Annotated in this window: 65 protein-coding genes and 1 pseudogene (2 of these 66 cut by a window edge); 12 read left to right on the top strand and 54 right to left on the bottom strand. The window is 52.8% G+C overall.

Annotation, left to right across the window (positions count from 1 at the left end; all coding sequences use genetic code 11):
- The 33 genes from rplQ to IAD09_03120 form a co-directional block, all read right to left on the bottom strand.
- Positions 1-214: the 5' end (the start) of a 50S ribosomal protein L17 gene (gene rplQ, locus IAD09_03280; GenBank protein HIT81251.1), read on the bottom strand. Its footprint begins 305 nt before the window's first position; 214 of the gene's 519 nt are visible here — the first part of the coding sequence; it begins with the start codon at positions 212-214; the stop codon falls past the left edge of the window.
- Between the two features lie 5 nt (positions 215-219).
- Positions 220-1,212, bottom strand: coding sequence for a DNA-directed RNA polymerase subunit alpha (locus IAD09_03275; protein ID HIT81250.1), 993 nt, complete (start codon positions 1,210-1,212; stop codon positions 220-222).
- Positions 1,213-1,222: 10 nt separating this feature from the next.
- Positions 1,223-1,828 carry a 30S ribosomal protein S4 gene (rpsD, locus tag IAD09_03270; protein HIT81249.1) on the bottom strand — a complete coding sequence of 202 codons (606 nt, stop codon included), beginning with the start codon at positions 1,826-1,828 and terminating at the stop codon, positions 1,223-1,225.
- Positions 1,829-1,947: 119 nt separating this feature from the next.
- The gene (rpsK, locus tag IAD09_03265) at positions 1,948-2,337 is read right to left on the bottom strand and encodes a 30S ribosomal protein S11 (GenBank protein HIT81248.1); all 390 of its coding nucleotides are present in this window, start codon (positions 2,335-2,337) and stop codon (positions 1,948-1,950) included.
- A gap of 9 nt (positions 2,338-2,346) precedes the next feature.
- Positions 2,347-2,727, bottom strand: coding sequence for a 30S ribosomal protein S13 (gene rpsM, locus IAD09_03260; protein ID HIT81247.1), 381 nt, complete (start codon positions 2,725-2,727; stop codon positions 2,347-2,349).
- A gap of 34 nt (positions 2,728-2,761) precedes the next feature.
- On the bottom strand, positions 2,762-2,878 hold the full coding sequence (gene rpmJ / locus IAD09_03255; GenBank protein HIT81246.1) for a 50S ribosomal protein L36: 117 nt from the start codon (positions 2,876-2,878) through the stop codon (positions 2,762-2,764).
- A 13-nt stretch (positions 2,879-2,891) separates the two neighbouring features.
- Positions 2,892-3,110 carry a translation initiation factor IF-1 gene (gene infA, locus IAD09_03250; GenBank protein ID HIT81245.1) on the bottom strand — a complete coding sequence of 73 codons (219 nt, stop codon included), beginning with the start codon at positions 3,108-3,110 and terminating at the stop codon, positions 2,892-2,894.
- Between the two features lie 8 nt (positions 3,111-3,118).
- The gene (gene map, locus IAD09_03245) at positions 3,119-3,904 is read right to left on the bottom strand and encodes a type I methionyl aminopeptidase (GenBank protein ID HIT81244.1); all 786 of its coding nucleotides are present in this window, start codon (positions 3,902-3,904) and stop codon (positions 3,119-3,121) included.
- Positions 3,905-3,918: 14 nt separating this feature from the next.
- The gene (gene secY, locus IAD09_03240) at positions 3,919-5,250 is read right to left on the bottom strand and encodes a preprotein translocase subunit SecY (GenBank protein ID HIT81243.1); all 1,332 of its coding nucleotides are present in this window, start codon (positions 5,248-5,250) and stop codon (positions 3,919-3,921) included.
- Positions 5,251-5,258: 8 nt separating this feature from the next.
- Positions 5,259-5,705 carry a 50S ribosomal protein L15 gene (gene rplO, locus IAD09_03235; GenBank protein HIT81242.1) on the bottom strand — a complete coding sequence of 149 codons (447 nt, stop codon included), beginning with the start codon at positions 5,703-5,705 and terminating at the stop codon, positions 5,259-5,261.
- Between the two features lie 28 nt (positions 5,706-5,733).
- Positions 5,734-5,910, bottom strand: coding sequence for a 50S ribosomal protein L30 (rpmD, locus tag IAD09_03230; protein ID HIT81241.1), 177 nt, complete (start codon positions 5,908-5,910; stop codon positions 5,734-5,736).
- An 18-nt stretch (positions 5,911-5,928) separates the two neighbouring features.
- Positions 5,929-6,444 (bottom strand): 30S ribosomal protein S5, encoded by a 516-nt coding sequence (gene rpsE, locus IAD09_03225; protein HIT81240.1) that lies wholly within the window; start codon positions 6,442-6,444, stop codon positions 5,929-5,931.
- A gap of 5 nt (positions 6,445-6,449) precedes the next feature.
- On the bottom strand, positions 6,450-6,791 hold the full coding sequence (locus tag IAD09_03220; protein HIT81239.1) for a 50S ribosomal protein L18: 342 nt from the start codon (positions 6,789-6,791) through the stop codon (positions 6,450-6,452).
- Positions 6,792-6,812: 21 nt separating this feature from the next.
- Positions 6,813-7,367, bottom strand: a complete 555-nt coding sequence (gene rplF, locus IAD09_03215; protein HIT81238.1) for a 50S ribosomal protein L6 — start codon at positions 7,365-7,367, stop codon at positions 6,813-6,815.
- 19 nt (positions 7,368-7,386) lie between these two features.
- Positions 7,387-7,782: a 30S ribosomal protein S8 gene (rpsH, locus tag IAD09_03210; GenBank protein HIT81237.1), complete on the bottom strand. Its 396-nt coding sequence runs from the start codon at positions 7,780-7,782 to the stop codon at positions 7,387-7,389.
- Positions 7,783-7,849: 67 nt separating this feature from the next.
- Positions 7,850-8,119 carry a 30S ribosomal protein S14 gene (gene rpsN / locus IAD09_03205; GenBank protein ID HIT81236.1) on the bottom strand — a complete coding sequence of 90 codons (270 nt, stop codon included), beginning with the start codon at positions 8,117-8,119 and terminating at the stop codon, positions 7,850-7,852.
- 3 nt (positions 8,120-8,122) lie between these two features.
- The gene (rplE, locus tag IAD09_03200) at positions 8,123-8,680 is read right to left on the bottom strand and encodes a 50S ribosomal protein L5 (GenBank protein HIT81235.1); all 558 of its coding nucleotides are present in this window, start codon (positions 8,678-8,680) and stop codon (positions 8,123-8,125) included.
- Complete coding sequence (gene rplX, locus IAD09_03195; protein ID HIT81234.1) at positions 8,680-9,000, bottom strand: 50S ribosomal protein L24; 321 nt, start codon at positions 8,998-9,000, stop codon at positions 8,680-8,682. Before rplX ends, rplE begins: the two co-directional genes overlap by 1 nt.
- A gap of 20 nt (positions 9,001-9,020) precedes the next feature.
- Entirely contained in the window at positions 9,021-9,386 is a 366-nt protein-coding gene (gene rplN, locus IAD09_03190) for a 50S ribosomal protein L14 (GenBank protein HIT81233.1), read from the bottom strand.
- Between the two features lies 1 nt (position 9,387).
- Positions 9,388-9,645 carry a 30S ribosomal protein S17 gene (gene rpsQ, locus IAD09_03185; protein ID HIT81232.1) on the bottom strand — a complete coding sequence of 86 codons (258 nt, stop codon included), beginning with the start codon at positions 9,643-9,645 and terminating at the stop codon, positions 9,388-9,390.
- A 14-nt stretch (positions 9,646-9,659) separates the two neighbouring features.
- Positions 9,660-9,857, bottom strand: coding sequence for a 50S ribosomal protein L29 (rpmC, locus tag IAD09_03180; protein HIT81231.1), 198 nt, complete (start codon positions 9,855-9,857; stop codon positions 9,660-9,662).
- Positions 9,858-9,863: 6 nt separating this feature from the next.
- Positions 9,864-10,295 carry a 50S ribosomal protein L16 gene (rplP, locus tag IAD09_03175; protein ID HIT81230.1) on the bottom strand — a complete coding sequence of 144 codons (432 nt, stop codon included), beginning with the start codon at positions 10,293-10,295 and terminating at the stop codon, positions 9,864-9,866.
- A 19-nt stretch (positions 10,296-10,314) separates the two neighbouring features.
- Positions 10,315-11,043: a 30S ribosomal protein S3 gene (rpsC, locus tag IAD09_03170; GenBank protein HIT81229.1), complete on the bottom strand. Its 729-nt coding sequence runs from the start codon at positions 11,041-11,043 to the stop codon at positions 10,315-10,317.
- Between the two features lie 5 nt (positions 11,044-11,048).
- Positions 11,049-11,465 (bottom strand): 50S ribosomal protein L22, encoded by a 417-nt coding sequence (gene rplV / locus IAD09_03165; protein ID HIT81228.1) that lies wholly within the window; start codon positions 11,463-11,465, stop codon positions 11,049-11,051.
- A 51-nt stretch (positions 11,466-11,516) separates the two neighbouring features.
- Complete coding sequence (gene rpsS, locus IAD09_03160; protein HIT81227.1) at positions 11,517-11,786, bottom strand: 30S ribosomal protein S19; 270 nt, start codon at positions 11,784-11,786, stop codon at positions 11,517-11,519.
- 18 nt (positions 11,787-11,804) lie between these two features.
- The gene (gene rplB, locus IAD09_03155; GenBank protein ID HIT81226.1) at positions 11,805-12,629 is read right to left on the bottom strand and encodes a 50S ribosomal protein L2; all 825 of its coding nucleotides are present in this window, start codon (positions 12,627-12,629) and stop codon (positions 11,805-11,807) included.
- Positions 12,630-12,637: 8 nt separating this feature from the next.
- Entirely contained in the window at positions 12,638-12,928 is a 291-nt protein-coding gene (gene rplW, locus IAD09_03150) for a 50S ribosomal protein L23 (protein HIT81225.1), read from the bottom strand.
- Positions 12,929-12,946: 18 nt separating this feature from the next.
- Positions 12,947-13,567 carry a 50S ribosomal protein L4 gene (rplD, locus tag IAD09_03145; protein ID HIT81224.1) on the bottom strand — a complete coding sequence of 207 codons (621 nt, stop codon included), beginning with the start codon at positions 13,565-13,567 and terminating at the stop codon, positions 12,947-12,949.
- Positions 13,567-14,184, bottom strand: a complete 618-nt coding sequence (gene rplC, locus IAD09_03140) for a 50S ribosomal protein L3 (GenBank protein ID HIT81223.1) — start codon at positions 14,182-14,184, stop codon at positions 13,567-13,569. Before rplC ends, rplD begins: the two co-directional genes overlap by 1 nt.
- Before the next feature lie 29 nt (positions 14,185-14,213).
- Positions 14,214-14,519 (bottom strand): 30S ribosomal protein S10, encoded by a 306-nt coding sequence (gene rpsJ / locus IAD09_03135; protein ID HIT81222.1) that lies wholly within the window; start codon positions 14,517-14,519, stop codon positions 14,214-14,216.
- A 21-nt stretch (positions 14,520-14,540) separates the two neighbouring features.
- The gene (gene fusA, locus IAD09_03130; protein HIT81221.1) at positions 14,541-16,667 is read right to left on the bottom strand and encodes an elongation factor G; all 2,127 of its coding nucleotides are present in this window, start codon (positions 16,665-16,667) and stop codon (positions 14,541-14,543) included.
- 26 nt (positions 16,668-16,693) lie between these two features.
- Positions 16,694-17,170 (bottom strand): 30S ribosomal protein S7, encoded by a 477-nt coding sequence (rpsG, locus tag IAD09_03125; protein ID HIT81220.1) that lies wholly within the window; start codon positions 17,168-17,170, stop codon positions 16,694-16,696.
- Between the two features lie 153 nt (positions 17,171-17,323).
- A complete protein-coding gene (locus IAD09_03120) occupies positions 17,324-17,728 on the bottom strand; it encodes a 30S ribosomal protein S12 (GenBank protein HIT81219.1) in 405 nt (134 codons plus the stop codon).
- Positions 17,729-18,081: 353 nt separating this feature from the next.
- Between IAD09_03120 and IAD09_03115 the strand changes: the two genes are divergently transcribed.
- Entirely contained in the window at positions 18,082-18,684 is a 603-nt protein-coding gene (locus tag IAD09_03115; protein HIT81218.1) for a ribonuclease HII, read from the top strand.
- Between the two features lie 80 nt (positions 18,685-18,764).
- On the opposite strand, the gene IAD09_03110 is transcribed toward IAD09_03115, so the two are convergent.
- The 5 genes from IAD09_03110 to IAD09_03090 all read right to left on the bottom strand — a co-directional run bounded on the left by IAD09_03110 (position 18,765) and on the right by IAD09_03090 (position 24,887).
- Positions 18,765-20,426 (bottom strand): peptide MFS transporter, encoded by a 1,662-nt coding sequence (locus IAD09_03110; protein HIT81217.1) that lies wholly within the window; start codon positions 20,424-20,426, stop codon positions 18,765-18,767.
- 29 nt (positions 20,427-20,455) lie between these two features.
- Positions 20,456-20,890 carry a SufE family protein gene (locus IAD09_03105; GenBank protein HIT81216.1) on the bottom strand — a complete coding sequence of 145 codons (435 nt, stop codon included), beginning with the start codon at positions 20,888-20,890 and terminating at the stop codon, positions 20,456-20,458.
- Between the two features lie 21 nt (positions 20,891-20,911).
- A complete protein-coding gene (locus IAD09_03100) occupies positions 20,912-21,856 on the bottom strand; it encodes a M28 family peptidase (GenBank protein HIT81215.1) in 945 nt (314 codons plus the stop codon).
- 141 nt (positions 21,857-21,997) lie between these two features.
- Complete coding sequence (locus tag IAD09_03095; protein HIT81214.1) at positions 21,998-23,782, bottom strand: gamma-glutamyl-gamma-aminobutyrate hydrolase family protein; 1,785 nt, start codon at positions 23,780-23,782, stop codon at positions 21,998-22,000.
- Positions 23,783-23,879: 97 nt separating this feature from the next.
- Positions 23,880-24,887 (bottom strand): aspartate-semialdehyde dehydrogenase, encoded by a 1,008-nt coding sequence (locus IAD09_03090; protein HIT81213.1) that lies wholly within the window; start codon positions 24,885-24,887, stop codon positions 23,880-23,882.
- Positions 24,888-25,140: 253 nt separating this feature from the next.
- Here IAD09_03090 and IAD09_03085 point away from each other — a divergent pair, with 253 nt between their 5' ends.
- The 4 genes and pseudogenes from IAD09_03085 to panB all read left to right on the top strand — a co-directional run bounded on the left by IAD09_03085 (position 25,141) and on the right by panB (position 32,700).
- Positions 25,141-27,324, top strand: coding sequence for a cation:proton antiporter (locus tag IAD09_03085; protein ID HIT81212.1), 2,184 nt, complete (start codon positions 25,141-25,143; stop codon positions 27,322-27,324).
- Positions 27,325-27,471: 147 nt separating this feature from the next.
- A pseudogene (locus tag IAD09_03080) lies at positions 27,472-29,751 on the top strand (bifunctional dihydroorotate dehydrogenase B NAD binding subunit/NADPH-dependent glutamate synthase).
- Positions 29,752-30,148: 397 nt separating this feature from the next.
- Positions 30,149-31,795, top strand: coding sequence for a hypothetical protein (locus tag IAD09_03075; GenBank protein ID HIT81211.1), 1,647 nt, complete (start codon positions 30,149-30,151; stop codon positions 31,793-31,795).
- 86 nt (positions 31,796-31,881) lie between these two features.
- Positions 31,882-32,700: a 3-methyl-2-oxobutanoate hydroxymethyltransferase gene (gene panB, locus IAD09_03070; GenBank protein HIT81210.1), complete on the top strand. Its 819-nt coding sequence runs from the start codon at positions 31,882-31,884 to the stop codon at positions 32,698-32,700.
- A gap of 76 nt (positions 32,701-32,776) precedes the next feature.
- On the opposite strand, the gene IAD09_03065 is transcribed toward panB, so the two are convergent.
- The 4 genes from IAD09_03065 to IAD09_03050 all read right to left on the bottom strand — a co-directional run bounded on the left by IAD09_03065 (position 32,777) and on the right by IAD09_03050 (position 37,494).
- Positions 32,777-33,367 (bottom strand): DUF3109 family protein, encoded by a 591-nt coding sequence (locus IAD09_03065; GenBank protein ID HIT81209.1) that lies wholly within the window; start codon positions 33,365-33,367, stop codon positions 32,777-32,779.
- 17 nt (positions 33,368-33,384) lie between these two features.
- Positions 33,385-34,914 carry a 2,3-bisphosphoglycerate-independent phosphoglycerate mutase gene (locus tag IAD09_03060; protein HIT81208.1) on the bottom strand — a complete coding sequence of 510 codons (1,530 nt, stop codon included), beginning with the start codon at positions 34,912-34,914 and terminating at the stop codon, positions 33,385-33,387.
- 51 nt (positions 34,915-34,965) lie between these two features.
- On the bottom strand, positions 34,966-36,648 hold the full coding sequence (locus IAD09_03055; protein HIT81207.1) for an AMP-binding protein: 1,683 nt from the start codon (positions 36,646-36,648) through the stop codon (positions 34,966-34,968).
- 201 nt (positions 36,649-36,849) lie between these two features.
- Positions 36,850-37,494 carry a murein L,D-transpeptidase catalytic domain family protein gene (locus tag IAD09_03050; protein HIT81206.1) on the bottom strand — a complete coding sequence of 215 codons (645 nt, stop codon included), beginning with the start codon at positions 37,492-37,494 and terminating at the stop codon, positions 36,850-36,852.
- Between the two features lie 423 nt (positions 37,495-37,917).
- Between IAD09_03050 and IAD09_03045 the strand changes: the two genes are divergently transcribed.
- From IAD09_03045 to IAD09_03030, 4 genes are all read left to right on the top strand, one after another.
- Positions 37,918-38,952: a glycoside hydrolase family 43 protein gene (locus tag IAD09_03045; protein ID HIT81205.1), complete on the top strand. Its 1,035-nt coding sequence runs from the start codon at positions 37,918-37,920 to the stop codon at positions 38,950-38,952.
- Between the two features lie 156 nt (positions 38,953-39,108).
- Entirely contained in the window at positions 39,109-40,434 is a 1,326-nt protein-coding gene (mtaB, locus tag IAD09_03040) for a tRNA (N(6)-L-threonylcarbamoyladenosine(37)-C(2))-methylthiotransferase MtaB (protein ID HIT81204.1), read from the top strand.
- Between the two features lie 3 nt (positions 40,435-40,437).
- On the top strand, positions 40,438-41,334 hold the full coding sequence (locus tag IAD09_03035) for a lysophospholipid acyltransferase family protein (GenBank protein ID HIT81203.1): 897 nt from the start codon (positions 40,438-40,440) through the stop codon (positions 41,332-41,334).
- Positions 41,335-41,343: 9 nt separating this feature from the next.
- Positions 41,344-42,342, top strand: a complete 999-nt coding sequence (locus IAD09_03030; GenBank protein ID HIT81202.1) for a glycosyltransferase family 2 protein — start codon at positions 41,344-41,346, stop codon at positions 42,340-42,342.
- Positions 42,343-42,361: 19 nt separating this feature from the next.
- Here the strand turns inward: IAD09_03030 and IAD09_03025 are convergent, their stop codons facing one another.
- The 12 genes from IAD09_03025 to surE all read right to left on the bottom strand — a co-directional run bounded on the left by IAD09_03025 (position 42,362) and on the right by surE (position 52,862).
- The gene (locus IAD09_03025; GenBank protein ID HIT81201.1) at positions 42,362-43,018 is read right to left on the bottom strand and encodes a 4'-phosphopantetheinyl transferase superfamily protein; all 657 of its coding nucleotides are present in this window, start codon (positions 43,016-43,018) and stop codon (positions 42,362-42,364) included.
- Positions 43,005-43,604: a hypothetical protein gene (locus IAD09_03020; protein ID HIT81200.1), complete on the bottom strand. Its 600-nt coding sequence runs from the start codon at positions 43,602-43,604 to the stop codon at positions 43,005-43,007. The genes IAD09_03025 and IAD09_03020 overlap by 14 nt, the downstream gene beginning before the upstream one ends.
- Entirely contained in the window at positions 43,594-44,925 is a 1,332-nt protein-coding gene (gene gldE / locus IAD09_03015; GenBank protein ID HIT81199.1) for a gliding motility-associated protein GldE, read from the bottom strand. The genes IAD09_03020 and gldE overlap by 11 nt, the downstream gene beginning before the upstream one ends.
- Positions 44,926-45,674: 749 nt before the next feature.
- Positions 45,675-46,130: a single-stranded DNA-binding protein gene (gene ssb, locus IAD09_03010; protein HIT81198.1), complete on the bottom strand. Its 456-nt coding sequence runs from the start codon at positions 46,128-46,130 to the stop codon at positions 45,675-45,677.
- 244 nt (positions 46,131-46,374) lie between these two features.
- Positions 46,375-47,145, bottom strand: coding sequence for a pyrroline-5-carboxylate reductase (gene proC / locus IAD09_03005; GenBank protein HIT81197.1), 771 nt, complete (start codon positions 47,143-47,145; stop codon positions 46,375-46,377).
- A 2-nt stretch (positions 47,146-47,147) separates the two neighbouring features.
- Positions 47,148-48,281: an aminotransferase class III-fold pyridoxal phosphate-dependent enzyme gene (locus IAD09_03000; protein HIT81196.1), complete on the bottom strand. Its 1,134-nt coding sequence runs from the start codon at positions 48,279-48,281 to the stop codon at positions 47,148-47,150.
- Positions 48,282-48,303: 22 nt separating this feature from the next.
- On the bottom strand, positions 48,304-49,272 hold the full coding sequence (locus tag IAD09_02995; GenBank protein HIT81195.1) for an N-acetyl-gamma-glutamyl-phosphate reductase: 969 nt from the start codon (positions 49,270-49,272) through the stop codon (positions 48,304-48,306).
- A 28-nt stretch (positions 49,273-49,300) separates the two neighbouring features.
- Positions 49,301-49,498, bottom strand: a complete 198-nt coding sequence (locus tag IAD09_02990; protein ID HIT81194.1) for a PspC domain-containing protein — start codon at positions 49,496-49,498, stop codon at positions 49,301-49,303.
- 3 nt (positions 49,499-49,501) lie between these two features.
- Entirely contained in the window at positions 49,502-50,707 is a 1,206-nt protein-coding gene (locus IAD09_02985; protein HIT81193.1) for an argininosuccinate synthase, read from the bottom strand.
- A 14-nt stretch (positions 50,708-50,721) separates the two neighbouring features.
- Positions 50,722-51,297 carry a GNAT family N-acetyltransferase gene (locus IAD09_02980; protein ID HIT81192.1) on the bottom strand — a complete coding sequence of 192 codons (576 nt, stop codon included), beginning with the start codon at positions 51,295-51,297 and terminating at the stop codon, positions 50,722-50,724.
- Between the two features lie 29 nt (positions 51,298-51,326).
- Positions 51,327-51,806: a hypothetical protein gene (locus IAD09_02975; GenBank protein HIT81191.1), complete on the bottom strand. Its 480-nt coding sequence runs from the start codon at positions 51,804-51,806 to the stop codon at positions 51,327-51,329.
- Between the two features lie 273 nt (positions 51,807-52,079).
- Entirely contained in the window at positions 52,080-52,862 is a 783-nt protein-coding gene (gene surE, locus IAD09_02970; protein ID HIT81190.1) for a 5'/3'-nucleotidase SurE, read from the bottom strand.
- A gap of 321 nt (positions 52,863-53,183) precedes the next feature.
- Here surE and IAD09_02965 point away from each other — a divergent pair, with 321 nt between their 5' ends.
- The 3 genes in view from IAD09_02965 to IAD09_02955 are tightly spaced (at most 42 nt apart) and all read left to right on the top strand, a layout consistent with a single transcriptional unit that may run on beyond the window.
- Complete coding sequence (locus IAD09_02965) at positions 53,184-53,957, top strand: ParA family protein (GenBank protein HIT81189.1); 774 nt, start codon at positions 53,184-53,186, stop codon at positions 53,955-53,957.
- A 42-nt stretch (positions 53,958-53,999) separates the two neighbouring features.
- Positions 54,000-54,878, top strand: a complete 879-nt coding sequence (locus IAD09_02960; GenBank protein ID HIT81188.1) for a ParB/RepB/Spo0J family partition protein — start codon at positions 54,000-54,002, stop codon at positions 54,876-54,878.
- A 3-nt stretch (positions 54,879-54,881) separates the two neighbouring features.
- Positions 54,882-55,451, top strand: the 5' portion of a protein-coding gene (locus tag IAD09_02955) for a hypothetical protein (protein ID HIT81187.1). It continues 168 nt past the right edge of the window; 570 of the gene's 738 nt are visible here — the first part of the coding sequence; it begins with the start codon at positions 54,882-54,884; its stop codon lies beyond the right edge, outside the window.

The following is a 55,451-nucleotide window of genomic DNA, read 5'->3' as shown; positions in this document are numbered from 1 at the left end:
TTTGGAGGTAGCTAAATACGACACGGCGCGAAGCGGTGGTGTCTTCTTTAGAACGGTTGATCAGAGGCTCAACATACACTCTCAACGCTTTGGCTTTGGCCAAAGTGGTGAAGATTCTTTTGTGGAGAATCAGCGAAGTCGCCATATTGGAGAGCATAGCATCTCTGTGAGATTTGGTGCGTCCTAAGTGGTTGATTTTTTTATTGTGTCTCATCGTTATTACTCTTTATCTAATTTATACTTCGAGATATCCATTCCGAAAGAAAGGTTGAGGCTTGCCAGCAATTCGTCGAGCTCGGTGAGCGATTTGCGACCGAAGTTGCGGAATTTGAGCAAGTCGGTTTTGTTGAATACAACCAGTTCTCCGAGGGTTTCTACATCGGCCGATTTGAGGCAGTTCAATGCGCGAACCGAAAGGTCCATATCGACGAGTTTGGTTTTGAGCAATTGACGCATGTGCAATACCTCTTCGTCAAATTCTTCATTCCCGTCGACATCGGTTGTTTCGAGCGTGATTTTCTCGTCGGAGAACAACATGAAGTGGTGAATCAAGATTTTGGCTGCTTCTTTCAAAGCATCTTTCGGGTGGATCGATCCGTCGGTGGTAATTTCGAGAATCAGTTTTTCGTAGTCGGTTTTCTGCTCTACACGGAAGTTGTCCTGAATGTATTTCACATTGCGGATAGGCGTAAAAATCGAATCGATGGCAATCACATCGACAGGGTCGCCGGGGTTGCGGTTCTCGTCGGCGGGAACATAACCGCGACCCTTGTTGATGTTGAGCTCGATTTGGAAGTTTGCGCTCTCGTCCATGTTACAAATCACCAAGTCGGGATTCAGCACTTCAAATCCGGTAAGGTGTTTACCTATATCTCCGGCTTTGAACACATCGGTTCCCGATACCGAAATCGACACTTTCTCGGTCTCGATTTCTTCCACGATTTGTTTGAATCTCACCTTTTTGAGGTTGAGAATAATGTTGGTTACATCCTCGATAACACCGGGTATGGTAGAAAACTCGTGCTCTACGCCGCTGATGCGAATCGATGTAATGGCAAAGCCTTCAAGGGAGTTGAGGAGGATACGGCGCAGGGCGTTACCGATGGTAACGGCATAGCCGGGCTCCAAGGGACGGAATTCGAACTTGCCGAAAAACGCGTCGGCCTCGAGCATGAGGACTTTATCGGGTTTCTGAAATGCTAATATCGACATGGACTAATTATTATTTAGAGTACAACTCAACGATCAACTGCTCTTTGATATTCTCGGGAATATCGGCACGTTCGGGCATATGCAGGAACTTGCCGCCTTTGAGGTTCTCGTCCCACTCTATCCAGGGATATTTGCTGTGGTTGAATCCCGAAAGGGTATCGCCGATGACTTCCAACGATTTCGATTTTTCGCGAACGGCTACGATTTGGCCGGGGCGAACCGAGTAAGAAGGAATGTTTACCACTTTGCCGTCGACCGTGATGTGACGGTGCGAAACCATCTGACGAGCAGCTGCACGCGTAGGAGCTATGCCCATGCGATACACAACGTTGTCGAGACGGGCTTCGAGAAGTTGCAACAGTACCACACCGGTGATACCTTTGGTGCGCGATGCTTTCTCGAAGAGGATACGGAATTGTCTTTCGAGTACGCCGTAAGTGTATTTGGCTTTTTGTTTCTCACGAAGTTGGATACCGTACTCCGAGGTTTTTCTTCTTTTGTTTACGCCATGCTGTCCCGGGGGATAGTTCTTCTTGGAAAGTACTTTATCGGGTCCGAAAATAGGCTCACCAAATTTACGGGCAATCTTTGTTTTAGGTCCGGTATATCTTGCCATTTTAGTAGATTTTTAAATTTTATATTGTTGTGAATCGCAATAGGTGCAGCCGCGATTGCAGAGAGGATTTGATTGCAATCTTATTCACCGCCTGTGACTCGACAAGGGTTAAGAGTGAATTATACTCTACGTCTTTTAGGAGGACGACATCCGTTATGAGGCAGCGGCGTAACGTCGATAATCTCGGTTACCTCGATACCGGCACCGTGCACAGTGCGGATTGCCGATTCACGACCGTTTCCGGGGCCTTTTACATAAGCCTTTACTTTTCTCAAGCCAAGGTCAAAGGCAACTTTTGCACAATCCTGAGCGGCCATCTGGGCGGCATAGGGAGTGTTTTTCTTCGATCCTCTGAAGCCCATCTTTCCGGCCGACGACCACGAAATGATTTGTCCTTCGGCATTGGCAAGGGCTACAATGATGTTGTTGAACGAAGAGTGTACGTGGAGTTGGCCCATGGCTTCAACCTTGACGTTTCTCTTCTTTGCTGCGACTGTCTTTTTTGCCATACTTAATTATTATTTAGTAGCTTTTTTCTTGTTAGCAACGGTTTTCTTCTTGCCTTTGCGCGTACGGGCGTTATTCTTGGTGCTTTGTCCACGCACGGGAAGGCCGTTACGATGGCGCACGCCACGGTAACAACCGATGTCCATAAGGCGTTTGATATTGAGTTGAACTTCGGAACGAAGGTCACCCTCTACTTTGTATTCTGCGCCGATGATTTCACGCACTTTGGCGGCTTGCTCATCATTCCAGTCTTTTACTTTGATGTCTTTGTCAATGCCGGCTTTGGCCAAAATGGTATTAGCCGCACTGCGACCTATACCGAAGATATAGGTCAAGGCGATTTCGCCGCGTTTGTTCTGGGGCAGGTCAACACCTACTATTCTTATTGCCATATAATCGTAGAATTAGTGTGCAAAAATAATAAAATTATCCTTGACGTTGTTTATACTTGGGATTTTTCTTGTTAATAACATACAAGCGGCCCTTTCTTCTTACGATTTTGCAGTCGGGCGTACGCTTCTTCAATGATGCTTTTACTTTCATATCGCGGTATTTTTTATTTATATCTGAATGAGATTCGTCCTTTGGTCAAGTCATAAGGCGACATTTCGACCTTGACTTTATCGCCGGGCAGGATTTTGATGTAATGCATTCTCATTTTTCCGGAAATATGGGCCGTGATTTCGTGTCCATTTTCCAACTCGACGCGAAACATTGCATTCGACAATGCTTCTACGATAACTCCGTCTTGCTCTATTGCAGCCTGTTTTGCCATATATAAGGTTACTTTGTTGTGGGTATTCCCAATACTTTTTCGACATAGCGGAACGTCGACAACACATCGGCACCGTTCTCGCGGATTGCTATCGTGTGCTCAAAGTGAGCCGAAGGTTTGCGATCTTTGGTCCGTGTCGTCCACCGATCTTTCTCGACAACGATATTGCGCGACCCCAAGTTGATCATCGGCTCTATGGCGATGACCATGCCGTTTTTGAGCAGCGGGCCACAGCCCCGGCGACCATAGTTGGGCACCTCGGGCTCTTCGTGGAGCTTTTTGCCGACGCCATGTCCGCAAAGCTCTCGCACGACCGAATATCCGCGATGCTCGCAGTAGGTCTGTATCGCATTGCTTATGTCGCCGACACGTTTTCCCTCGACAGCTTGTTCTATACCAATATAGAGCGACTCTTTGGTGGTTTTGAGCAAGCGCTTTACTTCGTAAGGCACCTCTCCCACTTCAAACGTATAGGCCGAATCGCCGTTGAACCCGTTCTTCACGACACCGCAATCTATCGATACGATGTCGCCCTCTTTCAACACATAGTCCGAGGGAATGCCGTGCACGATCTGTTCGTTGACCGAGACACAGAGGGTATTGGGGTATCCGGCATAACCGAGAAAGCCGGGAAGGGCTTGGTGGTCGCGGATAAACTCTTCGGCAATTCTGTCGAGTTGAAGCGTGGTAACTCCCGGTGCCACCCACTTGGCCAGTTCGCCAAGTGTTTGGCCTACCAGGAGATTACTCTCGCGCAATAATTCAATTTCTTCGTCGGTTTTAAGATAAATCATCGCTATGTTTTACCTTAGTATGCGGCAATCGAACCGGAACGTCCCTTGATGCGACCCGACTTCAACAGGCCATCGTAGTGGCGCATCAACAAGTGGCTTTCGATCTGTTGTAGGGTATCGAGCACAACACCTACCAAAATGAGCAGGGAGGTTCCGCCAAAGAACTGCGAGAACTCGGCACTGATACCGGCTATCTGTGCAAAAGCGGGCATGATGGCCACAATGGCGAGGAATATCGAACCAGGCAAGGTGATACGCGACATAATGGAGTCGATGTACGCAGCCGTTTTCTTACCGGGTTTCACACCGGGAATGAAGCCGTTGTTGCGCTTCATGTCCTCGGCCATCTGGTTGGGTTGCACCGTTACCGCCGTATAGAAGTAGGTAAAGAGGATTATCAATATGGCGAATACGAAGTTATACCAGAATCCGGTGTTGTTCATAAACGATTGCATGAAACGGCTGTTGGCATTGTCGGCCGAGAATCCAACCAATGCAATAGGAATAAACATGATGGCCTGGGCAAAGATGATAGGCATCACACCGGCAGTATTCACCTTCAAGGGAATATACTGGCGGGCACCTCCATATTGCTTGTTGCCAACGACACGTTTGGCATATTGCACGGGGATTTTACGGGTTCCTTGTACCAAAAGTATCGAAGCTGCTATCACGAGGAGCAGGAAGACGATTTCAGCGAGGAACATAACCAGTCCGCCCGACGTTGTTGCCGTACGCATGACGAACTCCTGAACGAGCGCCTGCGGCAGACGGGCGATGATACCGACCAAGATGATGAACGATATACCGTTGCCGATACCTCTGTCGGTGATACGCTCACCGAGCCACATGATAAACATACTGCCTGCGGTGAGGATTATCGTCGAGGTAATCGTAAACATAAAGTCGGTCGGGAAAGCGCCACCCATCTGCACACTGAGGTTGACCAAGTAGGTCGGGCCTTGAATGAGGAGGATAGCCACCGTCAGATAACGAGTGTACTGGTTGAGTTTGCGTCTTCCGCTTTCGCCTTCGCGTTGCAGTTTCTGGAAATAAGGCAAAGCCATACCGAGCAACTGGATTACGATAGAGGCCGTAATATAAGGCATGATACCCAACGCGAAAATAGAGGCATTGGAGAAGGCACCTCCCGAGAACATATCGAGCAACTGCATCAGACCGCCACTGGTCTGGGCACGCAGTTGGGTAAGGAACTGAGGATCAATGCCGGGCAATACCACATAGGTACCTGCACGGTAAACCAAGACCAGCAGAATCGTCGTAAGGATACGCTTTCTCAGATCCTCGATCTTCCAGATGTTTTTTATCGTTTCTATTGCTCTCATAGGCTATGTTAGAGTTTTACTACGGTACCACCGAGAGCCGTGATGGCGGCTTCGGCGCTCTTCGAGAAAGCGTGGGCTTCCACTTCGAGTTTTGCCGTAAGGGTTCCTTTTCCCAGAATTTTTACGAGTTGCTTGTTGGAGATGAATCCGGCTTCGATCAAAGCTTCGATACCGACCTTTTCGAGTTTCTTGCTCTCGGCCAAAGCCTGAATCGTATCGAGATTGATGGCTTTGTACTCTACGCGATTGATATTTTTGAATCCGAATTTAGGCAAGCGACGTTGCAAAGGCATCTGACCACCTTCGAAACCGATTTTTTTCTTGTAACCCGATCTCGATTTGGCACCTTTATGACCTCTGGTAGAGGTTCCACCCAGTCCCGAACCGGGACCACGACCGATTCTTTTTCTGGTCTTGGTCGAGCCTTCGGCGGGTTTTAAATTACTCAAGTTCATATCGTTGTTCTTTTTATTCGTTATGAAATTATTCTACTACCGTCACCAAGTGTCTTACTTTGGCAACCATCCCGAGTATTTGAGGAGTAGCTTGATGCTCTACTACTTGGCCGATTCTCTTCAAGCCCAGCGCATCGAGCGTTCTTTTTTGAACTGCGGGACATTTGATTCTGCTTTTTACCTGTTTGATTTTGATGGTTTCCATATCGTTGTCCTCCGTTCTTTATCCTTTGAATACTTTTTCGAGCGATACGCCACGGTTTTGAGCTACGGCATAAGCGTCGCGCAATTCACCCAGGGCAGCCATGGTGGCTTTTACCAGGTTGTGGGGGTTCGACGAGCCTTTCGATTTGGCCAGCACGTCGGTGATACCTACACTTTCGAGCACGGCACGCATAGCACCACCGGCTTTCACACCGGTACCGTGAGATGCGGGTTTGATATAAACCTGGGCACCGCCGAATTTGGCAACCTGGTCATGGGGAATCGTACCCTTGCGAACGGGAACCTTGATAAGGTTTTTCTTGGCAGCCTCAACACCTTTGGAGATAGCGGCGGTTACCTCACTGGCTTTGCCCAGTCCCCAACCTACGATGCCGTCTTCGTTTCCTACAACGACGATGGCCGAGAAGCTGAACGTGCGTCCACCTTTGGTAACTTTGGTTACACGATTGATTGCTACTAAGCGATCTTTCAATTCCAAGTCGTTTGTCGACTTTACTCTATTATCTTTTGCCATGTTGTTTAAAATTTAAGACCTCCGTTACGGGCAGCATCGGCAAGTTCTTTGATACGGCCATGGTAGAGGTATCCGTTACGGTCGAATACGACAGTTGAAATTCCAGCTTCTTGTGCTTTTTGGGCGATGAGTTGTCCCACCTTGGCGGCAATCTCCTTTTTGGGAGCTTTTTCCATACCGGCCGAAGAGGCGGCTGCCAGGGTTTTCCCGGCTGCGTCGTCGATCAACTGCACATAGATCTGTTTGTTGCTTCTGAACACGGTCATACGGGGGCATTGTGCCGTTCCCGAAATTTTACCGCGTATGCGGGTTTTGATTTTAAGTCTTCTTTCTATTTTCGTTATCATGATACTGGCGTTTTAACGGTTTTACTTAGCACCGGCCGATTTACCCGACTTACGACGTACCACTTCACCCACAAAGCGAATACCTTTTCCTTTGTAAGGTTCGGGTTTACGGAACGTACGGATTTTAGCGCAAATCTGGCCGAGAAGTTGTTTGTCGCACGATTCGAGAATAATCAAGGGGTTTTTGTTACGCTCCGATTTGGTCTCGACTTTTACCTCTTTGGGGAGACGCAGGTAGATTGCGTGCGAATAGCCGAGCGTAAGGTTCAATACCTGACCGTTGCTCTCGGCACGATAACCGACGCCCACCAGTTCCAGTTCTTTTCTGTAACCGGCAGATACGCCTACTACCATATTGTGAATCAACGCGCGATAGAGACCGTGCAGCGAACGATGTTCCTTGTCGTCGCTGGGGCGTACTACCGTGAGTTTTCCATCGGCTTGTTCCAAGGTGATGCCACCGGTGATTTCTTGCGAAAGTTCTCCTTTCGGGCCTTTTACCGTTACTTGGTTTCCGGCAACGGTTACGGAAACTCCGGCGGGTATATCAATGTGCAAATTTCCTATTCTTGACATAATACAGCCTCCTCCTTGGTTAGTAGATATAACATATTACTTCGCCACCAATCATTTGCTCGCGGGCTTCCTTGTCGGTCATCACACCTTTCGAGGTGGAGAGGATCGCAATACCCAGACCGTTCAGCACACGCGGCATGTCTTTGTAGCCGGTATATTGGCGCAAACCGGGGGTGGAGACTCTGATCAGCTTTTTAATAGCGTTCACTTTGTTCACGGGGTCATACTTCAAGGCGATTTTGATCGTTCCCTGAGGACCGTCTTCTACAAACTTGTAGTTCAAGATGTAGCCTTTGTCAAAAAGGATTTTTGTAATCTCTTTTTTCAAGTTTGAGGCAGGCACCTCTACCACTCTGTGCTGAGCTTTGATGGCGTTTCTCAATCTTGTGAGATAATCTGCAATGGGATCTGTCATTTTGTTTTTTGTTTAAATTGATCCGGTCTTCCGGACAATATTTAACACTCTGTTATTTTTCCTTCGTTTACCAGCTGGCTTTTTTTACGCCGGGGATAAGTCCTGCCGATGCCATTTCACGGAATTGGATACGCGAAATGCCGAATTGACGGATATATCCTTTGGGACGACCGGTAAGGCTGCAACGGTTGTGCAGGCGCACGGGCGAAGCGTTTTTGGGAAGTGATTGCAAAGCCTCATAATTGCCTTCGGCTTTGAGCTGAGCGCGTTTGGCGGCGTATTTGGCTACGAGCTTGGCGCGTTTCACTTCGCGGGCTTTCATCGATTCTTTTGCCATATCTTAGTTCTTTTTTGCGTTTTTGAAAGGAAGACCAAATTCCCGGAGGAGGGCATATCCTTCTTCGTCGGTCTGGGCCGAGGTCACAAAGGTAATATTCATTCCCAAAAGTTTGGTAATCGTGTCGATATTTATTTCGGGGAAAATGATTTGTTCCTGAATACCGAGGGTATAATTACCTCTTCCGTCGAACTTGCTTTCGATGCCTTTGAAGTCGCGGATACGGGGCAGAGCCACACGAATGAGACGTTCGAGGAACTCATACATTCTCTCACGACGCAGGGTGACCATCACACCGATGGGCATTTTCTTACGCAGCTTGAAGTTCGAAATATCTTTGCGGGAAAGGGTGGCAATGGCTTTTTGGCCGGTGATGGCGGTAAGCTCACTGATAGCGGTCTCGATAATCTTCTTATCGGCGACAGCCTGACCGAGTCCTTGGTTGATGACGATTTTTTTCAATACAGGAACCTGCATTACGGTCGTGTAATTGAACTCTTTCATCAATGCAGGAACGATTCTTTCTTTATAATCGTTTTTAAGGGTTGCGGTAGTTGTCATTACTTAATCTCCTCTCCTGATTTTTTAGAATAACGTACTTTCTTTCCTGCTTCGTTGAGACGATGACCGATGCGAGTGGGCTGGTTGCTCTTGGGATCGAGCAGGTTCAGATTCGAAACATGTACAGGGGCCTCCATCGTGATGATACCGCCCTGGGGATGTTTGGCATTGGGTTTGGTATGCTTCGACACCATATTGATACCTTCTACCACGGCACGCTGCTCTTTGACAAGAACGCGCAGCACGCGACCGGTTTTGCCTTTGTCTTCACCGGCATTTACATATACGGTATCACCCTTTTTAATGTGTAACTTACTCATTAATGTTCTTTTTTACTGTTTTAAAGTACTTCGGGGGCCAACGAAACGATTTTCATGTTGGTGGCACGCAATTCACGGGCTACCGGGCCGAAGATACGGCTACCTCTCATTTCACCGGCACCGTTCAACAACACACAGGCGTTGTCGTCGAAACGGATATAGGAACCGTCGGCACGACGAATCTCTTTGGTGGTGCGCACAACAACGGCTTTGGATACGGCACCTTTTTTCAGGTCGCTCGAAGGAATGACGCTTTTAACGGCAACTACGATGATGTCGCCTACCGACGCATAACGACGACCGGTACCGCCTAATACGCGGATACAAAGGGCTTCCTTGGCACCGCTATTGTCTGCGACTGTAAGTCGGGTTTCTTGCTGTATCATATTATTTTACTCTTTCGATGATTTCTACTAATCTCCATCTTTTCAGTTTGCTCAGCGGACGGGTTTCTCTCAGGCGGACGGTATCGCCGATGTTACACTCGTTTTTTTCGTCATGAGCATGGTACTTCTTCGTCTTGTTGACGAATTTACCATAGATAGGGTGTTTCTCTTTCCATTTCACAGCCACCGTGATGGTTTTGTCCATCTTGTTGCTGGTAACCACACCTATTCTTTCTTTTCTAAGGCTTTTTGTTTCCATGAGCACGAGTTCGATTATTTGTTATTGAGTTCTCTTTGGCGCACCTCGCCTTTCATACGCGCGATTGTCCTGCGAAGAGCTTTTATTTGCGCAGGATTATCCAAGGGAGTAATGCTGTGATTGATTTCCATGCGGTTCAAAGCAACAGACTCGGCCTCGATTCTCTCGAGCAATTCTTTGGTGCTCAGTTCTTTTATTTCTGCAGTTTTCATACTTTATCACGCATTTTGATTAGCATCATAGTCGTGTCTCACGACAAATTTGGTCGTCACGGGAAGTTTTTGGGCGGCCAGGCGAAGTGCTTCCTTGGCGATTTCGTAAGGTACACCTTCTACTTCGAGAATGATTCTTCCCGGGGTTACGGGGGCTACGAATCCTTCGGGAGAACCTTTACCTTTACCCATACGTACTTCGGCAGGTTTCTTGGTGATGGGTTTATCCGGGAATATTCTGATCCAGATTTGACCCTGACGTTGCATATAACGGGTAACGGCGATACGAGCTGCTTCGATCTGACGACCGGTTATCCATTTCGACTGCAAACTTTTTATACCAAAGGAACCGAAGGCCAATTGATTGCCTCGTCCTGCGAGACCTTTCATACGACCTTTTTGTTGTCTTCTGAATTTCGTCTTCTTCGGTTGTAACATTTTCTGTCAGTTCAATTCGTTAACGATTCGGTTTTGCTTTTTTGAAGCCTTTCTTTCCGCCGGCTTCACGATTACCGCGTGCCTCTTTGGGGCTTGCCGTAAATTGAGGAGCGAGGTCCTTTTTACCGTAGATTTCGCCACGGCAAATCCAAACCTTGATACCGATAAGACCTACTTTGGTGAGAGCCTCTACCAAAGCGTAGTCGATGTCGGCACGGAGGGTGTGCAACGGGGTACGGCCTTCTTTGTACATCTCCGAACGAGCCATTTCGGCGCCGTTGAGACGACCCGAAACCTGCACCTTGATGCCTTCGGCACCGGCGCGCATCGTCGAAGCGATCGCCGTCTTCACGGCACGACGGTAAGCCATTTTGCCTTCGATCTGGCGAGCGATGTTGGTGGCAACGATGGTGGCGTCTACTTCGGGACGTTTTACCTCGAAAATATTGATTTGCACATCTTTGTCGGTGATTTTCTTCAACTCTTCTTTGAGTTTGTCGACCTCTTGGCCACCTTTACCGATGATGAGTCCCGGACGGGCCGTACATACGGTGATGGTGATGAGTTTGAGGGTACGCTCAATCACGATACGCGATACGCTTGCTTTTGCAAGACGGGCATTGAGGTACTTACGGAGTTTGCTGTCTTCGAGCAGTCTTTCGCCGTATTTTCTTCCTCCATACCAATTGGAATCCCATCCACGGATAATTCCCAAGCGGTTACTTACTGGATTTACTTTCTGTCCCATCCGGCTTAATTTTGATTTTCGGGTTTATTACTACTTATGGTATCTACAAACAACGTAACGTGGTTGGAACGTTTACGTATTCTATATCCGCGTCCTTGGGGAGCGGGACGAAGGCGTTTGAGCATGGCTGCCGAGTTGACATAAATCTCGGAGATGTAAAGCTCACCGCTTTCGGCTTTGCGTTCGTTTTTCTGTTCCCAGTTGGCAATGGCCGAACGCAACAGTTTTTCCAGTCTGGCAGAAGCTTCCTTGTTTGAAAACTTCAATACGCCAAGCGCTTTGAATGCTTCCATTCCGCGTACCATATCGGCCACCAAACGCATTTTGCGGGGCGAGGTAGGCACGTTGTTGAGCTTGGCGAAGTATTTCGTTTTCAGGGCTTCTTTTCTTTTATCGGCTGATATTTTTTTTCTTGCACCCATTGTGTTTAATTCTTTTTTTATTTGAAATTCTCAAATTCCCGATAGCCCTTTTTATTTCTTCTTGTTGCCGGAGTGCCCACGGAAGATACGGGTGGGAGCGAATTCGCCCAGCTTGTGTCCTACCATGTTTTCGGTAACATATACGGGAATAAATTTATTACCATTGTGTACGGCGAAAGTGTGGCCTACGAAATCGGGAGAGATCATCGAGGCTCTCGACCATGTTTTGATGACGGATTTTTTGCCCGACTCGGTCATGGCCGAAACTTTCTTTTCCAGCTTCACACTGATATATGGGCCTTTTTTTAATGAACGACTCATAGTTGCTTAGTTAACGAGTTACTTTTTACGTCTTTCTATAATATACTTAGACGAGAGTTTCTTCGGTGCTCTTGTCTTGAGACCCTTAGCGTAGAGACCCTTGCGCGAACGGGGGTGACCACCTGATGCACGGCCTTCACCACCACCCATGGGGTGATCGACAGGGTTCATTACTACACCACGGTTGCGAGGACGACGTCCCAACCAGCGCGAACGTCCGGCTTTTCCGGAACTTTCGAGAGCGTGGTCGGAGTTTCCTACGACGCCGACAGTGGCTTTGCATGTGGCCAAAATCTTACGAGTCTCACCCGAGGGCAATTTGATGATGGCATAATTGCCTTCACGGGAAGTGAGCTGAGCGAATGCTCCGGCCGAACGCACGAGAGCGGCGCCTTGTCCGGGACGTAACTCGATATTATGCACTACGGTACCTACGGGAATGTTTTGCAGGGGGAGTGCGTTACCTACTTCGGGAGCGGCTTCTGCGCCCGACATGATGGTCATGCCTACTTCAAGCCCGTTGGGGGCGATGATGTACCGTTTTTCGCCATCGGCATAAAAGAGCAACGCGATGCGAGCCGAACGGTTCGGGTCGTACTCGATGGTCTTTACGACAGCGGGAACACCGTCTTTATTTCTCTTGAAGTCGATGAAACGGTATTTGCGTTTGTGGCCTCCGCCAATGTAACGCATCGTCAGGTGACCTTCGTTGTTGCGGCCACCCGATTTTCTGAATCCTACTACAAGAGACTTTTCTGGTGCCTTAGCAGTGATGTTATCAAATGCACCAATAATTTTGTGTCTCTGCCCCGGTGTTGTGGGCTTTAATTTTCTTACTGCCATTTCTGTTATTAAATATTGCTATAAAAATCTATCGTATCACCCTCTTTCAAGGTTACCAGCGCCTTTTTGTATTTGGCGGCACGGCCTTGAATCAAACCCGATTTGGTGTAACGGCTTTTGAGCTTGCCTTTGCGCATAATCGTGTTTACCGAGACAACGGTTACATTGTAGAGGTCTTCTACGGCTTCTTTGATTTGTTGCTTGTCGGCATCGGGGGTTACCGCAAAACCGTAACGGTTGAATTTCTCTCCCATTCCGGTCATTTTCTCGGTTACTATCGGTTTAATAATTATTGCCATTATTTTACCTCCTTTGTATTAAAAGTTATTAATAGCAGCCAAAGAGCTTTCGGTCAATACAAGACTGGCGCAATCCAGTACTTTGTATGTGTTTAACTCTGAGGTTGTTACAACTTTTGCCTTGGGCACATTTCGAGCCGACAAATATACGTTTTTATTTTCATTTCCTAAAACCAAAAGCAATTTTTTATCTGCAACTTTCAGATTTTGAGCGATGGAGACAAATTCTTTGGTTTTGGGAGCTTCGAACGTAAAGTCTTCGATGACGAAAATGGCATTCTCCTGTGCTTTGAGGGAGAGGGCCGATTTGCGGGCCAGCGATTTCACTTTTTTGTTCAGCTTGAAGTTGTAATTACGGGGACGGGGACCGAATACACGACCACCACCTACCATGACGGGCGAGTTAATGTCACCACGACGGGCACCGCCGGAACCTTTTTGACGGATCAGCTTGCGGGTACTACCCGATACTTCGCTTCTCTCTTTCGATTTGTGGGTTCCTTGGCGTTTGTTGGCCATGTATTGTTTCACGTCGAGATAAATGGCGTGTTCGTTGGGCTCAATGCCGAATACTGCATCGTTCAACGTAACTTTCTTTCCCGTATCTTCGCCTTTGATGTTATATACGCTCAGTTCCATTACTTTTCAATTATTACGATTGAACCTTTACAACCGGGTACCGAACCTTTGATAAGGAGGAGGTTGTGTTCCGGCATGATTTTCAACACTTGCAGGTTTTGCACGGTAACGCGCTCGTTTCCGGTCTGACCGGCCATGCGGGTTCCTTTGAAAACCTTTGCGGGGTAAGAGCAGGCGCCTACCGAACCGGGCGCACGCAGACGGTTGTGCTGACCGTGAGTGGTTTGTCCGACTCCGCCGAATCCATGACGTCCTACAACGCCTTTGAAGCCTTTACCTTTCGAAGTTCCGATGACGTCTACATAGTCAGTACCTTCGAAAAGGTCTACCGTGATAACGTCGCCGGCCTTGTAGGTCTCCGTAAATCCTTTGAACTCGGCCAAGTGTCTCTTCGGGGTTACTCCGGCTTTTTTGAAGTGGCCCATTTCGGGTTTGGTGGTGTGTTTTTCCTTTTTATCGGCAAAACCCACTTGTACGGCATCATATCCGTCCACTTCGGCCGTTTTTACTTGAGTAACTACGCAGGGACCTACTTCGATAACAGTGCATGGAACATTTTTTCCCTCGGCACTGAAAACGGATGTCATTCCGATTTTTTTTCCTAATAATCCTGGCATTTCTCTGTGGTTTTTAATATAGGTTTATACTACACTTTGATTTCTACTTCCACGCCGCTGGGCAATTCGAGTTTCATCAGGGCGTCGACCGTTTTGGCGGTTGAGCTGTAAATGTCGATGAGACGTTTGAACGAAGAGAGTTCGAATTGCTCTCTCGATTTTTTGTTGACAAACGTCGAACGGTTTACAGTGAAGATGCGTTTGTGGGTAGGCAGGGGTATCGGTCCGCTGACCACAGCACCGCTTGCTTTTACGGTCTTTACAATCTTCTCGGCCGATTTGTCGACGAGATTGTGATCGTAAGATTTCAGTTTGATTCTAATTTTTTGGCTCATATTGGTTGTTTCTATTCTATTTTACAATAAGTCTACGCGGCCTTGTACTTCGGTGAGCACTTGTTTGGCAATCTGGGTGCTAACTTCGGCATAGTGCGAGAATGACATGGTCGAGGTGGCGCGACCCGAGGTAATCGTACGCAAAGCGGTAACGTAACCGAACATTTCGGCCAGCGGGGCTTTGGCTTTGACGATGCGGGCTCCCGAGCGGCTCGACTCCATGCCTTCGACTTGTCCACGACGTTTGTTGAGGTCGGAAATTACATCACCCATACTTTCTTCGGGGGTAACAACCTCGATCTTCATGATAGGCTCTTGGAGCACGGGTTTTGCTTTTTCGCAGGCTTTCTTGAAGGCCTGGATAGCGCACACCTCAAACGAAAGCTGGTCGGAGTCTACGGGGTGGAACGAACCATCGAGAACGGTCACTTTGAGACGGTCGAGCGGATAGCCGGCCAATACGCCGTTCTTCATAGCCGTGGTGAAACCTTTTTGTATCGAGGGGATAAATTCCTTGGGAATGTTACCACCTTTGACTTCGTCGATGAATTGGAGTCCGCTGCCTTCGAAGCTGTCGTCGGCGGGTTCTACGCGAACGATGATGTCGGCAAATTTACCGCGACCACCGGTTTGTTTCTTGTAGACTTCGCGCAATTCAACGGGCTTGGTGATGGCCTCTTTGTAGGATACCTGAGGACGTCCTTGGTTACATTCAACCTTGAATTCACGTTTGAGACGGTCGATGATGATTTCGAGGTGGAGCTCACCCATACCGCTGATAACGGTTTGTCCGGTCTCTTCGTCGGTCTTAACGGTGAAGGTGGGGTCTTCTTCGGCCAGTTTCTGCAAGCCGAGGCTGAGCTTATCCATATCTTTCTGCGTCTTGGGCTCAACAGCGATACCGATAACGGGATCGGGGAAGTCCATGGCTTCGAGTACGATAGGAGCATCTTCGGCACAGAGGGTATCGCCGGTGCGGATATCCTTGAAACCTACGCCGGCTCCGATGTCACCGCAACCGATAACATCTTTGGGGTTCTGCTTGTTGGAGTGCATCTGGAAGAGACGCGACACACGCTCTTTCTTGCCCGAACGCGAATTGAGGACATAAGAGCCTGCGGGGATTTCGCCCGAATATACGCGGAAGAAGCAGAGACGTCCTACATAGGGATCGACAGCGATTTTGAAGACGAGAGCCGACATTTTCTCTTCAAAGAGAGGTTTGCGCACCTCTTCTTTGTCGGGGTCATCGGGGTTGTGACCGATGATGGCGGGGGTGTCTTCGGGACTGGGCAGGTAGGCGCAAACGGCATCGAGAAGCGTCTGCACACCTTTGTTCTTGAAAGAAGAACCGCAAAGCATGGGAACAATCGACATACTGAGTGTTCCTTTTCTCAAAGCGGCACGGATTTCTTCGGGAGTGATGGTCGAAGGGTCGTCGAAATATTTTTCCATAACGACATCGTCGCACTCGGCGATTTTTTCGAGCATTTTGTCACGCCACTCTTCGGCTTCTTCTTTGAGCGAAGCAGGGATTTCTTCCACGGAGTAGTCGGCGCCCATGGTCTCATCGTGCCAGTAGATGGCTTTCATCGTGATAAGGTCAACGACGCCTTTGAAAGTCTCCTCGGCTCCGATAGGAATCTGCACGGGGCAGGGGTTGGCACCGAGAACATCTTTCAACTGACGTACGACTTCGAAGAAGTTGGCACCCGAGCGGTCCATCTTATTGACATAACCTACACGGGGAACATTGTATTTATCGGCCTGACGCCATACGGTCTCGGACTGGGGTTCCACACCACCTACGGCACAGAAAGTAGCCACAGCACCGTCGAGTACGCGCAACGAACGTTCTACCTCGGCCGTGAAATCGACGTGCCCCGGGGTATCAATGAGGTTGATTTTGTATTTGTCGTTGGCATAGTTCCACCATGTAGTGGTAGCGGCCGAGGTAATGGTAATACCACGTTCCTGCTCTTGTTCCATCCAGTCCATGGTAGCAGCTCCGTCGTGCACTTCGCCGATTTTGTGCGTCAAACCGGTGTAGAAAAGAATACGCTCCGAAGTGGTCGTCTTTCCGGCATCGATGTGAGCCATAATACCGATGTTTCTGGTATATTTGAGTTGTTCGTCTGCTTTTGACATTGTTGGTTCTTTTTACTGAATTAAGATTAGAATCTGAAATGTGCAAATGCCCGGTTGGCCTCGGCCATTTTGTGCATGTCCTCTTTGCGTTTGAATGCACCTCCTTGCTCGTTATAGGCATCAACAATCTCGGCAGCCAATTTCTCGGCCATCGTCTTGCCGCCTCTTTTACGGGCGTATTGTATCAAATTCTTCATGGAGATGGATTCCTTGCGATCGGGACGGATTTCGGTAGGTACTTGGAAGGTTGCACCACCGATACGACGAGATTTTACCTCAACTTGGGGGGTAATATTGTCCAACGCTTTTTTCCAGATTTCGAGTGCGGATTTTTCTTCGTTGGAGAGCTTTTCCTTTACTGTATCCAAGGCCGTATAAAAAATAGTATAGGCAATGCTTTTCTTGCCGTCATACATCAAGTGATTGACAAATTTGGTAACCTTTACGTCACTGAATACGGGATCGGGTAAGATAACCCGTTTCTTAGGTTTTGCTTTTCTCATTATGTTTTGTAAATTATTGTTTTTGTTTTTGGTTGCTTTTCACATCTTCAACAGCGCCCTCTGACGCCATTTACTCAACCTGAATCAGCCTATCCAATAAACTCAAACAGTGTTTGACACTAAAAGTAGTTTGTTGGGCTCTCTGCTTACGTCTTATTTTTTACCTTTTGCGGCAGGAGCGGCTCCGGCTTTCGGTCTCTTGGCTCCGTATTTCGAGCGACGTTGGGTACGACCGTTTACGCCTGCGGTATCCAATGTTCCGCGAACGATGTGGTAACGCACACCGGGAAGGTCTTTTACACGACCGCCACGCACCAATACAATCGAGTGCTCTTGCAAGTTGTGTCCTTCTCCCGGGATGTAAGAGTTCACCTCTTTACCGTTGGTCAAACGCACACGTGCTACTTTACGCATTGCAGAGTTAGGTTTCTTGGGAGTCGTCGTGTATACTCTCACACACACGCCACGTCTTTGCGGACATGAATCCAGTGCCGGAGACTTACTCTTGTCTTCCAAAACAACCCGCCCTTTTCTTACTAATTGCTGAATTGTAGGCATCTTTTAAACTTTTTTAAATCTTTAAATCTTCTTTTTGTTCGTTAGTTTTCATCTTTGTATCCGCCACACCAAATCTCAACAAGACGCTCGCAATCAGCCGATTACAAGCAACCGTCACGACATTCGGGGCGAAAAACACCGCAAAGATAGCAACTAAAACACTAATTACCAAACAAAAACGAGAATAATTCTTCAAATAAAATACTCAGGTCACTCAGGCACTGCAAGGCAAGGCAACAACCGGCACCCTTGGCACGACGACGGCATGGCGAAAAACGTTTTGCCAAAAAGTGCAGGGCGAGACCGGGCACCGAAGAAGATTTTTCTTACATTTGTCGAGAGAAAACCCGATTATGTTACTTCCATACAAAATAGAGAACCGCATCGAAGCCGGTTGCGACGAAGCCGGACGGGGCTGCCTGGCCGGAGCGGTTTTTGCCGCCGCCGTGATTTTGCCTCCCGGCTTCCGCAACGAGACCCTTAACGACTCCAAGCAACTCACCGAGCGGCAACGCTATGCTTTGCGCCCGCTCATCGAAAAGGAAGCGCTCGCATGGGCAGTAGGAGTCGTCTCACCGCAGGAAATCGACGAGATGAACATTCTCAAAGCCTCATTTCTGGCCATGCACCGCGCCATCGACGCACTGAGAGTACGCCCCGAAGCCCTGCTCATCGACGGGAACCGATTCACCCCCTATCGAGACCTTCCCTACTCGTGCGAAGTAAAAGGCGACGGGCGCTACCTCTCCATCGCCGCCGCCTCCATTTTGGCCAAGACATACCGCGATGACTACATGATGAAGTTACACGAAGAATATCCGCAATACCACTGGGACGAGAACAAGGGCTACCCCACCCGCGCCCATCGTGCCGCCATCGCCCAATACGGGCCCACTTCCTACCACCGTCGCACGTTCAACCTCTTGGGCATGGAACAGCACTCGTTGTTTGAGTAATCCCGCCCGCAATCCTTCATAAAAACAAGAGAGCCGACCTTACAGGGCCGGCTCTCTTGGCATATGTGGACAGGGGGAGATTATTTCGTTGCCGATTCGAGTTTCTTCATAATGGAGAAGATAAAGAGCGCCGAGAGGAGACAGAGAGCGATAAGCAGTGTCCAGATGCCCCACAACGGCAATTTGTCCCACAAAAGGCCGGGAATCGAAACCAGATAGTTACCTATGGCCGTGGCGGCAAACCAGCAACCCATCATGGCACCCTTGTACTTGGGAGGAGCCACTTTCGAGACAAACGAAATACCCATGGGCGAGAGCAGCAACTCGGCGAAGGTGAGCACGAGATAGGTCGAGATGAGCCAGTTGGGCGACACCAGGACGTCGCTCACCGTACCTCCCAGTTCTTTCGGAGAAGCCAATCCCATCGAGCCGACCGTCAGGATAAGGAAGCCGGCGGCAGCCACCATCATACCGTAGCCGATTTTACGCGGAGCCGAAGGCTCTTTGCCCTTGGCAGCCAAAGCGCCGAATATGGCCAGCGACACCGGTGTGAGGGCAACCACAAAGAAGGGGTTGAACTGTTGGAAATCAGAAGGCTGAATCATCACTTCGGCCGGCATCGAGAAATATATGGCCGCTACGCCGCCCCACAAGGCCAACGTCACAAGACCCAATATCACTCTGGTGCGAGCCACCGTGGCTTGGAACGTGCTGAACAGGGTATAAATCGAAATAGCGATGAGCACCAGCCCCCAGATGTTAAATCCGATGCGGGTGAGGCCATCAGCAATGTTCGAGGTGTAGTCGCGCGCAAAAATCGTCATCGTAGCACCGTTCTGGTGGAAAGCCATCCAGAAGAACACCACCACGGCAAAGACGAGCAAAAGGGCGGTGATACGACTCTTGGTCTGTTGCGGGGTAAGCTCCACCTCTTCGACATGGGCGGCCTTGGCCTGAACCGAATTGACGTCGGCGTGCTTGAACCACGAACGGCAACCGTAGTAAATGGCCACCGAGATGACCAAGGAGACGCAAGCCACGGCAAATCCGTAATTGTATGCAGCAGAGAGTTGCTCGATATAGAACTGACTGAAAGCCGTCATATCCATACCGTTCACCGACATCTGCGAAGCCAAATCGGCAAGTTTGGTTGCATTCTCGGCCGAAATCGTACCATCGAGATATTGATGGGCCAACGAGGGAATGTTGGCATCGTAGAAGAGTCCCGATTTACCCAAGAAGAAATTGGTCACGCCCTTGGCGGCAGAAGGGGCAAACATCGCGCCGATGTTGATGGCCATGTAGAAAAGGCTGAATGCGGCATCGCGTTTCGAGGCATATTTGGGGTCATCGTAAAGATTTCCCACCATCACCTGCAAATTGCCCTTGAAGAGTCCCGTACCGACAGCGATGAGAGCCAGCGCGCCAAACATCAGCGTCTTGCCAATGGCATCGGCTCCTGTCGGAATCGAAAGGCAAAGGTAACCGGCAAACATGACGACGATACCCAGCGTAACGCATTTGCCATAACCGATTCTGTCGGCCAGAATACCACCGAAGAGTGGCATGAAATAAACGGCAGCCAGGAAAATAGAATAAATCTGTGTGGCCACAGCCGCACTGAAACCGAATTTGGCTTGGATAAACAACAGGAAGATGGCCAGCATGGTGTAGTAGCCAAAACGTTCTCCCGTGTTTGCAAGCGCCAAGGCATACAAGCCTTTGGGTTGATTCTTAAACATGTTTTTTCTTAGTTTAGGTTTGTACTATATTATTGTTTTTGTTCTTCTTCCTGAGCCTTGAACACCATGGCATAGAGCCGCATCTGCTTCACCATGGCCAAGAGGCCATTGGAGCGCGTGGGCGACAAATGTTCGGTGAGACCTATCTGTTCGATGAAATAGAGGTGGGCATCGAGAATCTCTGTGGGGGTATGTCCCGAAAGCACCTTGATAAGCAACGACACAATGCCTTTTACAATCACGGCATCGCTCTCGGCCTGGAAAACGACCCGGCCGTCGTCATACTCGGCATGCAACCACACCCGGCTTTGGCACCCCTCGATGAGGTTGCTCTCGACCTTGTACTGCGGGTCGAGCGGATCCAATGAATTGCCCAACTCGATGAGCAAGGCATATTTATCCATCCAGTCATCAAATGCCGAGAACTCCTCGACAACATCATCTTGTATTTGATCTATCGTCATCATGGTTTCCAAGAAAATCGCTTATTCATTATATATTACCCACAACAGGGTTTGACCCACCGCTTCGAGGGTAGCTTTATCGATGTGCTCGACCGTATCATCGAGAGTATGCCATTGGGGAACAAATCCCCCCTGCGACTCGTCATAGGCGATGATGTCGATGCTCGGCACGCGACGGCCCACATACACATGGTCGTCGTTGACATAACCGCCCCGCTCATCGACGAAATAGTCGCCATAGCCCAGCGCCTGGGCCGCCTTCCACACCTTATCGACCACGGCGGGAGCCAACTGCATCGAGACGCCTTCGCGGGCGAAGCGGCTGTTTTTGCCGCCCACCATGTCGAGCAAAATGCCGTAACGGGCACGATAGGCCGGATTGTGGGGCCGACGCGACCAGTATTGCGAACCCAACGCCCAGGTATCTTCCTTCTCGGGGCGGTCGAAGAAGTAGGGCTGCCCATAGTCTTCCACATCGAAAAAGATGATGTCGACGCCGATGCGAGGCGACCGGACCTGCAAGTGACGGGCTATTTCGAGCAGCACGGCCACACCGCTGGCGCCGTCGTTGGCTCCATCGATGGGTGTGCGATGATTTTTAGAATCGGGGTCGTTATCGGCATAAGGGCGGGTATCCCAGTGGGCGAAGAGCAAAACCCGGTCGCTCTTCTCGGGCGAAAAAGAGGCAATGATGTTGCGGGCATCGAGCGGCGTCCCGTCATAAGCGCGCACCCGGAAATCCTGCAAGGTGACCTGCGCTCCGCGGCGGCGCAACTCGTCGGCGAGATATTCGGCCGCTTCGCGATGGGCACGGGTATTGGGGACACGGGGGCCGAAGGCCACCTGCCGTTCGACATAGGCAAAAGCCGTATCGGCGTCGAACACAGGAACATCGACCACACGAGAAGGAGCCGTCGATGGTTCATTCGAGGAGGCCGGGCGACGACAGGCCGTCACAACGAGCATGGCCGCCAAACAACCTATTCCAAGAAGCAACGAAAACAAAGATAACCGTCTTCCTCTCATGTTTTTTGTTTTGACTTCCAAAGGTAATTGATTTTCAACAAAAAGCCGAGTCGGCTCTTTTATATTTACACTTTTTAAGAATCAATCATCGGCCGATTGCTGCACTTGGCGCATCACCCGCAAGAAATTCCCGCCCCATATCTTGACGAGCATTTCGGTGGTGTAGCCTTTTTTCAACAGGGCTTTGGTGATGTTGATGAGTTCATCGGCGCTGTTACAACCGGGTATGCCGCCTCCGCCATCGAAGTCGGAACCGATTCCCACATAGTCGACGCCCACCAGCCGCACCACATGGTCGATGTGGGCAACAATATCGTCGACCGTCGGTTCCTTTCCCCTGACCAGAAAGTACTCATAGAGGCATATCTGCATCACTCCGCCGCGGGCGGCAAGAGCGCGTATCTGGTCGTCGGTGAGGTTCCGGGGGTGGTCGCAAAGCGCCCGGCACGAAGAGTGGGTCGTGACAATAGGCGCAGCACTGCACGCCAGCGCATCGTAGAAACTTGCCTCGGAGGCATGAGCCAGGTCGACCATCATGCCCAGGCGGTTCATCTCCCGCACGACATCACGGCCGAAAGGACTCAGGCCGCCATGTTCGCCCTTCCCTTTGGCCGAATCGCATATATCATTGTCGCCGTTGTGGCACAGGGTCATATACACCACGCCTTTGTCGCGGAAATGTTTGAGGAGAGACAAGTCACGACCTATGGCATAGCCGTTTTCTATTCCCAGGAAGACGGCCTTCCTCCCCGCCCGCTTGGCCGCCGACACATCATCGGGGGTGAAAGCCTGCTGCACGCGGTCGGGATAGAGAGAGAGCTGGCGGGTGAGCTCGTCAAGAATGGCGTCGGCCTTCCCGGCAGCGGCATGCAAACCGGCTTCATCGCGGGGTCCCTGAGGCAGATAAGCGACCATGCAAGTGGCATCGAGGCCGCCCGCCTCCATCTTCGGCAAGTCGACTTTGAGCCGCGGGTCACGACAACCGATGTCGATATTTTCGGGAAAAAACATGGGGGTGTCGCAGTGTGAGTCGAGCGACAGGTGACGGCGATGGAAATCCCGCGCCTGCCGATAGAGAAGAGCCTCATCGACCAAATGCTCAAACAAGGGCAGCATGGCATCGTCGCCGCCGGCCAAGAGTTGCTCGGGGTGCCACTGCACGCCATATACGGGGTAACAGGGGCTCTCTATCGCCTCATTGACCCCATCGGGCGAAAAAGCCACGGCACGCAAAGCGGGAGCCGTCTCACGCACGGCCTGGTGATGAAGCGAATTGACCGGTACGCGGTCTTTTCCCAGCAACCGGGCGATAAGGGAGCCTGCGGCGAGGGTCACGTCATGGGCGGGTTGGCGCTTGTCGTGCGCCTGAGAATGGGGCAGAACATCGGCGGGGAACTCCGACGGCAAATCCTGATAGAGGGTACCCCCCAGTGCGAGATTGAGCAGTTGATGCCCGCGGCAGATACCGAAAACCGGCATTTGCCGCTGCAACGCCAGGCGCAAAAGCGCAAACTCGGAACGGTCGCGCAAGGCATCGGCACTGTCGGCCAACGGAGAGAGCGCATCGCCCATGACAGCGGCGGAGAAATCGCCTCCGCCCGTGAGCAGTAGGCCGTCGAGACACTCGACGATGCGTTGGAGCGCCGCCGTGTCGGCACCCACCGGCAAAAGCAGCGGAGCGCCGCCGGCCCGGCACACCGCCTCGACATAGGGGTCGGCCACACAAGTGAGGTTCTCGGCAGCACGGTGGTTGCTGGTGATGCCAATAACCGGTTTGCCCGAGAAACCACAGCGGTTGTCTATTTCCAAGAAAAGGGCCGAGAGCGGAGCCGTGAGCCGCTCATCGCAAAAGAGAGTTGCTTCCATGGGTGTATCAAATAGCCTATATGACACGAGGCGGCTTTGTGAAGCCACCTCGCAAATATAGAGAAAAATAAGGATACCTAAAACAGCAAGCCGTATGCTACAACGCATTTTCACGAATCAGATATTCGGCTATTTGCACGGCATTCAAGGCCGCGCCTTTCTTTATCTGGTCGCTGACGGCCCAGAACGTGAGACCGTTGGGATTGGAAAGGTCCTTGCGAATGCGGCCCACAAACACGGGGTCTTTGCCGGCGATATCGAGCGGCATCGGGTAGGCCCGGTTGGCGGGGTCGTCCATGAGCACCACGCCATCGGCCTTGGCAAAAGCCTCGCGAGCCTCTTCGACCGAGAGCGGACGCTCGGTCTCGACCCAAATCGCCTCGGAGTGAGCCCGCATGACGGGAACACGCACGCACATGGCGCTCACCTTCACATCGGAGTGCATGATTTTACGCGTTTCGTTGAACATCTTCATCTCCTCCTTGGTGTAAAGGTTGTCGGTGAAGACATCGACTTGGGGTATCACGTTGTAGGCCAACTGGTAATAGAACTTCTGTATCGTGGGGGCTTCGCCCTTCATGAGCTCTTCGTACTGATGCACCAACTCGGCCATGGCGGCGGCACCGGCCCCGCTGGCAGCCTGGTAAGTGGACACATGCACCGACTTGATGTGGGAGAGTTGTTCGAGCGCCTGCAAAGCGACAACCATCTGTATGGTGGTGCAGTTGGGGTTGGCAATCACGCCGCGGGGACGCACCTTGGCATCGGGGCCATTGACTTCGGGCACCACCAAAGGCACATCTTCGTCCATGCGGAATGCGCTCGAATTGTCGATCATGACAGCGCCATATTTCGTGATGGTCTTTTCAAACTCTTTCGAGGTCCCGGCTCCCGCCGAAGTAAACGCGATGTCTACGCCCTTGAAATCGTCGTTGTGTTGCAACTCCTTCACGACAATCTCTTTACCCCGGAAGTTATATGATGTTCCGGCACTGCGTGACGAACCGAACAACAGCAGTTCGTCAATCGGAAAATTTCTCTCGGAAAGAACCCGCAGGAACTCCTGCCCCACGGCTCCACTTGCTCCGACAATGGCTACTTTCATGTTCTATCTTATTTTTAGAATTTCGACAATCTTGTTTCTGCGGCCTAAGGGCGACAATCGAAACGCATTTCGGCCAAAAATCTTGGCAAAATTAACGTTTTTCCTAATAATTCGCGCCCAAACGTCTATTTTTTTATCAAATAAGGCGTTTTTCTGTACAATTTCTGTATTCCTCGTGCCATTATTTCTGCTTTTTTCTTAATTTTGCTCACCGATTTATTCGCCGGAACCACACCGCAGATTTTTTTGAGCCATGGACGTCAACCAATTCTTACCCACTTTACCGTTCACCGACCCGGTACTGATATTCTTTGTCGTGCTGACGATTATCCTGTTCGCCCCCCTGCTGCTCAACAAACTGCGGATTCCCCACATCATCGGCCTGATTCTGGCGGGAACACTCTTCGGCCCGCACGGGCTCGATGTGCTGGCCCACGACAGCAGCTTCAAGATTTTCGGGAACGTGGGTCTGCTCTACCTCATGTTTCTGGTGGGACTCGAAATGAACCTCAACGACTTCCGCAAGATAAAAACCCGCGGCATCGTCTTCGGCATACACACATTTCTCATCCCCATGATACTGGGCACCCTGTCGAGCATCTACCTGCTGCACCTCGACCTCATGACCTCGATATTGCTGGCCAGCATGTATGCCTCGCACACATTGGTCGCCTACCCCATCGTGTTGCGTTATGGGGTAGGTCGCAACCCTGCCGTGACCATCACCATCGCGGGAACCATCATCACAGTGGTAGGGGCCCTCATCATCCTTGCAGTCATCGTAGGCATGCAGACGGGCACCATCAACGAATGGTTTTGGGTGCGGCTCATTCTCTCCATGACGGCCTACTGCCTCTTTATCCTCTATGCATTTCCACGCATTGCCCGCTGGTTTTTCAAGAAATACAACGACAACGTCTCGCAATACATCTTCGTGCTGGCACTGGTGTTCCTGGCCTCGGCACTGGCCAAGCCGGCAGGTCTTGAACCGATTCTCGGAGCCTTTTTCGCCGGAGTCGTTCTCAACCGGTTTATTCCTTCGGTGTCACCCCTGATGAACCGCATCGAGTTTGTGGGCAACGCCCTTTTCATACCCTACTTCCTCATCGGCGTGGGTATGCTCATCGACCCCTCGGTCATCTTCTCGGGCTGGGACGCCTTGTTTGTAGCCATTGTCATGTCGGTAATTGCCACTGTGGCCAAATGGCTGGCAGCCTGGATTACCCAGAAGAATTTCGGGCTCACCAAAATCGACCGGGCCATGATTTTCGGCCTGAGCAACGGGCAGGCGGCCGCGACTTTGGCCGCCGTCCTCATCGGATATGACATCGGCATGTTCGACATCAACATTCTCAACGGCACCATCGTCATGATTTTGGTCACCTGCACCATCAGCTCCTTCGCCACCGAACGGGCGGCAAAAAAAATGGCGACCCAGCAACCGGCCGACGAGAACGACAAGAACCGCGACAATACCGGCCAGGCACGCATTCTCATACCCGTAGCCAACCCTTACACGCTCGAAAACCTCGTCAATCTCGCCATACTGGCCAAAGGCCCGCACAAGCAGCAGCCCGTCTATGCCATGCACGTCATCGACGACAACAAAACACCCCTTCACTCCGGCGATGTGGGACAGGTGCTGCTCGACCGCGCCGCCAAAATCGCCGCCGCCTCGGACATCAAGCTCGTGGGTCTCTCTCGCTATGACGCGAACATCACCAGCGGCATCGTCCACACCATCAAAGAACAGAACATCACCGAAGTCATACTGGGCCTGCACCACAAGAGCAACATCGTCGACAGCTTCTTCGGCACCAAAATCGAGAACCTGCTCAAAAGCACCCACAAAATGGTTGCCATCACCAAATGCACCATTCCCATCAACATGACCACCCGCATCGTCGTGGCCGTACCCGAAAAAGCCGAATACGAGAGCGGATTTACCAAATGGATCGACCGCATTGCCAACATCGGCAAGCAAATCGGATGCCGTGTCATTTTCCACGCCCACCACGACACAATCGTCGTACTGCGCAACGTCTTGCATCAGAAACGATACAACATCGACTGCGAATTTGAGGTACTCGACGACTGGGCCGACATTCTCACCCTCACGGGCGTCGTCCTGCAAGACGACCTGCTGGTCATCATCAGCGCCCGCCACACATCGCTCTCCTACAACACCGAATTTGAGAAACTCCCCCTGCAACTCTCTCGTTACTTTGCCGGGAACAACCTCATCGTCCTCTTCCCCGAACAGTTCGGCGAGGAAAACGAGCAGCTCACCTTCACTACCGATCCGCTCTCCATCGACGTGCAGCGCAACTACTCGTCATTTACATCGGTGCGCGATTTCTTCGAAAAATTCTCCCGACGCCGCAAACTTTGGAATCACCGCCGGCAAAAACTCAAACAACGCAAAAAAGGAGAATAACCTTCACCAACCTGCGGGAACGTCCATGCAGAGAAAATGCGATTTGTCGGCATTTAGTCCGCATTTATATCAAATTTACAGGAAACATATCACTTTTCAATAATTTTGTCTACCTTTGCAAGACAATATAAACACACTACTCGTCACATGAACAAAATCATCAGCAAAGAGTATTTCTCGGCCAACGTCGTGAAGTTCGACGTAGAAGCGCCGCTCATTGCCAAAGCCCGCAAAGCCGGGCACTTCGTCATTGTCCGCGTCGGAGAAAAAGGCGAACGCATACCGCTGACCATCACTTCGTCCGATACCGAACGGGGTACCATCACCCTCGTCGTACAAGCCGTCGGGAAATCGAGCCGCAAATTGTGTGCCCTCGAAGTCGGCGACTACATCACCGATGTCGTAGGCCCGTTGGGACAAGCCACCCACATCGAGAAGGTAGGGACCGTCGTCTGTTGCGGCGGCGGCGTAGGCGTCGCCCCCCTGCTGCCCATCGTCGAAGCGATGAAAAAGGCCGGCAACCGCGTCATCACGGTACTGGCCGCCCGCACCAAGGAACTCATCATTCTCGAAGACCAGGTGCGCCCCTATTCCGACGAAGTCATCATCATGACCGATGACGGCTCCTACGGCAAAAAAGGTCTTGTCACCGACGGTGTCGAAGAGGTCATCAAGCGCGAAAAAGTAGATCTCTGTGTCACGATAGGCCCCGCCATCATGATGAAATTCGTCGCCCTCCTCACCAAAAAATACAACCTCCCCACCCTGGCTTCGCTCAACACCATCATGGTCGACGGCACCGGCATGTGTGGAGCCTGCCGCGTCACCGTCGGCGGGAAAACCAAATTCGTATGCGTAGACGGCCCCGAATTCGACGCCCATCAAGTCGACTTCGATGAAATGCTCATGCGACTCTCCTCGTATAAAGGTATCGAATAAACGCTAACACTCATGGACAACAAAGAATATTTGAGCACAGAACGTGCCGCATCGTGGCGCGAAGCACTCCGCAAAGCCAAACCCAACAAAGAGCGCATCGCCATCACACGGGTGAAAATGAATGAACTGGCTCCCGATTACCGCATCACCTGCAACGAAGAGGTAAACCAGGGCCTCACCCGCGAACAGGCCCTCGTCGAAGCCTCCCGCTGCCTCGACTGTCCCGAACCCCTCTGCATCACCGGCTGCCCCGTGGGCATCAACATACCCAAATTCATCAAAAACATCGAACGCGACGAGATACTCGAAGCCGCCAAAACCCTGAAAGAGACCAGCGCCCTACCCGCCGTATGCGGCCGCGTGTGCCCTCAGGAAAAACAGTGCGAGTCGAAATGCTTCTACCTGCAAAAACTGCACAAGGAACCCGTCGCCATCGGATACCTCGAACGCTTTGCCGCCGACTACGAACGCGAAAGCGGGCAAATCTCCATACCCGAAATATCCGCCCGCAACGGCATAAAAATCGCCGTGGTCGGTTCAGGACCCGCCGGGCTCTCCTTCGCCGGCGACATGATAAAACGAGGCTATGCCGTCACGGTTTTCGAAGCCCTGCACGAAATCGGGGGCGTACTGAAATACGGAATCCCCGAGTTCCGCCTGCCCAACAGCATCGTCGACGTCGAAATCAACGGGCTGCGGCAAATGGGCGTCGAGTTCATCACCGACTGCATCATCGGCAAGACACTCACCTACGACGACCTGCATGAAATGGGCTTCAAGGGTATCTTCGTAGCCAGCGGCGCCGGTCTGCCCCGCTTCATGAACATACCCGGAGAAAACCTCATCGGCGTCATGTCGAGCAACGAATACCTCACCCGCGTCAACCTCATGCACGCCGCCGAGAGCGATGCCGACACCCCGGTCTTCCACGGCAAACATGTAGCAGTCATCGGCGGCGGAAACACCGCCATGGACTCGGTGCGCACCGCCCGCCGACTGGGAGCCGAACGCGCCATCATCGTCTACCGCCGCAGCGAAGCCGAAATGCCCGCCCGCATCGAAGAGGTGAAACACGCCAAGGAAGAGGGCATCGAGTTCCTCACCCTGCACAACCCCATCGAATACCTCGGCGACGAAAAAGGCCATGTAACCAGGATGCGCCTGCAAAAGATGGAACTGGGCGAGCCCGACGCATCGGGTCGCCGCAGCCCCGTAGCCATACCGGGTGCCATCGAAGAGATAGATGTCGACATGGTTGTCGTGAGCATCGGCGTGTCGCCAAACCCCCTTATACCCAGCACCGTGAAGGGTCTCACCATCAGCAAATGGGGTACCATCGTCGTCAACCAGGACACGATGCAAAGCGACTTGGCCGACCTCTACGCCGGAGGCGACATCGTACGGGGTGGAGCCACCGTCATTCTGGCCATGGGCGACGGCCGCCGGGCTGCCGCAGCCATGGACGAGCAACTATCGTCGAACCGCTGAAAAGCCAGCAAATAAATAAACCGGCAACTGCCGATGATTGGGCATTGAATGCAGCGTCCAATCATCGGCAGTTCATTTTTTCAGGGCCAATCTCTTCTGAAAATTTTTCATCGCAGGAGATGCCCCCGCCGACACGAACTGTGCAACAAAGCATCACCGAATGCGACACATATCTTCTTTAAGACAAATATAACGTTTTTTTCAATGCCGGACAGGGCTTTTTCCCCCATAAGACAAGGGCGCAGGAAAACCCCGACACCCTCAGAGAAAGAAAAAAAATTGAATTTCCTTTAAAAGGATTTTACAAGCACACACTATCCCACGAAGTATTACTATCTTTGCTTGGAAAAATCGTTTCACAAACCCGAGGCTCACCCCTTCGCGACAGGGTACGGTCATGACAACATCGACAACCCGCATATTACTACTCTCGCTGCTCCTGCTCCTCACCTCGTGGGGTGGCGAGAAGTTGTGCGCCCAAAAGCCGAGCCAAATCTACGACCTCATCGTCGAGAAAAAAATCGAGAAGGCAGTGGAACGCCGCAACAAAGTCTATGACAGCAGTAAGAAAAGCGAACTGCTACTCATCGACCTGTGCGACTGCCTGCTGTTCAATACCCCCGAATACACCGCTTACGACCCCGAAAAATCATACGACATATTCAACCGCGCGCTGCTGCCCAACAGCAAGGAGCGCACACTCATACGCTTTCTCGACAAAAAAGAGAACTCCCTCGACTCTATTCGCGTGCAAATCGAACGCAACCTCTACCACCAAGCCTGCCAGGAAAACAGTGAGGCAAGCTATGCCCACTTCATCGGCCTCTGCCCCCAAAGCCCATGGGCCGCTGAGGCGTATGCCCGGCAAGAAGAGATTGCCTACCGTCAGGCGCTCGAAAAGGGCACCATCGAGGCCTACAACTACTTTCTCACGCACTACACCTCATCGCCTCATGTGGTAGAGATAACCCGACTGGCCGACAAAACCACATTTACCCAACTCGACAACACCATCGAAGCCTACAAACAATTCATCGAGCTCTACCCGCAATCGGCACTCATCGAAGAGGCCCATAACCGCATTTACCGCCTCGCCTATGCCGAAGCGCGCAAGGCCCACACCCGCGAAGCCTATGTGCAACTGCTGGCCGACTACCCCGACCACCCGATGAAAGAGGAGGCCCAGTCGGCCATCGAATCGTTCGACTACCTGAGCCTCACCCAGCAACCGACGCAATATGGCTATGACAAATTTTTGCGCGACTACCCCAACTCCACCTACATCGTCCCGCTCAACGACTGGCTGGGCCATCTGCAAAAAACGCCCTGGCACTGGTCATACAACAACCTGAGAGGATATGTCAAAAGCGTGCAAGAGAGCACCGACACCACCGTCGGCGGGAAAGAGACCCACAGCACCGTCTCATACCTCTATGACCAACTGGGACAACTGCTGCTGGCAGAAACCCGCAAAAACGGGAAAAGCGAAGAAAAAAGCTATCTCTACCACCCCGACTTCACGCTCAATTCCATCGCCACCCCGCAATGGAAAAAGACTTTTTACCACAATCCGCAACATGAAATAACCCGCATCGTCGAGAGCAGACCGGGCGGAAAAGAGCAGGAAATCAGTTCACTTGAATACGACGACAACGGCCGGCTGGCTACGCGCACCGACCAGGTAGAGGGCGTAAAGGGCGGACGGAAAACAGAATACACCTACAACGAGAGCGGCAACCTCATTTCATCAAAGAGCTACAACGCCACCACCCCGCAAAACACCACGACGACCTACTATACCCCCGACGGCAACAAGAAACTCGAAATCACCATCAACGGTCGCTCGCGCAGCGAGAAAATCTATTTCTACAACGAGCGCAACGACGTCTCCAAAATCACTTCGGTCAACGACTCGAAAAAAGAAGACACCACATTTGAATACGTCTACGACGAGCAAGGCAACTGGACCTCCCGCACCCAGCGCACCGGCGACGACCTGTCGACGACCCGACGCACCATCGAGTATTACAACTATGACCGCTGATGCCTGAAATAAAACAGAGGCAAAAAAGATTTGTATTCCAAAAAATCATACCTTTGCGGCAAAATTCAAATACACAATCATCTATCATGTCAACTTATACCGAAGATACCCGCAAAGTAACCACACGCCGCCTCTCCGAGATGAAAGAACGCGGCGAAAAGATAGCCATGCTCACCGCCTATGACTACTCCATGGCCACCCTCATCGACCGCGCCGGCATGGACGTCATTCTCGTAGGCGACTCCGCCTCGAACGTCATGGCCGGCAATGTGACCACACTGCCCATGACCCTCGACCAGATGATATATCACGGACAGTCGGTCGTGCGTGCCGTAAAACGCGCGCTGGTTGTTGTCGACATGCCCTTCGGCTCCTATCAAGGAAACTCCAAGGAGGCTTTGGCATCGGCCATACGCATCATGAAAGAGACCGGCGCCGACGCCGTGAAACTCGAAGGCGGAGAAGAAATCAAAGAATCAATCGTCCGCATTCTCAGTGCCGGCATTCCCATCATGGGACACCTCGGGCTCACCCCGCAATCAATCAACAAATTCGGCACCTACGCCGTACGCGCCAAAGAAGAGGCCGAGGCCCAACAACTCATCAAAGATGCCCACCTGCTCGAAGAGCTGGGCTGCTTCTCCATCGTACTCGAAAAGATACCTGCCCAACTGGCCGCCCGCGTCGCCCAGGAAGTGAACGTGCCCATCATCGGCATCGGAGCCGGCGGCGGTGTCGACGGACAGGTACTGGTCATGCACGACATGCTGGGCATCAACAAAGATTTCTCGCCCCGCTTCCTGCGCCGTTATGCCAACTTGCATGGCGTCATCACCGATGCCGTGTCGCAATACATCTCCGACGTCAAATCGAAAGATTTCCCCAACGAATCGGAACAATATTGATTCTCCCCTTCTCCTGAATAAAAAGCGGGGCGACTTCTGGAAGTCGCCCCGCTTCTGTTTTCTGGGGAGGGTATGTCTACACCCCGTCCTGTTCCTTCTGTTGCAAATAAGCCCGGGCCGCTCCGTCGAGTTCGTCATACCACTCTTGGCCGAAACAGCGAATCAACGGCTCACGCAAGAAACGATATACCTTCACGCCTTCCTTGCGTCCCAGCACCTCGGCCGCCTTGCATATTTTCCAACGGTGATAGTTCACCGCCGTAAACGACGGATAGCGGGTGACGCGCACCGGATAGAGGTGGCACGAGAGCGGCTTGTAGAACGAGATGCGCCCCTCGCGACAAGCCTTCTCGATGGCGCACATGCACATGCCATCGTCGCCATAGCAGGTAAAGACACAGTCCTTGCCACCGACAATCGAAGTGACCAAGTCGCCCTCTTCGTCGATATAGGCCACCCCTTGGGCGCGTATCACCTCCCGGGCAGCGGGAGTCAGGTCGTTCCACACCTGCGGGAGCAGCTCTTTGAGACGGGCATGTTCCTCCTCGGTAATCGGGGCGCCGGCATCGCCTTCGATGCAGCAGGCGCCGCGACACGCCGCGAGGTTACATATAAATTCCCGCTCGATGACATCGAGACTGACAAGCACATCGCCTATCTGCAACATATACTCTTCGCGGGTCTCTAATCGTTTATCAGGCATTTTCCCGTCATTTGGGCCGGCAGGTCGATACCCATGATGTGGCATATCGAGGGAGCTACATCGGCCAGGATTCCATTCTCGACGCGAGCCTGCTTGTTGGCCGTCACATATACGAAAGGCACGGGATTGAGCGAGTGCGCCGTATTGGGCGTCCCGTCGGCATTGAGGGCATGGTCGGCATTTCCGTGGTCGGCAATGATGATGGCTTCATAACCGTTGGCAACGGCGGTATCGATAACCGAACCCACACACTCGTCGACCGCCTTCACGGCTTTCTCGATAGCAGCGTACACCCCGGTGTGGCCCACCATGTCGCCATTGGCGAAGTTGCATACAACCAAGTCGTACTTGCCCGATGCCAAAGCCGTATTGAGGGCATCTTTTACCTCATAGACACTCATCTCGGGTTTCAGGTCATAGGTGGCCACTTTGGGCGAGGGAATGAGTATGCGCTCTTCTCCGTCGAACTCTTTTTCACGGCCGCCCGAAAAGAAGAAGGTAACATGTGCGTATTTCTCGGTCTCGGCAATGCGCAGCTGTTTCCGGCCGGCCTTGGAGACAATCTCTCCCAGTGTGTTTTCTACATTTTCCTTGTCGAAGAGGATATGCAATCCGGTGAACTTGGCATCGTAGGGGGTCATGCAGCAATAGTAAAGCGGCAAGGTGTGCATGCCGGCCTCGGGCATATCCTGCTGGGTGAGCACGATGGTGAGTTCCTTGGCGCGGTCGTTGCGGTAGTTGAAGAAGATGACCACATCGCCGGCTTCGATGACCGAGAGCGGCTTGCCGGCCGCATCGACGTGGACGATGGGTTTTACAAACTCATCGGTCACCCCTTCGTCATAGGAAGCCTGCATGGCAGCCACCATGTCGGTGGCGGGAGTGCCTTTGCCCGACACGAGCAGGTCATAAGCCTCTTTCACACGCTCCCAACGTTTGTCGCGGTCCATGGCATAGTATCGACCCACAATCGAGGCGATGGCCCCTCTGCCCAACGAGGCGAGGCGCCCTTCGAGAGCCTGAATAAAGCCCTTTCCGCTGTGGGGGTCGGTATCACGGCCGTCCATGAAGCAGTGCACGAAGGTCTTGTCGATGCCATATTCGGCGGCAATGTCGCACAGGACAAAAAGATGGTCGAGCGAGCTGTGCACGCCACCGTCGGAAACGAGCCCCATCAAATGCACCTGTTTGCCGTTGTCACGGGCATAAGTGAAGGCTTTTACGATTTCGGGATTGGAGAATATCGACTTGTCGGCGCAAGCACGGTTTATCTTCACCAAGTCTTGATACACGATGCGACCGGCACCGATGTTGAGGTGTCCCACCTCGGAATTGCCCATCTGGCCGTCGGGCAGACCGACGTTTTCGCCCGAGGCTTGCAGTTGCGAATGGGGATAGGTTGCCAGCAACTTGTCCCAATGGGGAGTGGGCGTGTTATAAATCACATCGTCTTTGGCCCGGTCGCCTATGCCCCAGCCGTCGAGAATCAAGAGGAATGCTTTTTTGTTCATTGCAGTAATCTTTTTATGTATCTTTTTTACCAGGTATTTGTGTCGTTGTTTCTATTGTTGGTTGGGCAGCGGAGTGAAATTGGTGTAAAGGTAGCGTTTGATGCTGCGCTTGGGGGTTTTTTCAAACTCCGACTGGTAGATGTAGATATGGGCGATGTTTTCATACGGAGCCACCTCCTTGTTGAGATTGCGCCGCACCTCTTCCATAGCTACGGGGAGGTCGTCGTTGGTGAGCCCGTAGGTATCGATGGCTTCGAAATCGGGATATACAAGCGCCACGAGCTTGCCCTCCTTCTCGATGACGAGGCTCTCCATGACAAACGGCATGTTATTGAGTTTCGACTCGATTTCCTCGGGATAGATATTCTGTCCGTTGGCACCGAGTATCATGGTTTTATAACGTCCTTTGATGAAAATGGTTCCGTCTTCTCCCACGGTACCCATGTCGCCGGTGTGGAGCCAACCGTCGACAAGAACTTTTTCGGTGGCCTCTTCGTTTTTGTAATAACCTTTCATCACGTTCTCGCCCCGCACACAGATTTCTCCGGGAATGAGTTGCGGGTCGGACGAATCGATTTTCACCTCCATGATGCCCGGCAAGATTCTCCCCGACGAACGGGGCACGAACTCCTTCCAATGCGTGTAACTGATAAGCGGGGCACACTCGGTCATGCCATACCCCACGGTGAAGGGGAAATTGATTTTATGCAGGAAAGCCTCGACCTCGGCATTGAGCGGGGCGCCTCCCACGATGACCTGTTCGAAACGGCCGCCGAAGGCATCGACCAGTTTCTTGCACACCTGCCCGTAGATGCGGCTGTCGATGACCGGGAGCGAAAGCGCCCAGCGCATCGTACGCTTGTTGAGCAGCGGCAATATCTGTTTGCGGTAGATTTTTTCGAGAATCAGTGGCACGCAGATAATCAGGTTGGGCTTCACCTCTTCGAGAGCTTTGAGCAGGATTTTGGGGGAAGGTATCTTTCCCAACAGAGTGACATGCGTACCTACGGCCAGCGGGGTGAGCAAGTCGAAAGCACAGCCATAGGCATGAGCCAACGGCAGGAACGACAAGCATTTGCTTCCTTTGTAATGCAGCTTCGACTGCATTCCGAAGCAGGTGTTCCCGGCCAGATTGTTACCCGTGAGCATCACGCCCTTGCTGAATCCCGTCGTGCCCGAGGTATAATTGATGAGGCACACCTTGTCGTTATCGAGCTCGGCATATTTAATATCATTCGCTGTAAATCCATTGGGATAAGTCTCCTCGAAATGTTGGTCGATGTCGGCAAGATATTGCATGATGTCCTCACCGTCGCGCTGGTCGAGGCAACTGTAATCATCGAGCGAAATAACGCCCCTTACCTGGCTGAGCTTTTCCATCTCGATGTGTTCCCAGGCGAGACTTCCCGAAAAGAGGAGCACGGCATCGGAGTGATTGATGATGTGATGCACATCGTTGGGATTGAAATCCTGCAAGATGGGAACGATAATGGCTCCATAGGTCACCGAGGCAAAGAAGGCCATCACCCACCGTGGGGTATTGCGGCCGATAAGAGCAATCTTGTCTCCACGGCGTATCTGGCAATGACGCAGCAACAAATGAATGCGCGCAATCTGGCGGGCCATGTCGCCATAGGTAAATGTCTCTCGGCTGTTATAGTCGGTCAATGCCGGCAACGACCAATTCTCTTTGAAACTCTTCTCGTAGATTTTAATGAAATTCTCGTCAATCATAGGGGAGTCTTTTATATTTCCTGCAAAGATATGAAATAAATGGCAAATTATCCTTATAAAGGCAAAGAAGGTAAAGGAAATCAACCCTTTTGACGGTAGGGCGAGACAGTCGGAAGGTCTCGCGCAAAGGAATTTCCCCGGCAACCCAGTACCGGGCGGCAATCGCGCGGTGTCTCTCCATCGGACGGTTGCCCGGAGGCCTCACTCGTAGACCCACATCATCACCGGTTTGCTTTGGGCCTTTATCACCTTCGCCACCGTTTTATAGGTCTCGAAAGGTATCGTCACGCAACCTTCGCTGTACGGGCGAATCTTATACAGTCCCAAGTCATGCACCTTGACCGGTATCATGAAGGGATAAATCGAGAAGGTGGGCAGATACACCGGGTGTATCAATATGCCGCGGCGCAGGGCGTTGCTGTTGCTCTTGTCTTTCCCGTAGAGGACAAGAGCCTTTCGCCCCCGAGGCTTCGACATGGTCTTCTCCCCGCCAATCCTGTAATGGCCCAAAGAGGAGCAGAAACTGCCGTACTCGTTGCTGAACACCGGATTGCCGGCCGTACTTCCTTTCCCGTACCCGTGCGCACAAAGGCTCTTGGCGACCACCTCTCCCCGCTTGAAATCCCAAAGGAAGAAACGGGGCTTTCCCGAATGGCGGCCATAATCGACCAGCACGCAATAATCGCGACTGTAACCGTATTTCTTGCAATAGGCCAGCGCCTCCTCGGCCCTATCACCGAGGTCGGCCGGCTCTGAACGGCCTATCGCCACACAGACGACAACGCCCAGGAAAAAGAGGACGCCCACGCCCAAGACAATACGCCACTGTGCCAGCAGCCAATTCATGCACGAGAGTGCGCATTTCCGTAAATCAACATGCCACATGATAAATGGGATAAGGAACCAACCTGTCAAGTACTCAAATAATTCCCTCAAAGATAGCGAAAGGTGAGCGCAGAGACAAAAGGAAAACGAAGTTTTCTGCTTTTGACGCTGCCGAACCGCCGCCTCTTTTCTGAAAAGAGAGGAAAAAAAAGAAGGCTTCTCCTCGTCCGACAAAGGGAGAAAAACAAAAATCCACATTCGCCCCATCACTTATCGAGACCAGGCACCCGCCCGGGCAGCAATCCGCGACGACACGGCCGGAGCTTCCCCCAAAAGCAGAAGGGGAAAAGCGGTCAAAATTTGGTCAACCCCCGAGGATATGCTATCTTTGTAAAAAACAAAAAAACTTTTCATGACATGAAACACGCACGCACACTGGCCGTCATGCTGGCGGCAGCCGCCTCCCTGACGTACGCCCCGGCGCAAGAAAAAAGCGACCATGCACCGCTCAACACCCCGGCACGTTACCTCTTCCCCGACGACTACATGGCCGACCCGTCGGCTCACGTCTTCGAGGGCAAGGTCTATATCTACCCCTCGCACGACTGGGAGTCGGGCGTTACCGACCCCACCGACGGCAACCACTTCAACATGCGCGACTACCATGTATTCTCCACCAAAGACCCCGAGAAGGGCAAGGTAACCGACCACGGCGTCGTGCTTTCGCTCGAAGAGATTCCCTGGGCCGGCCGGCAACTTTGGGCGTGCGACGTGGCCGAGAAAGACGGCAAATACTACATGTACTTTCCCGCCAAAGACCAGAACGACATCTTCCGCCTCGGCGTAGCCACCAGCGACAAGCCCTACGGGCCCTTCAAGCCGCAGCCCCACCCCATGCGCGGCAGTTACAGCATCGACCCGGCCGTGCTTGAAGACAACGGCAACTACTACATCTACTTCGGCGGGCTGCAAGGCGGCCAACTGCAACGATACCGCGACAACAAGGCCATCGAGTGCGGCACCATACCGGGCGACGACGAAGAGGCACTGCCCGCCCGCGTGGCTCGCCTCAGCGACGACATGCTCGAATTTGCCGAAGCACCCCGCCCCGTCGTGATTCTCGACGCCGAAGGCAATCCCTTGAAAAACGGCGACCCGCACCGTTTCTTCGAAGCGGCCTGGGTGCACAAGTACAACGGGAAGTACTATTTCTCCTACTCCACCGGGACGACCCACATGCTCTGCTACGCCATCGGCGACAACCCCTACGGGCCGTTTACCTACGCCGGGGTCATTCTCACCCCCGTCATGGGCTGGACCACCCACCACTCGATATGCCCGTACAAGGGCAAATGGTACCTTTTCTTCCACGACAGCACCCCCTCGGGCGGCCACTCCCACCTGCGCAGCATGAAGGTGTGCGAGTTGCAATACAACCCCAACGGCACCATACGCACCATCTCGGGAGAAACGCGATAATTTTTCCACCATCAAACCCGGCGGTTCTGTTTCTCCCGGAACCGCCGGCAAAAATCGCCCATACGGGTTAAATAATAAGAAAGTAGCCTTAAATGGCCGCCATTTACCGGCAAAATCGCTATTTTTGTATCGGGAAACCTCATTCATACCAAACCGATGATAGACAGTCAAACGTTCGGGCCTCAGACCGCCGCCTACTACACGTTGGGGTGCAAACTCAATTTTGCCGAGACCTCGACCATAGGACGCACGCTCGAAGCGAAAGGCATACGCCGTGCCCGCAACGGCGAAAAGGCCGACCTTTGCATCATCAACACCTGCTCGGTGACCGAGCTGGCCGACAAGAAATGCCGGCAAGCCATTCGCCGCATCGCCCGCCAACACCCCGGCGCGCACATCATCGTCACCGGCTGCTATGCCCAGTTGAAACCCGATGAAATAGTCCGCATTCCGGGCGTCGACATGGTACTTGGCGCCGGAGAAAAAGGCGAGATAGCCCGCTATATCGACCGGCTGCAAAACCCCGACGAGGCTCACCGGATATTCACCACCCCCAGTCCCGAAATCAATACCTTCGCCCCGTCGTGCTCCCGGGGCGACCGCACCCGCTATTTCCTCAAAGTGCAAGACGGCTGCGACTATTTCTGCTCCTATTGCACGATACCGTTTGCCCGTGGGCGCAGCCGCAACGGCCGCATCGCCGACCTCGTGGAGCAGGCACGCGGCGTGGCACGCGAGGGAGGGCACGAGATTGTCCTGACGGGCGTGAACATCGGCGACTTCGGCAAGACGACGGGGGAGACCTTTTTTGAGCTCGTGAAGGAACTCGAAAAGGTCGAAGGCATCGACCGCTACCGCATCTCCTCGATAGAGCCCAACCTGCTGACCGACGAAATCATCGACTTCGTCGCCGCATCGAAACATTTCGCGCCCCACTTCCACATACCCCTGCAATCGGGCAGCGATGAAGTGCTGCACCTCATGCGCCGCCGCTACGACACCGGGCTCTTCGCCCGACGCATCGAGCACATCAAGCGGGTAATGCCCGACGCCTTCATCGGCGTAGACCTCATCGTGGGCATGCGCGGCGAGACCGACGAACGCTTCGAAGAGTCGGCCCGCTTTGTCGACAGCCTCGACATCTCGCAACTGCACGTTTTCACCTACTCCGAACGGCCGGGAACCCAAGCCCTGAAAATCGAGCCCATTGTCCCGCAGGAAACACGCCACGACCGTTGCCGACGGATTCTCGAAATATCGGAGCGGAAACTGCACGACTTCTACGCCTCACAGCGGGGAAAGGTACGCCCCGTGCTCTTTGAGCACCCGGCCAAGAACGCCCCCATGCACGGGTTCACCGACAACTATGTGCGCATAGAACTCCCCTACGACAAGGCACTCGTCAATACGGTACGCAACGTCAAATTGGGCGATTTCATCGAAAAAAACGACATTCCCGCCCTACACGCTCAACTCTTGTAAGCCATGAAAAAAGAGACCCTGCAAAACATTCTCCTCGCGCCCCTCGGACTCACCCTCCACGCCGTGGCGTATCTGCCGTTGCGGGTACTCTTCCTTTTCTCCGACCTGCTCTACCTGCTGGTATACCACATCGTGCGATACCGTCGCCACGTCGTGCGCCGCAACCTCAGGAACGCCTTCCCGCAAGAGAGCGAGTCATACCGCCGTCACATCGAGCGACGATTTTACCGGCATTTCTGCGACTACTTTTTCGAGACCATCAAGCTGCTGCACATCTCCGACAAGCAGATGCGCCGCCGCATGCAGTTTGTCGACTCGGAGTTGCTCGAATCGGAACTCAACAGCGGACGGTCGGTCATCATGATGCTGGGCCACTACGGCAACTGGGAATACATCTCCTCCATCTCGCTATGGATAGACACGCCCAACGCCCGCCTGGGACAGATCTACCGGCCGCTGAAAAACAAATGGTTCGACCGTCTGTTCCTGAAAATCCGCTCCCGTTTCGGGCTTACCTGCATACCCAAGGCCAACACCTTGCGCGACCTTCTCACGGTAAGAGCCTCGGGAAAACAATCGGGAACCGGATTCATCGCCGACCAGACCCCGTCGCCGGCCAATATCCATCACTGGATAACCTTTCTCAACCAAGACACCCCCGTACTCACCGGCGGAGAGACCATCGCCAAGAAACTCGACATGGCCGTCATGTATTTCGACGTAGAAAAGATAAAACGGGGCTACTACCGCGCCACGATAAGAAAAATCGAACTCGACCCGCGTTCCTGCCCCGATTTCGAAATCACCGACCGCTACATGGCCCTCATGGAAGAGACCATACGGCGGGCTCCCGAATATTGGTTGTGGACCCATAACCGATGGAAACACCGTCGCCTATAATTTTGATTTATGAAAAAAGTCGCTGTTGTCATACTTAATTGGAACGGGCTCAACCTGATGAAAGAGTTCCTTCCCTCGGTGTGCGCCCACACGCCGGCCGACCTGGCCGATGTGGTCGTGGCCGACAACGGTTCGACCGACGGCTCGGTCGATTGGCTCAAAGAACATCACCCCGAGGTGGTGTTGCTCGAAATGAAGGAAAATCACGGATACGCCCGAGGATACAACTTGGCCGTCAAACAACTGACCCACCCCTATATCGTCCTGCTCAACTCCGACGTCGAAGCCGCTCCGGGCTGGCTCAACCCGCTCGTCGACTTCTGCGAGACGCGTCCCGATGTCGGAGCCTGCCAGCCCAAACTGCTGGCATACCGCGACAAAAAAGCCTTTGAATACGCCGGAGCCGCCGGCGGATTTCTCGACAAATACGGCTATCCCTACTGTCGGGGACGCATCTTTTTCTCCATCGAAAACGACGAAGGCCAATACGACACGCCCGCCGAGATATTCTGGGCTACCGGCGCCTGCCTCTTTATCCGCCGCGAAGTCTACCTCAAAGCCGGAGGGCTCGACGAGAGTTTCTTTGCCCACATGGAGGAAATCGACCTCTGCTGGCGCGTGAAATTGCTGGGTTATAAAATCTACACCGTGCCGCAAAGCAGCATGTACCATCTCGGCGGAGCCACCCTCTCGGCAACGGAACCGCGAAAGACCTATCTCAACTTCCGCAACAACCTGCTCATGCTCTACAAAAACCTGCCGCGCAAAGAGGGGCGGCGGCTGCTCATCATACGCCGGCTGCTCGACACCATTGCACTGGCCCGCTACATCGTGGCCGGAGAATGGCAGCACGCCCGCGCCGTGTGGCTGGCGCATATCCACTTCCGCAGAGAGCGCAAGCGATACCGGGAACAACCCCTCGTCAACCTCCTCAAAGAGACGCCCGAGGGTCGGCGCAACATCGTCGTCGACTACTTTATCCGCCGCCACCACACCTACCACGCCTGAAAACCGGGAAAAGGCGCACCTACTCCGCCACGCCTTCGAGCGCAAGCGTCAGGACAAAATCGGGGAAACAGCCATAATAGAGTGCAAAACGGCCGTTCGTGCCGGAAAAGGATTCTTCGGCCTCAAATCGCCGGCAAGCCGACGTGTGCTCATACGCGAACGGTTCCACGCGCAAATGTCGGGAGAAATCGACCCCCTCAGCCCCCATCACTTTATAAATCGACTCCTTGGCCGACCACAACAACGTAGCGGCATCGGCGGGAGCATCGGTCGCAGAAACCCAGGCGCGCTCGTCCTCCGACAGGAAACGCGTCGCCGCCCGCAACGGCCTCTCACTCCACCGTTCTATATCGATGCCTACCGATCGGGACGACAGCGCCACGGCCACCCATTCCCGGGTATGGGAAATCGAAATATGCGCCGTTTCATCGGAAATTTCGGGTCTGCCTTGCGGCGTATAGTAGACCTTTTCCGCCACACCCAGCCGCAACAGCGACAGACGAGCCGCCAAGCGTTCGCAGCGGCGCGTGGCATGAGCCACGCCGGTCAGCGCCTCGTCGCCGAGGCATCTCGATTCGGGTGGAAAAAGGGCATAGAGGGTCGCCTCATCTTCGACAAGATGCCACAAGGCGACACGCACGCCGGGAACCGGTTCATACACCTTACTTATCGGCATTGTTCGCGGTATGTTGCAGGGTTTCTATCATGTGGGCCACGTCATCGGCAATGTAGCCGACCACCGGAGCGACCGAATCGCCTCGCACGGGGGTATCGAAATAGAGGGCTCCCCTGAAAAGATAGGCCGCACTGTCGGTCACCTCAAACTGCAATGGCGTCGCCGCTTCACCCGAAAGATAGTAAAGCAGGGCATAGACCCGCCGACGGTCATCGGCATAACGCCGCACCTCTATCGACGGACTTTTGGACGCGTGCACATAGACCAAATCCCGGCTTTCGGCATACCGGGTCGCCCGGGTGGCCGGCGTCAGAGCGATATAACTGCACCACAGCGTGGCATCGTAAGGAGGGTACACGACGTTCACCCAAGTCGGTGAAGCGACCTCTTGCTCGACCCGGGCCTGTGAAGCAATCTCAAATGTGAGCGGGAATGCCAAAGAGGCCGTCCGGTAGGAGGTGTCGGGGCGGTCGATGCGCATCAATCCCTCGGGACGGGGTACGCCGGTACTCTCCCGCCGGCACGAGGCCGTCGCGAGCAGGGCTGCCAGCAGAAACCACGGCAGGGTGCGGCATCTATTCTTCATCGCCATCTTCAACTTTATCTTCAAAAGAGACTTTTATCTTTCCGATACGATACTTGTCAATATCCATGACTTGGAACAAGAAACGTCCCATGCGTATCTCTTCGAGCGGTTTCGGGAAATCCTCGGTAGCAAAAAGTATGAGTCCGGCCAGTGTTTCCACATCGTCGTCGACGCCAAACTCGGCCGCGTCGGAACGCGTGATTTCATAAAAATCTTCCAGCGGGATTTTTCCCTGGAAGATGTAATGGTGTTCATCGATGCGGGTAAACAAAGGTTCGTCTTCGTCATACTCGTCGCTGATTTCACCCACAATCTCTTCAAGAATATCTTCGAGCGTCACGACACCCGACGTACCGCCAAACTCATCGACAACCACCGCCATGTGTATATGCTGACGCCGAAAATCTTCGAGCAACTCATCAATCATCTTGCCTTCGGGAACGAAATAGGCCGGACGCAACAGGTGCCGCCAGTCAAAGTCGCTGCCGCGCGAAAGATAGGGCAACAAATCCTTGATATAAATGACACCCTTGATATTGTCCTGCGAGCCGTCGTAGACGGGAATGCGCGAATAACCGGTTTCGACGATGAGTTGCAGCAGTGAAGAGAAATCGATGTGAATGTCGACATCGGTCAAGTCGGTACGCGCCGTCATAATCTCCTGCACCGTCTTGTCTCCAAAACGCACGATATCCTGCAACATCTCCTTCTCCTCTCCGGTGGTGGCCTGAGTCATCTCCACCGCATGGGAAAGTTCGTCCATGGATATGGTCGACTCCTTGTGACCGAAACGACGCTCGATATATGATGCCGAGCCCACCATCAATTTGGCCACGCCTCCCAGGCACACTTCGAGCAACGACATCACCGGAGCCGCACGACGCACCATTCTCAAAGCATTCTGCCGGGCATAGACCTTAGGCACAATCTCCCCGAAAAGCAGAATCACCAACACAAACAGCAGGAACGACAATACATAACCCGTCCAGGCATGCGAAAAGTCAAATATTTCGGTAAGGAAGAAGATGCCCGACATGATGACCATCATATTGGCCAAATTGTTCACGATGAAAATCTCCATCATGAGATAGGACGAACGGTCAAGCAACGCCGGCAAACGGGTATCCCGAGAACTTTCCGCGGCCTCGATTTTCTCCAAGTCACGAGAGGAAAGCGAACAAAAGGCTATTTCAGAAGCCGCCATAAATGCCGATACGCCCAACGAAAAAAGGGCCAAGAGAAGAAACAGGGCACTCCTCCATGTCACGGGAGCGACCTCGACCGAGGCAATGAAACTCGATAAAAAACTATCCGGGTCCAAACAGATACATATTGGTTAAACACAACGGCCGGTCGTTTCCGACCCGCCGGCGGTACGGGGAACAAAAACTCGATAAGATATTCACTCCATACCGATTGCAAAGCTAACGATATTTTGCCCGGCGCCCGCCCCGGAAATCAGATTTAATATTTTTTCACGGTTACCATGTAAATAAAAAAGGGCTGTCCGTGAAGGACAGCCCTTTCTCCATAAAGAAAGACTTTTCATCAATAGAGCATTTGTTTTTCCGCCACCAGTACGGATTTTTCTACATCAAATTACAAGCAGACTCCATTCAGTCAATAACATCGAGGCAGACCTCATCATGCGTTTAGCATACAAGTCACGGTCAGAGCCATGGCTGCCAACACAATAAAACGGGTTTTGAATTTGGAGACAACCATTGACGACAAGCTACTTCGCAAAACATGCTTTCCAAGATGAATCCCGTAAAAGAAGTTGTTTCCATACATCAGTGATAAAATGAGACAAAACCTCTTTGCTGATGATAAGACCGTTTTTTTAAAATTAGCACATGCACATGGGGCAGCCGATTGATAATGTGAAACACAAATATATATAAATATGTGATAAAGAACAAACTTTATCGTAAAATTTTTATCAAAAAAAACAGCCCGTCTCATGGGAAGGAGTCGGTCGGGACATCGACAGGCTGCATGTAAAAAACAGCATGGGCCGCATGATTGTTCATGCGGCCCATCACTATTATCAAGGAAAAACGGGAGGAATCAGAACGGCAGGTCGTCGGTAGCATCACCGGGGGTGAAGGTGGGAGCCTTGGGGGCGGCGGGTTGCGACGGAGCCGCCGACTGAGGAGCCGGAGCATCGCCCGTGCCCGACTGGGGTTGGTCACCGCGACGACCCAGGAGCTGCATGTTGTCACCATAAATCTCGGTGATGTAACGGGTGGCACCGTCGACTTCATAGGAGCGGGTACGAATGCGACCTTCGATATAGAGCTGCGTGCCTTTGCGCACATACTTCTCGGCCGTCTCGGCCAAGCCGCGCCACAAGACGATGTTGTGCCACTCGGTGCGTTCGGGAACCTCCACGCCCGAACGGGTGGTATAGCCGCGTTCGCTCGTTGCCAGGGGGAAATTGGCCACGGCCACATTGTTGTCGACATATCTTACCTCGGGATCTTTGCCCACGTTGCCTATAAGAATGACTTTATTGACTGACATATTGCATTGTTTTTAAGTTGGTTTGCAAATATACGCGAAAGCGGTTGCAATCGCAAGTCCGGGCGAGAAATTCTCGCCGGTGTGTTGAAAAGTCTTCTTTGCGGTCGACAACGTGACAGGCAGGGACGAGAGGCCCGCCTGCCGTTGCCCGTCACAAGAACCGCCACGGGCCGTGTCGGAAAAACGCGGGCCGGCTGAGTGCAGCCGGCCCGCGGAGAGACAGGGTATCTGATGCTGAAAAGAGTCAGAGGCAAGCCTTCATGGCTCGAATGATGGCCGACGAGAAACCGGCATGGTCGAGCTCGTTGAGCCCCTTGATGGTAACGCCACCGGGGGTGGTCACCTTGTCGATTTCGACAGCAGGGTGGGTATCGTTGTTGAGAATGAGCTCGGCCGCCCCCTTGACCGACTCGGCAATCATCTTCATGGCCGCCCGGGGAGCGATGCCCATCTCGACACCGGCCTCGGTGGCGGCATGGATATACTTCAACACATAGGCAATGCCGCACGAAGTGAGGATCATGGCAGCCGTCATCTGCGACTCGGGAATGATCATGGCCAGCCCCAACTCGTTGAAGAGGGAGAGTATCGTCTGCTCCTGTTCGGGGGAGGCATTGCGCGAAGCGATGAGGGTCATGCTGGCGAGCTCCGAGATGGCCGTGTTGGGAATCATGCGGAAAATCGTCCGCTCATACCCGAGACTCTCGACCAACTGGTCGAAGGCAACCCCGGCGGCAATCGACACGACCACCTGTTCGGGACGGAAGGTGACAGAGCGCACCACCATGTCGACCAGCCAGGGTTTCACGGCAAGAATCACCCAATCGGCCGCATCGACAGCCTGCTGGTTGTCGGCCGTGATTTTCAAGGCAGGATTGAACGCCTGCAAATCGGCGAGTTTCTGCGCCGACGGGTCGGCCACCCAAATGTCGGCAGCCGCCACGACCGTGCCCCGGGAAAGCCCGCGAGCCATGGCGCCACCCATGTTACCGGCTCCGATAATAGCTATTTTCATGACTATGCGTTAGAGGGTAAAACTTTCTTGAAACGTTCGATAAACTCGGCGGCTTCCTGCATCGAGAGACAGAGAGGAGGCAACAGACGTATCACATTGGTACCGGCCACGCCCGTAAATACCTTATGGTCGAAGAGCAGCGACGTGCGCAGTTCCTTGATGGGAGCGTCAAACTCGATGCCTATCATGAGACCGCGACCGCGCACCTCCTTGATGCCGGGCAAGCGGCGAAGTTCGTCGATAAGCCAAGCGCCCACCCGACCGGCATTTTCGACGAGATGCTCCTGCTCCATGACATCGAGCACGGCGATGGCAGCGGTGCAAGCCATGTGGTTCCCGCCGAAGGTGGTTCCCAACATTCCGTAGAAGGGGGTGAACATGGGGCTGATAAGCAATCCGCCGATGGGGAATCCATTGCCCATGCCCTTGGCCATGGTGATGATGTCGGGACGAATGCCGGCATACTGGTGGGCAAAGAACTTGCCGCTGCGGCCATATCCCGATTGTATCTCATCGACGATGAGCACGGTGGCGGTGTCGGTGCATGCCTGGCGCAACTGACGCAGGAAATCGTCAGAGGGCAACTGTATGCCGCCAACGCCCTGTATGCCCTCGATGACCACGGCGCACACATCGCCCCCGGCCAACTCGCGACGCACGGCCTCGATGTCGTTGAGGGGAAGATAGACGACCTCGAAAGTGTGATTTATCGGCGCAATGATTTTGGGATTGTCGGTCACATTCACGGCGGCCGACGTACGGCCGTGGAAAGAGTGCGCAAACGAGACGACCTTCTTCTTTCCCGTGTGGAACGAGGCCAGCTTCAAGGCATTCTCATTGGCTTCGGCGCCCGAATTGATGAGGAAGAGGCTGTAATCGTCGTAACCCGACGCACGGCCCAACTTCTCGGCCAACTCGGTCTGCAACTTGTTGACCACCGAATTGGAATAGAAGGCCAACCGGTTGAGTTGCGCCGTGAGTTTCTCGACATAATAGGGGTGGGTGTGCCCTATCGAAATCACGGCGTGGCCGCCGTAAAGGTCGAGATATTCATTACCCTTGTCGTCATAAACATGACACCCTTTTCCCTGCACGACATTGATGTCGAAGAGAGGATATACATCAAATAATTTCATAATCGCACGTTTTAATGTTCGGTCAGAAGGCCGACGGTTTGAGTTTGAGACCGGCCACCTCGGTGAGGCCGAAAAGCAGGTTCATATTATGCACGGCCTGCCCCGAAGCACCTTTGAGCAAATTGTCGATAGCGGTGAGGATAAGCAGTTTGTCGCCATGCTTTTCGAGATGAATCAGGCACTTGTTGGTATTGACGACCTGTTTCAGGTCGAGATTGGCATCGGTCACGAAGGTAAACGAATGGTCGTCGTAATACTCCTCATACAAGCGGCGTATCACGGAGAGTTCGACAGGGCAGTCGGTATACATCGAGGCAAAGATACCGCGGGCAAAGTCACCTCGCACGGGAATGAAGTTGAGGTCGGTCGAGAAACTCTGCTGCAACCGGGAGAGACTCTGGCGTATCTCGGGCAGGTGCTGGTGGGTAAACGGCTTATACACCGACAGGTTGTTGTTGCGCCAACTGAAATGCGACGTCGCCGAGGGCTTCTGCCCGGCACCGGTGCTTCCGGTGATGGCGGTGATGTGCACGGGATTGTTGAGCAGCAGATTCTTGGCCAACGGCAGAAGGCCCAACTGTATGGCGGTGGCAAAGCAACCGGGATTGGCAATGTGGCGGGCACGAATGATGCGTTTGCGGTTCAACTCGGGAAGACCGTAAACAAAATCATGCTCCTCGCTCTCGATGCGATAATCCATCGAGAGGTCGACCACGCGCAACGCTTCGGGCAGCGTGTGCGACTCCATGAACTTTCGGGTGTCGCCGTGTGCGGTGCAGAAGAAAAGGCAGTCGATGGCGTCGAGCGGGAGCTCATCGGTAAAGACCAGATCGGTCTCGCCATAAAGGCCGCTGTGCACATCGGCAATGCGGTTTCCGGCATTGCTGGCGCTGTTTACAAAGACAATCTCCACATCGGGGTGGTTGAGGAGCAATCGCAACAACTCGCCTGCGGTGTATCCGGCTCCGCCTATGATTCCTACTTTTATCATAAAAACATTTTTTATCCGCCGCACCGTCTTACCGGGGCGAGGCAGGGATTATAAAGATTAAACAGATATAGAGCAAAAGGCCCACAAACACGGTGAAGAGCGAGAGCACCACATAGGCGACACGCACCAACGTGGGGTCGACGTCGAAATATTCGCCCAAGCCGCCGCAGACACCGGCAACAATCCGATTGTCGGTCGAGCGATAAAGTTTTTTCACCGGTGGCATGGTTCAGAGCTCCTCGTCTTTGTGGTTGGCATAATATACCCGCAGCGGGGTGGAAGTCACCTTGATGAAACCTTTGGCGTCTTCGGCCGTCCAGCCCTTCTGCATCTCGCCATACTCGCCGAACTTGGTCTTTACCAAGTCGTCTTTCGAGTCGACGCCCACGGTCGAGAACGAGAGGGGACGCAGTTCGAGAATGACCGTACCGTTGACATTGCGTTGCGAGCTTTGCAACATGGCCTCGATGTCGCGCATGACCGGTTCGAGATATTGGCTCTCGTGCAAGAACATGCCATACCAGTTGGCCACCTGGTCTTTCCAGTACTGTTGCCACTTGCTGAGGGTGTATTTTTCGAGGAAGCGGTGTGCTCCGATGATGAGCATGGGCGCGGCAGCCTCGAAGCCCACACGGCCCTTGATGCCGATGATGGTGTCGCCCACATGCATGTCGCGGCCGATACCGTAGGCCGAGCCGATTTCCTCGACTTTCTGAATGGCCTTTATGGGGTCGTCATAGGTCTCGCCGTTGACGCCGCAAAGCTCACCGTTCTTGAATTCGAGACGCAACTCTTCGCTGCCGGTCTTGGTGACTTGTTTGAGGTAGGCGCTCTCGGGCAATCCCTGTTTCGAGTCGAGTATCTCGCCGCCGCAAATCGAGGTGCCCCACAGACCTACGTTGTAGGAGTATTTGAGTTTGGTCCAGTCGGCCGCAAAACCGTGCTGGTTGAGGTAGTCGATTTCATACTGGCGGGTAAGGGCCATGTCGCGCGTGAGGGTGATGATTTCGACACCGGGCGTGAGCACAAGGAATGTCATGTCGAAACGTATCTGGTCGTTACCGGCTCCGGTCGAACCGTGTGCAATGGCGTCGGCGCCGATTTCCTTGGCGTAACGGGCGATGGCCAGTGCCTGGAAGATGCGCTCCGAACTTACCGAGATGGGATAGGTGCCGTTGCGCAGCACGTTTCCGAAGACCATGTATTTAAGGCTCTTCTCGTAATACTCCTGCGTGACATCGAGAGTGACATATTTGACGGCGCCCAGCTTATAGGCGTTTTCTTCGTTTTGCTTCAATTGCTCGGCACTGAAACCTCCGGTGTTGGCACAAGCGGCATATACTTCATAGCCTTTTTCCTTGGCCAGATACATGACGGTAAACGAGGTGTCCAATCCGCCGCTGAAAGCGACGACAACTTTCTTTTTCTTTTCCATATTTCGATTTTTATTTATTCTTCGTGGTGATGATGATGTTCTTTCTCCTGATGGGCCTTGGGGTCATAAAGCATGGCGGTGCAGATGCAGAATTTGCGGTTTTTCGCCACGAGAATGTCGTGGTTGATGCACCCTTCGCAACCGCGCCAGAAGGCTTCGTCGTCGGTGAGCTCGTTGAAGGTGACGGGCACATAGCCCAACTCGGTATTCATCTTCATGACGGCGGCACCGCTGGTGAGCGAGAATATTTTTGCCCACGGCCATCGCAAACGGGCCAACTGGAAAGAAGCCTGCTTGATGCGCTTGGCCAAGCCGAGCCCGCGATATTTGGGGTGAACGATGAGTCCCGAGGTGGCCACATATTGCTTGTTGCCCCACGACTCGATATAGGTAAATCCCGCAAAGTCATCTCCGCACAAGGCGATGATGGCTTTTCCCTCTTTCATCTTCTGGGCCACATACTCGTGCGTGCGCTCGGCAATGCCGGTTCCACGCACTTTGGCAGCCTCTCTGATGGTGTCGAGTATCGTATCGACGTACACCTCATGGGAGGCATCGGCAACCATCACTTCAATATCCTGAGATTCCATTTTTAATTTTGAATAAGTCGAATGTATTTTTATAACTGAATATTCGGTATCACTATGCGCAATGCCTCAACGGCTTTTTCGGGGGTCACCCCTTCGCGCAGGATAAGCAACACGGTGTCGTCACCGGCGAGGGTTCCCAACAACTCGGGCAGCGTGTGCGCGTCGATATCGGAGGCCGTGCTGCCGGCATAGCCGGGACGGGTCTTTATAACTGCCATGTTGCCCGAAAAAGAGATGGAGAGAAAACCGTTGGAAGCAGCCAACGAGCCTCCGCGTGTAATCCTGGGGCGACGCGACAACCCGGCCAACTCGGGAAGAATATACTGGTATCCGCCGGCCGGCAAAGACACTTTCACGATTTGTAACTGCTTCAAGTCGCGCGACAAAGTGGCTTGCGTCAAGTCAAACCCTTGTTCACGCAAGCGCTGCAAAAGTTCTTCTTGTCCACCCACACGATTGGCACTCACAATCGATTTTATCGCTTCCAATCTATTGACTTTGTCTTTCATATCGTGCATATTTATTCTTTGAGGCGGCAAATATACGCATAAAAATTTATCTCAATGCATTTTTCCCTATTTTTTAATAAAATATTTATCTCCCTCCTTGCACTTAGGCCATACACAGCTCTTTTTCAAGTCGTTGAAAAAATCATATAACGAATTTTTATTATATGCGTCGCGCATTTTTATGCACACACGACATCACTCGGCAACAAGGGCGGAAGCAAGTTCCCGGGCAAAACGGGAATCGGAACTCAAAAGGCGGAAACGCAAGGGCATTCAATCACAGAGCGCCGCGACGGCAGGCATGGCACGATAGGCCGTCTGGTCACAAGTACAAGGGACAACCGACGTGTAACCCCGCGCCAGGAAATACTCGTCGGTATCCTCGGCGTCGGGCTCGGTATTGACAAAATGGCCGGTAAGGAAATAGCCTTCCCGCCCATCGCGGCCGGTTCGCCACTCATACTCTTCGGTCCAGTATCCGGGAGCCTGCCGGCACACCCGCAACCCGAGGGAAGGCTGCGTCGGGAAATTGACATTCAGGCACACCGACTCGGGCAGCCCCACCCGCAAAACGCGAGCCACCACCTGGCGCACCTGATCGCGGCAGGAAGAGAAATCAGCATCGGGGTCGTGCGAAAGCGAAGAGAACCCCACCGAGGGGATTCCCACGACACACCCTTCGAGCACGGCACCCATCGTTCCGGAATAGAAGATGCTGATGCCCGAATTGGAGCCATGGTTGATGCCCGACAGGATAATATCGGGGCGCCACTCGGGAAAAACATGCAACGAAAGTTTCACGCAATCGACCGGCGTACCGTTGCAGGAATAACACTCCGCGCCCAAAACCGGAGCAACCGGCTGCAACGTCAGCGGTACCCCCGAGGTAATCGCCCCGGACTGTCCCGAGCGATGAGAGTCGGGAGCCACGACACGCACCCGACCCATGTCGGCAACGCAAGAGAGTAAAAAACGCAAACCTTTGGCCCCGATACCATCGTCATTGGTGATGAGTATGCGGGGCAGGGTCTTGGCAGGAGAATCGACAGAAGACATAATCTCGATAATTTTTGCGAGAACAAAGATAGACAAAAATCGACCTGCAAGCAACCCCCAAAGGGGAGCCATGCCGGCGACATAATTGCTAAATATAGATAAAAGCCTATCTATCTTCACCGTAAATTCGTATCTTTGCCCAAATGACATATCGCTGCCGATCCCGACACGGTGCCGGCAGCAAACCCCAGCCTCGCCTCCCGGCCCGGGCCGCTTTTTTCAACAGCCGAAGCGACTTATCAACACCGGCGCCAATAATCGGACGAAAGAGGCACATACGCAAAGAAAAAAAGAGTTTCTTTGTTTGGTAAAAAGTTCATTATGGGTAAAATCATTGCAATAGCCAACCAAAAAGGTGGCGTAGGGAAAACCACGACAACCATCAACTTGGCGGCATCATTGGCTGCCTTGGACCGGAAAATACTGCTCATCGACGCCGACCCGCAAGCCAATGCCTCGTCGGGACTGGGCGTAGACATCACGCAGAAAAACATCTCGATATATGAGTGCCTCATCGGCGAAGCCTCCCTGCGCGAAGCCATCGACTCGACCTGCGTGGCAGGGCTCGACATCGTGTGTTCGCACATCGACCTGGTAGGCGCCGAGCTCGAACTGCTCAATGCCCCCAACCGCGAACGCATCTTGCTGCACCTCATCGAAGAGGTCAAGAGCGAATATGACTACATACTCATCGACTGCTCTCCCTCGCTGGGACTCATCACGGTCAATTCGCTCACGGCCGCCGACTCGGTCATCATACCCGTGCAGGCCGAATACTTCGCGCTCGAAGGCATCAGCAAATTGCTCAACACGATAAAGCTCATCAAGTCGCGGCTCAACCCCAACCTCGAAATCGAAGGCTTCCTGCTCACCATGTATGACTCGCGCCTGCGGCTCGGCAACCAAATCTACGAAGAGCTGAAAAAGCACTTCCGCGAACTGGTCTTCGACACCGTCATACAACGCAACATCAAACTGAGCGAAGCCCCCAGCCACGGCATACCGGCACTCATGTACGACCCCAACTCCAAAGGCGCCCTCAACCACCTGCAACTCGCCAAGGAGCTCATCAAACGCGAAAAGAAATCGAAATAACCATTCGGGGTGGTAAAACCCAAAAGAGAGAAAGAATCACATATGACGACCATCAAACGAAATGCCCTCGGCCGGGGTCTCGACGCCCTCATCACCATGGACGACGTGAAAACCGGAGGGTCATCATCGATCAACGAAATAAAACTGTCCCTCATCAAGCCCAACCCGGGACAACCGCGGCAGGAATTCGACGAAGCCTCGCTCAACGAGCTGGCCGCATCGATACGCGAAATCGGTATCATACAGCCCATCACCCTGCGTCAGATGCCCGACGACAGCTATCAAATCATCTCGGGCGAACGCCGATACCGGGCCTCCCTGCTGGCCGGGCTCGAAACCATACCGGCCTATGTGCGCACCGTCGAAGACGAGACCGTGATGGAAATGGCTCTCATCGAGAACATTCAGCGCGAAGACCTCAACCCCGTTGAAATCGCCCTGACGTTCCAGAAACTCATCGAGCAATACCACCTCACCCAAGACCGGCTGAGCGAACGCGTAGGCAAAAAACGCGCCACCATCGCCAACTACCTGAGGCTGTTGAAACTGCCGGCCGAGATACAAATCGGGCTGAAAAACAAGCAAATCGACATGGGACACGCCCGCGCCCTCCTCTCGGTCGACAACCCCGCGCAGCAACTGCGGCTCTATGAGCAAATACAAGAACACGGGTACTCGGTGCGGAAGGTGGAGGAGTTGGCCAAAGAGATGAACACCCCCCAAGCCCCCATCGCCGGGCAAGAAGAAAAGCCGGTCACGAACAACGAAGGCTACGACATATTGCGCCGTCACCTCTCCGACTTTTTCAAAGCCCCGGTGCAATTCACCTGCAACGCCAAAGGAAAAGGGAAAATCTCTATTCCGTTTAAAAACGAAGAAGAATTGGAGCGACTCATCGCCCTCTTCGACAAACTGAAATAAAACTTGAACCGGAAACCGTTTCTCCCGCATAGCCTGAGGCTCATCGTTCTCATCACGACAAGCCTCCTGACACTACCATCGGTTGCACAAGTGGCACCGGGCAACACCCTTATCGCCCGACCCGACAGCAGCACGGCCAAGGTCGTGCAGCCCGCCGGCCAGTCGGCCGAAACGATTTACTACTACCGCGTCGAAGATGTCACCCCGCAACAGGCCGCACTCCCCGACACCACCCTGTTCAGCCCCGACCCGGTAAAGGCCGTGTGGTACTCGGCACTCTGCCCGGGGCTGGGCCAAATCTACAACCGCAGCTACTGGAAACTGCCCATTCTCGTCGGCGGTTACCTGGGGCTCATCTACGCCACCAACTGGAACGCCCGCTATTACAGCGACTACTCCACCGCCTACCGCGATGCCATGGACAATGACCCCAACACCAACAGTTTCATCAACTTCCTGGCCTACAACCGGCGCAACGACCCCGAGTGGATTGCCGCCAACATGGCGTGGCTGCAAAGTGCCATGAAACGCAAGAAAGACTATTACCGCAAATACCGCGACCTGTGCATCATC

The organism is Candidatus Caccoplasma merdavium (assembly GCA_018715595.1).
In the GTDB taxonomy this organism is placed as follows: Bacteria; Bacteroidota; Bacteroidia; order Bacteroidales; family UBA11471; genus Caccoplasma; species Caccoplasma merdavium.
The sequence above is the reverse complement of the archived record's forward strand: the minus strand, read 5'-3'. Positions and strand labels throughout refer to the sequence as shown.

What these genes read in the sequence shown, in the direction of transcription:
- rpmJ (HIT81246.1), bottom strand. Translation starts at nt 2,878, where the DNA reads ATGAAAGTAAAAGCATCATTGAAGAAGCGTACGCCCGACTGCAAAATC.
- rplD (HIT81224.1), bottom strand. Translation starts at nt 13,567, where the DNA reads ATGGAACTGAGCGTATATAACATCAAAGGCGAAGATACGGGAAAGAAA.
- IAD09_03095 (HIT81214.1), bottom strand. Translation starts at nt 23,782, where the DNA reads ATGGAAGCAACTCTCTTTTGCGATGAGCGGCTCACGGCTCCGCTCTCG.
- IAD09_02990 (HIT81194.1), bottom strand. Translation starts at nt 49,498, where the DNA reads ATGCCACCGGTGAAAAAACTTTATCGCTCGACCGACAATCGGATTGTT.
- fusA (HIT81221.1), bottom strand. Translation starts at nt 16,667, where the DNA reads ATGTCAAAAGCAGACGAACAACTCAAATATACCAGAAACATCGGTATT.
- rpsH (HIT81237.1), bottom strand. Translation starts at nt 7,782, where the DNA reads ATGACAGATCCCATTGCAGATTATCTCACAAGATTGAGAAACGCCATC.
- panB (HIT81210.1), top strand. Translation starts at nt 31,882, where the DNA reads ATGTCAACTTATACCGAAGATACCCGCAAAGTAACCACACGCCGCCTC.
- IAD09_03030 (HIT81202.1), top strand. Translation starts at nt 41,344, where the DNA reads ATGAAAAAAGTCGCTGTTGTCATACTTAATTGGAACGGGCTCAACCTG.
- IAD09_03045 (HIT81205.1), top strand. Translation starts at nt 37,918, where the DNA reads ATGCTGGCGGCAGCCGCCTCCCTGACGTACGCCCCGGCGCAAGAAAAA.
- IAD09_03120 (HIT81219.1), bottom strand. Translation starts at nt 17,728, where the DNA reads ATGCCTACAATTCAGCAATTAGTAAGAAAAGGGCGGGTTGTTTTGGAA.
- IAD09_02960 (HIT81188.1), top strand. Translation starts at nt 54,000, where the DNA reads ATGACGACCATCAAACGAAATGCCCTCGGCCGGGGTCTCGACGCCCTC.
- rpmC (HIT81231.1), bottom strand. Translation starts at nt 9,857, where the DNA reads ATGAAAACTGCAGAAATAAAAGAACTGAGCACCAAAGAATTGCTCGAG.
- secY (HIT81243.1), bottom strand. Translation starts at nt 5,250, where the DNA reads ATGAGAGCAATAGAAACGATAAAAAACATCTGGAAGATCGAGGATCTG.
- IAD09_03110 (HIT81217.1), bottom strand. Translation starts at nt 20,426, where the DNA reads ATGTTTAAGAATCAACCCAAAGGCTTGTATGCCTTGGCGCTTGCAAAC.
- rplP (HIT81230.1), bottom strand. Translation starts at nt 10,295, where the DNA reads ATGTTACAACCGAAGAAGACGAAATTCAGAAGACAACAAAAAGGTCGT.
- rpsS (HIT81227.1), bottom strand. Translation starts at nt 11,786, where the DNA reads ATGAGTCGTTCATTAAAAAAAGGCCCATATATCAGTGTGAAGCTGGAA.
- rpmD (HIT81241.1), bottom strand. Translation starts at nt 5,910, where the DNA reads ATGGAAACCATCAAAATCAAACAGGTAAAAAGCAGAATCAAATGTCCC.
- rplN (HIT81233.1), bottom strand. Translation starts at nt 9,386, where the DNA reads ATGATACAGCAAGAAACCCGACTTACAGTCGCAGACAATAGCGGTGCC.
- infA (HIT81245.1), bottom strand. Translation starts at nt 3,110, where the DNA reads ATGGCAAAACAGGCTGCAATAGAGCAAGACGGAGTTATCGTAGAAGCA.
- IAD09_02980 (HIT81192.1), bottom strand. Translation starts at nt 51,297, where the DNA reads ATGGAATCTCAGGATATTGAAGTGATGGTTGCCGATGCCTCCCATGAG.
- rpsC (HIT81229.1), bottom strand. Translation starts at nt 11,043, where the DNA reads ATGGGACAGAAAGTAAATCCAGTAAGTAACCGCTTGGGAATTATCCGT.
- rpsK (HIT81248.1), bottom strand. Translation starts at nt 2,337, where the DNA reads ATGGCAAAAAAGACAGTCGCAGCAAAGAAGAGAAACGTCAAGGTTGAA.
- IAD09_03050 (HIT81206.1), bottom strand. Translation starts at nt 37,494, where the DNA reads ATGAATTGGCTGCTGGCACAGTGGCGTATTGTCTTGGGCGTGGGCGTC.
- surE (HIT81190.1), bottom strand. Translation starts at nt 52,862, where the DNA reads ATGTCTTCTGTCGATTCTCCTGCCAAGACCCTGCCCCGCATACTCATC.
- IAD09_03085 (HIT81212.1), top strand. Translation starts at nt 25,141, where the DNA reads ATGGACGTCAACCAATTCTTACCCACTTTACCGTTCACCGACCCGGTA.
- ssb (HIT81198.1), bottom strand. Translation starts at nt 46,130, where the DNA reads ATGTCAGTCAATAAAGTCATTCTTATAGGCAACGTGGGCAAAGATCCC.
- IAD09_03035 (HIT81203.1), top strand. Translation starts at nt 40,438, where the DNA reads ATGAAAAAAGAGACCCTGCAAAACATTCTCCTCGCGCCCCTCGGACTC.
- rplC (HIT81223.1), bottom strand. Translation starts at nt 14,184, where the DNA reads ATGCCAGGATTATTAGGAAAAAAAATCGGAATGACATCCGTTTTCAGT.
- rpsG (HIT81220.1), bottom strand. Translation starts at nt 17,170, where the DNA reads ATGAGAAAAGCAAAACCTAAGAAACGGGTTATCTTACCCGATCCCGTA.
- rpsJ (HIT81222.1), bottom strand. Translation starts at nt 14,519, where the DNA reads ATGAGCCAAAAAATTAGAATCAAACTGAAATCTTACGATCACAATCTC.
- rplO (HIT81242.1), bottom strand. Translation starts at nt 5,705, where the DNA reads ATGAACTTGAGTAATTTAAAACCCGCCGAAGGCTCGACCAAGACCAGA.
- IAD09_03065 (HIT81209.1), bottom strand. Translation starts at nt 33,367, where the DNA reads ATGTTGCAGATAGGCGATGTGCTTGTCAGTCTCGATGTCATCGAGCGG.
- rpsN (HIT81236.1), bottom strand. Translation starts at nt 8,119, where the DNA reads ATGGCAAAAGAATCGATGAAAGCCCGCGAAGTGAAACGCGCCAAGCTC.
- rplW (HIT81225.1), bottom strand. Translation starts at nt 12,928, where the DNA reads ATGGCAATAATTATTAAACCGATAGTAACCGAGAAAATGACCGGAATG.
- rplX (HIT81234.1), bottom strand. Translation starts at nt 9,000, where the DNA reads ATGAGTAAGTTACACATTAAAAAGGGTGATACCGTATATGTAAATGCC.
- IAD09_02975 (HIT81191.1), bottom strand. Translation starts at nt 51,806, where the DNA reads ATGAAAGACAAAGTCAATAGATTGGAAGCGATAAAATCGATTGTGAGT.
- IAD09_02965 (HIT81189.1), top strand. Translation starts at nt 53,184, where the DNA reads ATGGGTAAAATCATTGCAATAGCCAACCAAAAAGGTGGCGTAGGGAAA.
- rpsD (HIT81249.1), bottom strand. Translation starts at nt 1,828, where the DNA reads ATGGCAAGATATACCGGACCTAAAACAAAGATTGCCCGTAAATTTGGT.
- IAD09_03025 (HIT81201.1), bottom strand. Translation starts at nt 43,018, where the DNA reads ATGCCGATAAGTAAGGTGTATGAACCGGTTCCCGGCGTGCGTGTCGCC.
- IAD09_02995 (HIT81195.1), bottom strand. Translation starts at nt 49,272, where the DNA reads ATGATAAAAGTAGGAATCATAGGCGGAGCCGGATACACCGCAGGCGAG.
- IAD09_03275 (HIT81250.1), bottom strand. Translation starts at nt 1,212, where the DNA reads ATGTCGATATTAGCATTTCAGAAACCCGATAAAGTCCTCATGCTCGAG.
- IAD09_03115 (HIT81218.1), top strand. Translation starts at nt 18,082, where the DNA reads ATGTTACTTCCATACAAAATAGAGAACCGCATCGAAGCCGGTTGCGAC.
- IAD09_03000 (HIT81196.1), bottom strand. Translation starts at nt 48,281, where the DNA reads ATGAAATTATTTGATGTATATCCTCTCTTCGACATCAATGTCGTGCAG.
- IAD09_03055 (HIT81207.1), bottom strand. Translation starts at nt 36,648, where the DNA reads ATGATTGACGAGAATTTCATTAAAATCTACGAGAAGAGTTTCAAAGAG.
- IAD09_03060 (HIT81208.1), bottom strand. Translation starts at nt 34,914, where the DNA reads ATGAACAAAAAAGCATTCCTCTTGATTCTCGACGGCTGGGGCATAGGC.
- rplE (HIT81235.1), bottom strand. Translation starts at nt 8,680, where the DNA reads ATGACAACTACCGCAACCCTTAAAAACGATTATAAAGAAAGAATCGTT.
- IAD09_03090 (HIT81213.1), bottom strand. Translation starts at nt 24,887, where the DNA reads ATGAAAGTAGCCATTGTCGGAGCAAGTGGAGCCGTGGGGCAGGAGTTC.
- rplB (HIT81226.1), bottom strand. Translation starts at nt 12,629, where the DNA reads ATGGCAGTAAGAAAATTAAAGCCCACAACACCGGGGCAGAGACACAAA.
- rpsM (HIT81247.1), bottom strand. Translation starts at nt 2,727, where the DNA reads ATGGCAATAAGAATAGTAGGTGTTGACCTGCCCCAGAACAAACGCGGC.
- rpsE (HIT81240.1), bottom strand. Translation starts at nt 6,444, where the DNA reads ATGGCAAAAGATAATAGAGTAAAGTCGACAAACGACTTGGAATTGAAA.
- IAD09_03220 (HIT81239.1), bottom strand. Translation starts at nt 6,791, where the DNA reads ATGATAACGAAAATAGAAAGAAGACTTAAAATCAAAACCCGCATACGC.
- rplV (HIT81228.1), bottom strand. Translation starts at nt 11,465, where the DNA reads ATGGGTGCAAGAAAAAAAATATCAGCCGATAAAAGAAAAGAAGCCCTG.
- rplF (HIT81238.1), bottom strand. Translation starts at nt 7,367, where the DNA reads ATGTCAAGAATAGGAAATTTGCACATTGATATACCCGCCGGAGTTTCC.
- proC (HIT81197.1), bottom strand. Translation starts at nt 47,145, where the DNA reads ATGAAAATAGCTATTATCGGAGCCGGTAACATGGGTGGCGCCATGGCT.
- IAD09_03100 (HIT81215.1), bottom strand. Translation starts at nt 21,856, where the DNA reads ATGCTCGTTGTGACGGCCTGTCGTCGCCCGGCCTCCTCGAATGAACCA.
- IAD09_03075 (HIT81211.1), top strand. Translation starts at nt 30,149, where the DNA reads ATGACAACATCGACAACCCGCATATTACTACTCTCGCTGCTCCTGCTC.
- IAD09_02985 (HIT81193.1), bottom strand. Translation starts at nt 50,707, where the DNA reads ATGGAAAAGAAAAAGAAAGTTGTCGTCGCTTTCAGCGGCGGATTGGAC.
- IAD09_03105 (HIT81216.1), bottom strand. Translation starts at nt 20,890, where the DNA reads ATGACGATAGATCAAATACAAGATGATGTTGTCGAGGAGTTCTCGGCA.
- rpsQ (HIT81232.1), bottom strand. Translation starts at nt 9,645, where the DNA reads ATGGAAACAAAAAGCCTTAGAAAAGAAAGAATAGGTGTGGTTACCAGC.
- IAD09_03020 (HIT81200.1), bottom strand. Translation starts at nt 43,604, where the DNA reads ATGAAGAATAGATGCCGCACCCTGCCGTGGTTTCTGCTGGCAGCCCTG.
- mtaB (HIT81204.1), top strand. Translation starts at nt 39,109, where the DNA reads ATGATAGACAGTCAAACGTTCGGGCCTCAGACCGCCGCCTACTACACG.
- map (HIT81244.1), bottom strand. Translation starts at nt 3,904, where the DNA reads ATGATTTATCTTAAAACCGACGAAGAAATTGAATTATTGCGCGAGAGT.